The following is a 57,317-nucleotide window of genomic DNA, read 5'->3' on the forward strand; positions in this document are numbered from 1 at the left end:
TGTCAGCGCGCTGTCGATCGGCGCGGACGAGGAGAGCTGGAACAAGGAGTTTCAGACCGACATGATGGGGACGGTGCGCCTCGTCGAGGCGGCGATGCCGTTTCTGGAAAAGAGTGGCAAGGCGTCCATCGTGACCATCTCCAGCGTCTCCGGCCGCGAGATCGACTTCGCCGCCGGACCCTACGGCGTGTTCAAGGCCGCGATCATCCATTACACGCAAGGATTGGCCTTCCAGCTCGCGGGCAAGAATATCCGGGCCAATTCCGTGTCGCCGGGCAATACATATTTCGCCGGCGGCGTCTGGGACCAGATCGAGAAGGGCAATCCCGAACTCTTCGCCGCCTCGCTGGCGCTCAACCCGACGGGCCGCATGGCGACGCCGCAGGAAATCGCCAACGGCGCCGTGTTCCTCGCGAGTCCCGCGGCGAGCTTCATCACCGGCAGCAATCTCGTCATCGACGGAGCGTTGACCCGCGGTGTGCAGTTCTAGGGCGGACCCGCCTCGGGCCGTTTCACCGGCGCCCGGACGCTCAGGCGCCGGCGGCGGACCCCGCTGCCCGAGGCTCGCCCAGGTCGTAGAACAGGGCCGTCATCAGCTCCAGCGCGGAGCGGCAGGTGCCGAGCAGCACGTGCTCGTTCGGCGCATGCTGCGAGCAGCCGGGATAGGAATGCGGGATCCAGATCGTCGGCAGGCCGAGGATCTCGGAAAAGCTGTCGTTCGGCAGCGAGCCGGCGAGGTTCGGCTGCACCACCGGTGACTGCCCCGTGCTGCGCTCGATCGAGGCGCGCACGCGCTCGACCCAGGGATGGTCCGGATCGAGCCGCGTCGCCCGAAAGAACTCGCGGTCGGCGGGCGTCACCGTCACGTCGGCAAAACCGTTGGCATCGAGATGGCGGCGCAGCGCCGGCAGGATGTCCTCGGGATCGGTGCCGACGACGTAGCGCAGCTGGCAGTGCGCCGAAGCATGGCCGGAAATGGCGTTGACCGGCGCCTCCGGCACGCCGCTCTTCATCGCGAGAACGGCGAAGGAATTCCAGCCGAAGACACGCTCCGCCGGCGTCAGCCCTTCCTCGCCCCACTCCGCGTCGATCGGGGGATCGCGGGTGCCGAGCGGGCAGGCGGCGATGGCTTGCCGGATCTTCGGCGTCAGGCTGGTGGGCCGCCATTCCGGGATCAGGATCTGGCCGCGCGCATCGACGATGGTGGCGAGGGCATGGGCGAGGCGCGTCGCCGGATCGATCAACAGGCCGCCCCAGTTGCCGGAGTGATGCGCGCCCTCCCGGCAGACAACGGCGAGGTCGAAATTGACGCCGCCGCGGCTGCCCATGAACATCGTCGGGCGGTCGGCCTGGATGCGCGGGCCGTCGGAGGCGATGAGGACGTCGGCGGCCAGCCGCGCCTTCTCGGCCTCGAAGAAGGCGGCGAGACCGGCCGAGCCGGTCTCCTCCGACATCTCGATGACGACTTTCAAGTTGAAGCCGAGGCACCCTCGCTCGGCGAGGACGGCGCGCAGGGCGGCGAGGTTGATGAGGTGCTGGCCCTTGTTGTCGGCGGTGCCGCGGCCGTAGGCGCGATCGCCCTCCACCACGAGCTGGAAGGGATGCAGGCCGGCGCGCCACTCGGTGGTCTGCGCCCGGATCACGTCGCCATGGCCGTAGGTGAGGACGGTCTCGAAGGCCGGGTCCTCGATCCGCTCCCCGACGAGGAAAGGGCCGCCGCGCGGATCGCTGTTCGGGAAAATCTCCGTCGTGCAGCCGAGGGAGCGCAGCCAGGGCTCCATCTCCTCGACGAGATAGCGCAGGAGCTCGGACTTGCGGCTGGGATCCTGGCTCTCGGTCTCGTGCGCGACGAGCTGCGCCAGCTCTGCGAGATAGCCGCCATCGTCGAAATAGGCGCGGATGCGCGACAGGGCACCGTCTGGCGTGGGCGTCATGCGGGTCTCACATTTCTGGGGCAACAAGCAGCGGGCAATGAACGCCGAGCGTGCGGCGTTCTCTCCGGAAGGGGCGAGCGCCGCACGGCCGGGGCTAGAGGGTCTGCGGCCGCGGCTGGATCGGCGCCTTCACGTCGGCCGGGATCGGCGAGGCGTAGGGCTTCTTCGCCAGACGCGCCTGATGGTCGGCCTTGGCGCGCGCCAGCAGCGCCGGATCGTTCAGGAGGTCGACGGCGGTGCCGGCCATCGCCTTGGCGGCGTAGACGAGGCCCTTCTTGGCCGCCGGCGCCTTGCCCTGCGCGGTGATCTGCCAGGAATGGCCCGGCGAGCCGATGGCGTGGGTGGCGACGCGCGCCTGCACCGTCGGCACCGCCCAGGACACGTCGCCGACATCCGTCGAGCCGATCATCGCCTCGCCGACCGAATCCATCGGCACGATGAAGTCGCAGAGCGGCGTGTCCGGCCGCTCGTCGACGCCGCAGCGCAGATAGTCGCTGGCGATGTCCTCCTCGCTCAACGTCGCCTGGATCTTCGCGGCATAGGCGCGGTCCTCGGCGTCGAAGGGGACGGGGCCGAGGCGTTCGAGATTGGCGTGCATCGTCTCCTCCATCGGCGTGTTGGCGAGAAGGTTGGAGACGGCGCTGAGGATCTTGAACTCCATCTCGGTGCCGGTCATTAGCGCCGCGCCGCGGGCGACGTCGATCACCCGCTCGTTCAGCTGCTTCATGCCGTGGAGATCGCGCGAGCGCACGGCATAGCGCACCTTCGCGTGGGCCTGGACGACGTTGGGCGCGATGCCGCCGCCGTCGATCATCGCGTAATGGATGCGCGAATCCGCCGGAACGTGCTCGCGCAGATAGTTGACGCCGACATTCATCAACTCGACCGCATCGAGCGCCGAGCGGCCGAGATGGGGCGCTGCCGCGGCATGCGAAGCGCGGCCCTTGAAGGTGAAGTCGATGCGGGTGTTGGCGAGCGACAGGGCGTCGTCGACACGCGTCAACGAGGCCGGGTGCCAGGTGATCGCCGCGTCGACGTCGTCGAACAAGCCGTCGCGCACCATGAAGGCCTTGGCCGCGCCGCCCTCTTCTGCCGGGCAGCCATAGTAGCGCACGGTGCCCGGGAGATTGTTCTCGGCGAGATAGTTCTTGAAGGCCGTGGCGGCCAGAAGTGCGGCGGAGCCCAGCATGTTGTGGCCGCAGCCATGGCCGTGGCCATTGCCGTCCAGCGGCTTCGGCTCGGCGATGCCGGCCTCCTGGCTGAGGCCGGGCAGGGCGTCGTACTCGCCGAGGAAGGCGATCACCGGTCCGCCGGATCCGGCCTCGCCGATCACCGCGGTCGGAATGCCGGCCGGGCCCTCGGTGACCCTGTAACCCTCGTCGCGCAGCATTTTGGTGTGCTCGGCGCTGGAACGGTATTCGGTGTAGGCGATCTCCGGCATGCCCCAGATGCGATCGCTCAGCGCCTCGTAGTCGGCGCGCCGGGCGTCGACGAGGTTCCAGATGCTCTCGGCGTTGGAATTGGCCATGGGTCTTCCTCTTGTCTGCTGCTTGTGTGTCCCGGTGCGCAGGGGCATCGGGCAATGGTGGCCGGTCAGCTCACATCGTTGAGGTGACAGGCCGAAACGCGGCCCGGCGCGATCGCCTTCAGCGCCGGACGTTCCACCCGGCAGCGCTCGAAGGCGTGCGGGCAGCGCGGGTGGAAATGGCAACCGGGCGGCGGGTCGATCGGCGAGGGGATTTCGCCCTTGATCGCCGAATAGGTCTTCTTGGTGGTGGCGAAGGTCGGGATCTCGGCGAGCAGCGCCTGGGTGTAGGGATGGTTCGGCGTGGCGAAGATCTCTTCGCTCGGGCCCTGCTCGACCATGCGCCCGAGATACATGATCGCGATACGGTCGGAGATGTGCTCGACGACGCCGAGATCGTGGCTGATGAACAGATAAGTCAGATCCAGTTCCTCGCGCAGGTCCATGAAAAGGTTGAGGATCTGCGCCTGGATCGAGACGTCGAGGGCTGCGACGGATTCGTCGCAGACGATGAAGTCGGGCTGCACAGCGAGCGCCCGGGCGATGCCGATGCGGGCCCGCTGGCCGCCGGAGAATTGGTGCGGATAGCGCTTGCGCATCGCGGGATCGAGGCCGACGCGCTGCAGCGCCGCCTCGACATAGGAGTCGATCTCGCCACGACCGGCGAGGCCATGCACGCGCGGCGCCTCGCCGACGATCTGGTCGACCCGCAGACGCGGATTGAGCGCCGACATCGGATCCTGGAAGACCATCTGCACCTTCAGCGCGGCTTCGCGCGCCTCGGCGCCCTTCAGCGTCGAAACGTCCTTGCCGCGGAAGCGTATCTGCCCGGCGCTCGGCGCATCGAGCCCAGCGACCATGCGGCCGAGGGTCGACTTGCCGCAGCCGGACTCGCCGACGAGGCCCATGACCTCGCCCTTGCGGATCGACAGGTCGACGCCGTCGACGGCGTGCACCGTCACTTCGCGGACATTGGCGCCGAGGAGGCGCGCCGTCCGCTCGGCGAGGTCGAGCTGCTTGACGAAGCGCTTGGAGACGCCGGCGATGTCGATGACGGCGTCGTTCATGGCACCGTCTCCGTCACGATCGCATCTGTCCGGGACCGGGCCTTCTCGGCCAGGGCCGCGGACCGCGCGTCCGCCACGGGGTCGAGCGTCCAGGGATGAAAGCAGCGGACCTTGCGGTCGGGCAGCTTTTCGTCCAGCGCCGGCTCTTCGAGGCAGGCCTCGTCGGCGCGCGAGCAGCGCGGCCGGAAGGCGCAGCCCTGCGGCAGGTTGAGAAGCGAGGGTGTCATGCCGCTGATCTGCTGGAGGCGGGCGCCGCGCGTCTTGCCCTGCGGCACGGACTCGATCAGGCCCTTGGTATAGGGATGCAGCGGCCGCTCGATGACGCGGGCGGTCTCGCCCTCCTCGACGACACGGCCGGCATACATCACCGCCAGCCGGTCGGCGAGGCCGGAGACGATGGCGAGATCATGGGTGATCCAGATCATCGCCGTGCCGGTCTCGGCGCACAGCTTCTGCACCTCGGCAAGGATCTGCGCCTGGATGGTGACGTCGAGCGCCGTCGTCGGCTCGTCGGCGATGATGAGGTCGGGCTTATGCAACAGCGCGATGGCGATGGCGACGCGCTGGCGCATGCCGCCGGAGAACTGATGCGGATAGCTCTGCAGGCGCTCGTCGGGCGAGGCGATGCCGACCATGACCAGCGCCTCGCGGCAGCGCTTCAACGCCTCCGCGCGCGAAACCTTTTCGTGTGCCAGGACGGTCTCGACCATCTGCGTGTCGATGCGCAGCACCGGGTTCAGCGTCATCATCGGATCCTGGAAGATCATCGCGATGCGCTTGCCGCGCAGGTTGCGCATCATCGGCTCGCCGCCCTTCACCAGTTCGGCGCCGTCGAAGGTGATGGTGCCGCCGACGATGCGGCCGGGCGGATCGACGAGACCGAGCAGCGAGAAGCCGGTGACCGACTTGCCGGAGCCGGATTCGCCGACGAGGCCTAGGATCTGGCCGCGCTCCAGGCTGAAGCTGACGCCGTCGACGGCCTTGGCGACGCCGTCGCGGGTGAAGAAATGGGTCTGAAGACCCTCGACGCTGAGGAGCGCGGTCATTTCTGCAGCCTCGGATTGAAGACGTCGCGCAGGCGGTCGCCGACGAGGTTGATGGCGACGATGGTGACGACGAGGGCAATGCCGGGGAAGAGGCTGACCCAGTAGCGGCCGGAGAGGAGGAAATCGTAGCCGTTGGCGATGAGGAGGCCGAGCGAGGGCTCGGTGATCGGCACGCCGACGCCGAGGAAGGAGAGCGTCGCCTCCAGCGCGATCGCCTGGGCGATCTGCACGGTGGCGACCACGATCAGCGGCGGCAGGCAGTTCGGCAGGAGATGGTGAAACATGATGCGGCCGTGCGAGAGCGCCAGGCACCGGGCCGCGTCGATATAGTCCTTGCGGGCCTCGACCATGGCCGAGGAGCGCACGGTGCGGGCGTAATAGGCCCATTGCACGATAACGAGGGCGATGATCACCTTGTCGACCCCGCGGCCCCAGAGGGCGAGCAGGATGAGCGCGATCAGGATCGCCGGGAAGGACAGCTGCAGGTCGACGACGCGCATGATCAGCGCGTCGACCTTGCCGCCGAAATAGGCCGCCGTCATGCCGGCGGTGACGCCGATCGCGAGCGCGCAGGCGAGCGAGACGGTGGCCACGACGAGGCTGATGCGCAGGCCGTAGAGGATCGCCGACAGCATGTCGCGGCCCTGCTCGTCGGTGCCGAGATAGTAGGTCCCGCCGGTGGAAAAGCTCGCCGTTCCCGGCGGCTGGCCACCGTCCATGATGTCGAGCTGGGCGAGATCGTATGGGTTCTGCGGCGCGATCAGCGGGGCACAGAGGGCAAGCAGCACCATCACGAGGAAGAGCACGAGGCCGAAGACGGCGAGCTTGTCCTCGAAGAAGGCGCGGGCGATGCGCTTCAGCGGGCTGTCGACCGCCAGCGGCTTGCCGGCCGCAACCGGCGCGAGGCCGGAGACGAAAGCGTCGTCGCTCATGATTTCACCTGCGACAGACGGATGCGGGGATCGAGGGCGGAGTAGAGGAGGTCGACGACGAGGTTGATCGTGACGATGATCACCACGGTCAGCATGAGGTAGGCGACGATGACTGGCCGATCGAGGAGGTTGATCGAGTCGATCAGGAGCTTGCCCATGCCTGGCCAGGCGAAGACGGTTTCGGTGACGATGGCGAAGGCGATCATCGAGCCAAGTTCGAGGCCGAGGATCGTCACCACCGGGATCATGATGTTCTTCAGGATGTGGACGAGGACGATGCGGCGGGAGGAGAGACCCTTGGCGCGGGCGAACTTGATGTATTCCTGCAAGGCGACCTCGCGGGTGTTCGCCCGCGTCAGCCGGATCACCAGCGACATCTTGAACAGAGCGAGGTTCAGCGCCGGCAGGATCATGTGCTGCAACCCGTCCCAGGTGAGGAAGCTGACGCGCATGCCGAGGAGTTCCACCGTCTCGCCGCGTCCGCCGGCGGGCAGCCAGCCGAGCAGCACGGCGAAGACGAGGATCAGCAGCATGCCCTGCCAGAAGTTCGGTAGGGAGAAGCCGAGGATCGAGCCGGCCATGACCGAGCGGCCGCCGATGCTGTCGGGCTTCAGCCCGGCATAGACGCCGAGCGGCACGCCGACGAGGACGGAGAGGAGCAGTGCCGTCACCGCCAGCTCCATCGTCGCCGGCAGGCGTTGCAGGATGATGTCGAGCGCGGGCCGGCCGTAGACGAAGGAGGTGCCGAGATCGCCCTGGAAGAGATTGCCGACGAAGAGCGCGAACTGCTCCCAGAGCGGCCGGTCGAGGCCGAGCCGCGCCGTGGTCGCCGCGATCTCGAACTGGTTGGCTTCCGGACTGATCAGGATGTCGACGGGATTGCCGATGGCGAAGACGCCGACGAAGACCATGATGGCCATCGCCGCGAGGGCAACGAGGCTCTGGCCGAGGCGTCGCAGGAGATAGACGATCATCATCGCCTCCGAGAGGGAAGGGCCGGCCGACCCGCCATCGTGGCGCAGGCGGGCGGCGATCGGCAGCCGGCCGGAAATGGCGGGCACCGTAGTCTTGCCGGGCGGACGCCGCCGGCCTGTCGCCGGCGGGGTCCCACTTCAGGTGTCTCGATCACCTCTCGGCTCCGGCGCGATGGCCGGGCCGAGCGGTGCCGGGGCGTGCTACTTCGCGGCGTGGACGTCCGAGGCGATGGTGTACTGGTCGACGCGCGGCTCGTAGGTGAGCCCCTTCTTCACGGCCCAGACCGTCTGCTCGTAATGCAGCGGGATGATGCCGTAGTCGTCGAGAACCAGTTGCTCGGCCTGCTTCAGGAGGTCCTCGCGCTTGGCGTCGTCGATGGTGGACATCGCTTCCTTCAAGAGCTTGTCCATCTCGGGATTGGAATAGCGTCCCGCGTTGGTCGGGCCGGTGCCCGCCGCCTTGTCATAGGTGGCGACCAGCGACTTCAGCGGCGAGGACATCTCGCCCGAGGAGGCGCTCCAGCCGGCGAGATACATCGGGAAGTCGAGCTTGTTGCGGCGGGAGAAGAACTGGCTCGCCGTCTGCGCGTCGACATTGGTCTTGATCCCGATGCGCGCCAGCATCTGCGCCACGGCCTGGGCGACCTGGGCGTCGTTGATGTAGCGATCGTTCGGCGTGCCGAGCGTGATCTCGAACCCATCGGGATAGCCGGCCTCGGTCAGAAGCGCCTTGGCCTTTTCGGCGTCGTACTGGTCGACGGCGCGGCCATTGGTGCCGAACATCGGCGGCGGCAGAAGTTCGCCGGCGGCTTGGGCATAGCCGCCCATGATGCGCTCGACGATGGCCTCGCGGTTGACGGCGAGCGAGATCGCCTGGCGCACCTTCTTGTCGAGCAGCGGGTTCTTGCCGTCGGTGCCGTTGATGTTTGGGGCCTCGCCGTCCTGATCCATGGCGAGATAGATGATGCGGTTGGAGAGCGCGTCGACGACGCTGTAGCCGCCGTCCTCGATGCGCTTCAGGTCCTGGATCGGCGGCGACTCGATCATGTCGACGTCGCCCGACAGGAGGGCGGCGACACGCGGGCCGTCGCTGGTGATCGGCCGGAGCGTCACCTTGTCCCAGTCGGGCTGCTCGCCCCAGTAGCCCTCGTTGCGGGTCAGGATCATCTGGCTGCCGCGCACGAAGCTTTCCAGCTTGTAGGGGCCGGTTCCGACCGTCACCTCGGGGGAGTTGAAGGCGGCGGACTGCGGCACGGTGCCCATGCCCTCGCACTGGCCGCCCGGCTTGTAGGTTACGCTCGCTTCGGCGCCGGCGGCATCGGCCGAGAGGATCGGCAGGTTGGCGACGTCGGTCGGCAGCAGCGGGTTGGGGCCGACGGTCTTGATCAGCACGGCCTTGTCGCCGTCCGCCGTCACGTCGGCGATGGCGCCGGTGTAGATGGTGAAGGAGGAGGGCGAGTTCTCGACCAGCGGCACGCGGCAATAGGTGTAGATCACGTCGCGCGCCGAGAAGGTGCTGCCGTTCTGGAACTTGACGCCCTCGCGCAGGGTGAAGCGCCAAGTCGTGTCGTCGACCGCCTCCCACGCCGTCGCCAGGGCCGGAGTGACCTTCTGCTGCGGATCCTGGTCGGTCAGTCCCTCGAAGATGTTGAGGAGGACCTGGGTGTTTGTGGAGAGCTGATGGAACTGCGGGTCCATCGAGGTCGCCTCGGACTTCAGGCCGACCGACAGGTCCGCCGCCTGGGCGGCTCCCGACAAAGCTGTGCCGGCGACGAGGCAGGCGAGGAAGGCACGTGATGTCATGTTGGTCTCCATCGACGATACGCGGATTGCGACGCCGACCGGCGCCTGACTGCCGAACGGATCCGGCTGTTGGCAGGGAGGCTATTATGCTGTAATTGAATTTGAAAGCGAAAAGTATATACATTAACCGCATAGATATGCCTGAAAAACAATCAGCCTCCCAGACTGATCCACGCCGCACCGGGTTCACGCTTCGTGAGCTCGAGGTGCTGCGCGCGCTGGTGGAGACGGGCAAGACGACGGTCGCGGCGCAGCGGCTCGGCCTGTCGCAATCGGCCGTGAGCCGCGCTCTGGCCGAGCTGGAGGCGGCGCTCGGACGGCAGCTTTTCGATCGTGTCGGTGGCCGGCTGGTGCCCAATTCGGACGCATTGGCCGTCAACGACGAGCTCGGGCCGATCTTTGCGGCGCTTGCCCGCATCGTCGACCGCTCGACCGCAGGCAGCGGCTCGCACACCGGCGCGCTGCGCATCGCCGCGCCGCCGACGATCGCCCATCGCTTCCTGCCGCCGATCGTCGCGCGCTTCACCAAGGCCAATCCGCAGCTGGAAATCGTGTTCGAGGTTCTGTCGAGCGACGTGCTCGTCACCAACATCGCCGAGGACCGCCACGACATCGGCCTGACCGACACCGCCGTCACGCACGACAGCGTCCGCAGCGATCTTCTGGTCGCGACCGAGGCGATCTGCGCGCTGCCGAGCCGCCATCCCCTGGCCGAGCGCGAAGTCATCCGGCCGCAGGATCTGGAGGGCCAGCCCTTCGTCGCCCTGACGCGGCGCCACTCCGGGCGGACGCAGATCGACCGCTTCTTCGATAGGGTCGGCGTCCGCCGGCATCTCGTGATCGAGACGGCGACGGCCGTCTCTGCCGCCGAATTCGTGCGCGAGGGCCTCGGCGTCGCGCTGCTCAATCCGTTCCCGATCGTGCACCAGCTGGGCAGCGGCATCGTCGTCCGCCCCTTCGAGCCGGGTATTCCCCACCGCACCTGCTTCCTTTCGCCGGCCAGTCGCCCCCTGTCGCTGGCCGCGGCGGACTTCATGGCCATGGTGCGCAAGAGCCTCACCTGACCGCCTTCCATGCCCCGCCTTCTCCCGAACGGCGGGCCGTCCCGGAGTTTTCCGATGCATCCCCAGTCGACCCCCGACATCCTGAAGCGCCTCGTCGGCTTCGATACCACCAGCCGCGGCTCCAACCTCGCCCTCATCGCCTACGTCGAGGCCTATCTCGGCGAGCTCGGCGTCGCCAGCGAGCGCGTCTATGACGCCACCGGCGAGAAGGCCAATCTCTGGGCGACGATCGGGCCCGCGGACGTCCCGGGCATCGTCCTCTCCGGCCACACGGACGTCGTGCCGGTCGACGGCCAGGACTGGGCGAGCGATCCGTTCGACCTGACCGAGCGGGACGGGCGCCTCTATGGCCGCGGCGCCTGCGACATGAAGGGGTTTCTCGCCTGCGCCCTCGCCGCCGTGCCGTCGATGCTGGCGGCCGACCTGAAGCAGCCGATCCACTTGGCCCTGTCCTATGACGAAGAGGTCGGCTGCGTCGGCGTCATCGGCCTGCTGGAAGCGCTGAAAGGGCGGCCGGTGACGCCGCGCTACTGCGTCGTCGGCGAGCCGACGTCGATGGAAGTGGTCGTCGCCCACAAGGCCAAGCGCTCGGTGCGCGTCACGGTCACCGGCCGGGCCTGCCACTCCTCGCTGGCGCCGCAGGGGGTCAATGCCGTGGAATACGCGGCTCTGTTGATCGCCCGGCTGCGGACGATCGGCACCCGCCTGGGCGAGCAGGGCCGACAGGACGCCGCCTATGACATCCCTTTCAGTACGGCCCATACCGGCTGGATGAAAGGTGGCACGGCGTTGAACATCGTGCCGGACGCCTGCCAGTTCGAGTTCGAGTTCCGCGTCATGCCCGGTGAGGATCCCGATGCGCTCGTCGCCGAGATCGCGGCCTATGCGCGCGACGTGCTCGAGCCGGAGATGCGGGCGATCGCGCCGGAAGCCGGGATCGCGCTCGACGTCTTCGCCGCCGTGCCGGGGATTGAGACGGCGCCCGAGAGCGAACTCGTCAAGCTGGCCCAGCGCTTCGCCGGCAGCAACGGCTTCGCCAAGGTCGCCTACGGCACGGAGGCGGGCCGGTTCAAGGAGATCCTCGGCATCGAGACCGTGATCTGCGGCCCCGGCCGCATCTCCGAGGCGCACCGTCCCGACGAGTATGTGGAATTGGCCCAGCTGCAGCGCTGCGACGCCTTCATCGCCGATCTGATCGGCTGGGCGGCGCAGCCCAAGCTGAGCGCCGACACCGAGCGGGCGCGCCTTTTTGCGTGAGCCGCCGCCCGGACCGGCGGCCAGGGCGCTGGGATCCCGGAGCCGGCCTTCGGCGGGATCTGCGACAGGGGACGCGCTGGAACCCACGGGCGCCTCCGCGTTCAACCGCACTCCGCGCTGTTCGCGCGGTCCGCACCAAGCCTTCGGGCGTGGTGTGGCGTTTTGAGCGCCGGTGCCGTCGCCGCCTTTCTCTTGGTCGCCGGCCTTTCTGCCTATGTCCAGACGCTGACCGGTTTCGCCTTCGGCCTCCTCGTCATGGGCGCCGTCGGGCTGACGGGGATCCTGCCGCTGCCCGAGGCCGCGGTCGTCGTCTCCGTGCTGACGCTGGTCAATGCCGGGCAGATGGTGGCCAAGGGCTGGTCCGACATCCGGCGCCGCGAGCTCCTGGTGATCATCGCGGCGAGCCTGCCGATGACGATCGTCGGCTACGCGGTGCTGGCGCATCTGGCCGCGGGCGGGATCGATGGGCTGCGCATCCTACTGGGCGTCGTGATCCTCGTCTCCGCTTTGCAGCTGCTGAAGCCGCCGGCAAAGGACAAGCGGCCCTCCGGCGTGCCGGCGACGCTGTTCTTCGGGGCGCTGTCGGGGCTGATGGGCGGCCTGTTTTCGACCAGCGGTCCGCCGCTGGTCTACCATCTCTACCGCCAGCCCCTGCCGATGGCGGCGATCCGCGAGACGCTGGTCGCGGTCTTCGCCCTCAACGCGCTCCTGCGCCTCGGCATGGTCGCGGCGGCGGGAGACTTCCCCGCCGTGGCCTACTGGCCGGCCTTGCTGGCCATCCCGGCCGTCATTTGCGGCACGACGCTGGCTCGCCGGCTGCCGCCGCCGCTGTCGCCCACCGCCATACGCCTTGCGGTCTTCGTTCTGCTCTGCCTGTCCGGCCTGTCGCTGGCGCTCCCGTCCCTGGGCAAGCTCTTGGCCTGAAACACCCCGCCAGCAGGAGCGCCATCAGCCGGCCGCGACGGCCGGGCGATGGCGAAACGCCTCGGGCATCAGGTCGAGGAGGTGCTTCGTATAGGCATCCTGCGGCCGCTCGAAGAGATCCTCCGTCGCCGCGATCTCGAGGATCTTCCCGCCGCGCATCACCGCCACCCGGTCGCACATCTGCCGGATCACCGGCAGGTCGTGGCTGATGAACAGCATGGTGAGGCCGAGTTCGTCCTGCAGGTCCTTCAAGAGGTTCAGCACCTGCGCCTGGATCGACACGTCGAGCGCCGAGGTCGGCTCGTCGCAGACGAGGAAGCGCGGCCGCGTCGCCAGCGCCCGGGCGATCGAGATGCGCTGGCGCTGGCCGCCTGAAAACTCATGCGGATATTTTTGCGCCGCCCTGGCGCCGAGGCCGACATGGTCGAGAAGGTCGGCGACGATGGCGCGGACTTCGGCCTCCGACCCGGCGAGTTTGTGGAAGCGGATCGGCTCGGCGATGATGTCGCGCACCTTCATCCGCGGGTTCACCGAGGAAAAGGGATCCTGAAAAATCATCTGCATCTGGCGCCGGTAGCGGTTCAGCTCGGCGCGTTTGCGGATCGCCGTCAGCTCGGCGCCGACGAAGTGGATCTCGCCGCCGGTCGGCCGGTAGATGCCGGTGATCAGCCGAGCGATCGTCGACTTGCCCGATCCCGACTCGCCGACGAGGCCAAAGGTCTCGCCGCGCCGGATGGCGAAGGACACGCCGTCGACGGCCTTCACCTCGCTCCTGCCACCCCCGAAAAGGCCGCCGGTGCGAAACACCATGGACAGGTCGCGGACGTCGAGGAGCGGGCCGTCGAAGTCGGCATAGTCGCGCTGGCCGCCGAGCCAGTGCGTCTTGAGGTCCAGGGTTTTGCGCGGTCCCGCGGCTTCGATGTGCTCGACGAGCGGAAAGCGATGCAGCTTCACGTCCGAGCGCGGCACCGCCGAGATCAGGCTGCGCGTATAGGGATGATCAGGGTTGTTCAGGATCTTGGCCGTCGGGCCGGTTTCGACCACCTCGCCGCGATACATCACCGCGACGCGGTCGGCGATCTCGGCGATCACCCCCATGTCGTGGGTGATGATCATCATGCCGACGCCGGTATCGCGGACGAGGGCGCGCAGGAGATCGAGGATCTGCGCCTGGATCGACACGTCGAGCGCCGTCGTCGGCTCGTCGGCGATGATCACGTCGGGTTCGGCGCAGAGGGCGAGGGCGATGACGACGCGCTGGCGCATGCCGCCGGAGAACTGGTGCGGGAAATGCTTGATGCGCGTCTCGGGATCGGGAATGCCGACGCGGCGGATCAGGTCGACAGCCCGCCGCATCGCTTCCGCCTCGCCGACGGGGAGGTGAGTGCGGATGGTGGTGACGAGCTGCTCGGCGACGCTGCGCAGCGGGTCGAGCGAGGTCATCGGGTCCTGGAAGATCATCGCGATCTTGGCGCCGCGCAGGCGCCGCATCGGCTCGTCGTCGAGATCGTCGATGCGCTGGCCTTCCAGCGTCACCGTGCCGCCGGCAATGCGGCCCGGCCGCTCCAAGAGGCCCATCGCGGCATTGCCGATGGTCGACTTGCCGGCGCCGGATTCGCCAACGACGCCGAGGATTTCGCCGGCCCTCAGCTGCAGGGTGATGCTCTTGGCCGCGACCACGGTGCCGCGGCGCGAGGGGAACTCGACGCGCAGGCCGTCGATGTCGAGGAGCACGGTGGCGGGTTCTGTCATCACGGGCCTCAGCGCATTTTCGGATTGAGCGCGTCGCGCAGCCAATCGCCGAGGAGGTTGATCGCCAGGACCAGGAGGACGAGGGCGATGCCCGGGAAAATGGTGATCCACCATTCGCCGGAGAACAGGAAATCGTTGCCGATGCGGATCAGCGTGCCGAGCGAGGGCGAGGTCGCGGGCACACCGACGCCGAGGAAGGAGAGCGTCGCCTCGGTGATGATGGCGAGCGCCAGCTGGATGGTGGCGATGACCAGCACCGGGCCGACGACATTAGGCAGGATGTGGCGGAACAGGATGATCCAGCCGGGCAGGCCGATCACCTGGCCGGCCTGCACATATTCCTTCGTCCGCTCGATCATCACCGAGGAGCGCACGGTGCGGGCATATTGCACCCAGAAGGACAGGCCGATGGCGAAGACGAGGACGGTCACCGCGATCTCGTTGTGCAGGCCGCGCGGCAGGATGCCCCGCATCACGCCGTCGATCAGGAGCGCGATCAGGATGGCGGGGAAGGACAATTGCACGTCGGCGATGCGCATCAGGACGGTGTCGACCATGCCGCCGACATAGCCGGAGACGAGACCCAGGGCGATGCCGATCACCGCCGCGAACAGCACCGAGAGGAAGCCGACCGCCAGCGAGATCCGCGCGCCGTAGAGGATGGTCGAGAGGATGTCGCGGCCCTGGTCGTCGGTGCCGAGCAGGTAGGACGCCGACCCGCCCTCTTGCCAGGCCGGCGGCAGCAGCGAGTCGAACAGGTCGACCTGCGACAGGTCGAACGGATTGTGCGGCGCGACAAAGGGCGCCAGGACCGCCGCCAGCACGAAGACGAGGGTGAAGGCTGCCGACACCATGGCCAGCGGCGAATGAGTGAAGGAATGCCAGACGTCGCTGTCCGCCAGGCGCCCGCGCCAGCCGATGATCTCGGCATCCACGGCGCTCTCGATCTCGCTCATCGCTGCACCCTCAGCCGGGGATCGACGACGAAATAGAGGATGTCGACGATGAGATTGATGATCACGAAGATCAGCGCGATCAGGAGGAGGTAGGCGGCCATCACCGGGATATCGACCTCGGCGATCGCCTGGATGAACAGGAGGCCCATGCCCGGCCACTGGAAGACGCTCTCGGTGATGATGGCGAAGGCGATGATCGAGCCGATCTGCAGGCCGATGATGGTCATCACAGGCACCAGCGTGTTCTTCAGGCCGATCGAGAAGTTGATTGTGCCGGGCTTCAGCCCGCGCGCCTTGGCGAATTTCACGAAGTCGGCGCGCAGGACTTCCAGCATCTCGGCGCGTACGAGGCGCACGATCAGGGTCATCTGAAAGATCGCCAGCGTGATCGCCGGCATGATCAGGGCTTCCAGGCCGCTGCGGGTGAGGAATCCGGTCGACCACCAGCCGAGATCGACGACCTCGCCGCGGCCGAAGGTCGGCAGCCAGCGCAGCGTCACGCCGAAGAAGAGGATAAGCAGGATGCCGATCAGGAAGGTCGGCAGCGAGATGCCGATCAGCGACAGCGTCATGAAGGCGCGGGAGAGAAAGCCGCGGCGATTGAGGGCGGTGTAGACGCCCATCGGGATGCCGATCGCCAGCGCCATCACCGCCGATACCAGGGACAGCTCGAAGGTGGCGGGAAAGCGCTCGGCGATGAGGTCGCTAACCGGCTGGCGCAGGCGGTAGGACTGGCCGAAATCGCCCTGCACCGCCTGGCCGACGAAGCGCGCGAACTGCACGACGATCGCGTCGTCGAGGCCGAGGTCCTGGCGCAACTGCAGGCGCTGTTCGGTCGTCGTGTCCTGGCCGACCATGTTGTTGACGGGATCACCGACGAAGCGGAAGAGCGCGAAGGCGATCAGCGCGACGATGAGCATGACGCCGATCGCCTGCGCCAGCCGCTTCAGGATGAAGAACAGCATGGGCATCCCGTCATGGGGGTTGCGGGGACCGGCGGCGAACCGGCCGGTCGCCTCGGACATGCGCCCGGCGAAAGGAGGCGCCGGGCGCTGCGTCTCATTTCGCCGTGCCGACCACGACATCGCGAAGATCGATCACGTCGTCGGCCCGCTGCACGACGGTCACACCGTCCCGCACGCCCCAGGAGAGCGGCTGCTGATGGATCGGCAGGTAGCCGACATCGTCCTTCAGCATCTTCATCGCCTCGTCGATCATCGCCTGACGCTTCTCGGCATCGGTCTCCGACACGATCTTGTCGGTCAGCGCGTCGATCGCCGGATTGGAATAGCGGCCGTAGTTGAACTGGCCGCTGTTCTTCTCCGCGTCGAAGACCGAGACGAGGTTGAACAGCGCGTTGTGCGCGTCCATCGTCGAGGGCGTCCAGCCGAGCAGGTAGAACGAGGTGTCGTTGCCGCTCTGCGGCGAGACCTTGGCGAAGTATTTCGACTTCGGCTGGGCATTGAGGTTGACCTTGATACCGACGCGCGCGAGCAGGCCGACGACGCCCTGGCAGATCTGCTCGTCGTTGACATAGCGGTTGTTCGGGCAGTCCATGCCGAGCTCGAATCCCTCGGGATAGCCGGCCTCGGCGAGCAGCTTCTTCGACATTTCCGGATCGTATTCGTAGGGCTTGTTCAGCTCGGCGTCGAAACCGTTGATTTGCGGTCCGATCAGGAGCCCGGTTGGTGTCGCGGCGCCGCGCATGACCTTGTCGTTGATCAGGTCGAGGTTGATCGCGTGCGCCATCGCCGCGCGGACCTTCTGGTCCTTCAGCGGGTTCTTGCCCTTGACGTTGGAGTAGAGCAGCTCGTCGCGGTACTGGTCCATGCCGAGGAAGATCGTGCGGGCCTCCGGCCCGGTCAGCGGGCTGACGCCCTCGGCTTCCTCGAGGCGGTTCCAGTCCTGCACCGGCACCGGCCAGGCCATGTCGAGCTCGCCGGAGATGAGGGCGGCGACGCGGGTCGAATCCTGGCTGATCGGCGTGAAGACGACGTCGGTGACGTTGGAGGCGATCTGGCCCCAATAACCGTCGAAGCGCTTCATTGTCGACTTCACGTCGGCCTGCCGCTCGACAAGCTGGAAGGGGCCGGTGCCGTTGGCGTTCTGGGCGGCATAGGTCGAGGTGGAATCGGCCGCCTTCGGGCTCGTCGCCTCGGTCGTCTTGTTCTCCTCGGACCACTCCTTGTCCATGATGTAGAGATAGACGAGCTCGCGCGGCAGGATCGGGTTGGGCGTCGGCGTGACGATGTCGATCGTGTAGGGGTCGAGCACCTTGATCTCGGCGATCTTGGCGCCGTAGCCCTTCATGTCCGAACCGGGCGTCAGCGTGCGCTTCCAGGAGAACACCACGTCCTCGGCATCGAAGTCGTTGCCGTTGTGGAATTTCACGTCCTTGCGCAGGTTGACCCGCCAGGTCGTCGGATCGGTATTTTCCCAGGACGTGGCGAGGCCCGGCTCGATCTTCAGGTCCTTGTCATAGTGCGTCAGGCCCTCGTAGACATTGCCGAGATAGCCGAGCGTGAAGGTCTCGTTCAGCCCGTGCGGGTCGAGCGACTGCACGTCGCCCTGGAAGGCGAAGCGAAACGTTTCCGCCAGGGCCGGCGATGTCATCAGGGCGACCGTGGCGGCGCCGGCGAGCAAAAGACGTGTCATCTTCGAGGTCCTCATTTCCTGGAGTTCAGCCTCGGAGAGGCATCGCGGTTTCGACGAGTCTCGCCCAGTACGAGCAGCCAAAGGGCGTCAAGGCATCGTTGAAGTCGTATTGCGGGTGATGCACGGGTGCGGTGTCGCCATTGCCGGCGAAGATGAAGGCGCCGGGGCGGGCATTCAGCATGAAGGCGAAATCCTCGCCGCCCATGACGGGGGGAGTGTCGAGGACGACGCGGCCCTTGCCGGCGATTTCCTCGGCGACCGAAGCCGCGAAGGCGGTGTTGGACGCGTGGTTGACGACGACCGGATAGTTGCGCTGGTAGTCGAGCACGGCCGTGGCGCCGAGCGCCCGCGCGGTGAGGTCGACGACTTCGGTGACCCGGCGCTCCATCAGGTCGCGGATCTCCTCCTTCAGCGTCCGCACCGTGCCGGTGAGCAGCGCCGTCTGGGGGATGACGTTGAAGGCGTCGCCGGCATGGATCTGCGTCACCGACAGAACCGCCGACTCGATCGGGTCGACATTGCGGGCGACCACCGTCTGCAGCATCACCGTGATCTGCGCAGCGACGAGCGTCGCGTCGATCGTGCGATGCGGACGGGCGGCATGGCCGCCATAGCCCTCGATCGCGATCGAGAACTCGTCGGCCGCCGCCATCATCGGGCCGGGCCGGATGGCGAAGGTGCCGAGCGCCATGCCCGGCTGGTTGTGCAGGCCGTAGACTTCCTGGATGCCGAAGCGGTCCATCATGCCGTCGTCGACCATCGCCTTGCCGCCGGCGCCGCCTTCCTCCGCCGGCTGGAAGATCAGCGCCACGGCGCCGTCGAAATTGCGGGTCTCGCAGAGGTATCTCGCGGCGCCGAGCAGCATGGCCGTGTGGCCGTCATGGCCGCAGGCATGCATCTTGCCGGCGATCGTCGAGGCATGGGCCAAGCCCGTCGTCTCCGTGATCGGCAGCGCGTCCATGTCGGCCCTCAAGCCGACGACGCGCCCGGACCCGGTGTCGCGGCCCTTGATGATGCCGACGACGCCGGTGCGGCCGACGCCGGTGACGATCTCGTCGACGCCGAATTCGCGCAGTTTGTCGGCGACGACGCCGGCGGTGCGGTGGACGTCGTACTGGGTTTCGGGATGGGCGTGGATGTCGCGGCGCCAGGCGGTGATGTCGTCGTGGAAGTCGGCGAAGCGGTTGACGATGGGCATGGCGCTAGTCCTTCAGGCTGCGAGTTCGGCGATCAGCCGGCGCTGGAACGCCTCGCCGGCGCGGACCTGCGAGAGCTCGATGTATTCGTCGGGCTTGTGACCCTGTTCCATGTCGCCGGGGCCGCAGACGACGGTCGACAGGCCCGCGGCCTGGAACTGCCCGGCCTCGGTGCCATAGGCGACGACGGCGTCATCGGGCTGCGGCAGGCCGGCGGACGACAGCCGGCGGGCCAGCTTCTCGGCTTCCCCGTCCGGCTCGCGCCGACAACCCGGCACGTCGCATTCGACCGAGATGTCGATGCCGGCGCCGGGATCGATCCGCCGCATCGCCTCGGTCAGCCATTCGGTATGGGCGGTGTATTCGGCGAGATAATCGGCCGCGCTCTCGCCCGGCAGGACGCGGATGTCGGAGACGAGGCGGGCGTGCCCGGCGGTGATGTTGAAGGCGGTGCCGCCCTCGATGATGCCGGAATGCAGCGTCGTGTAGGGGGGCGAAAACCGCATGTCCTGCAGGCCGCGCTCACGGTTGCGGCCCATCCGGTCGTCGAGCCAGACGGCAAGGCGGGCGGCGATGGCGACGGCCGAGACGCCCTGATCGACGACGCTCGAATGCACCGCCTTGCCGCGCACCCGCGTCGTCAGCTTGAGCACGCCCTTGTGGCCGGTGACGACGCCCATGCCCGTCGGTTCGCCGACGATCACCGCCGAGGGTGGCGCGACCGTCTCGAGCATCTGCGCGATCATGTCCGGCGCCCCGAGGCAGCCGATCTCCTCGTCGTAGGACAGAGCCAGATGGATCGGCCGCTTCAGCCCGGCCGCCAGCATCTCCGGCACCAGCGCCAGGCCGATGGCGACAAAACTCTTCATGTCCGTGGTGCCGCGCCCGTAGAGGCGGTCGCCGCGGCGGACCAGCGTGAAGGGATCGGACGTCCAGGCCTGGTCGGTGGCGGGAACGACATCGCTGTGGCCGGAAAGAACGACGCCGCCCGGCACGTTCGGGCCGATGGTGGCAAAGAGGCTCGACTTGCTCCCGCTGGCATCGGGCACCCGAACCGAGGCGATGCCGAGCTGGGCGAGGGTGGACTGGACGAAGTCGATCAGCGGAAGATTGCTGTCCTGCGATACGCTGGGAAAGCCGACCAGGCTCTCGATGAAGGCTTCTGAAACGCCGGCTTCCGTCAAACATTCACTCCCGTCGCGCCCTCGGACCGCTCTGGGTGAGCAGCCGGGCCAGGCGACCCGTCGAGGCAGTCGAACACCGTCCCCGGAGCATTGCAACCCTTACGATTGAGCTTGCCCACACTTTCGGCCGAAGACGGCATCGGCCTCGAGCCGTTCCCAATCAAAGACTTGAAGCCGAGACCGAAGCGATCGATGGCGGTCCTCGTTCCGGCATAGCGCTGCGAGTGCCGGTCATCGGGTGTTGCGAGCGCCGCGATGTTCCGCGGGTGAAGCGGTACCAAGGCACCCGGCGCGGCAGGGGACGGGAACGGCGTCATGCCCTTACGCCTCTTCCGCGGGCAGGCCGATCCGCGACAGCAGGCCGGCCATGAGGCGCGCCCGGTCGACCAGGCTGTCGACGAGGATGTATTCGCCGAGCGTGTGGTAGCCGTCGCCGCTGAGGCCGAGCCCGTCCAGCGTCGGCAGCCCCATCGCGCCGGTGAAATTGCCGTCTGACCCGCCGCCGGAACTGCCGTGGGTGATCGTCATCCCGAGTTCGGCGGCGACCTGCTCGGCCAGGGCGAAGAGCGCCATCGTGCCCTCCTGGGGTTCCCAGACAGGCCGGACGACGCCCAGGGTGACGGAAAAGCCGGTGCCGTCCTCCCGCGTTTCGGTCATCGCCAGCATGCGGGCCTTCCCCTTGTCGAGATCGTCTTGGCGCTTGGCCATCGACAGGGCCTCGGCGCGACAGGTGGTCGAGACGCAGTTCACCCACTGGCCGCCGTGGACGACGCCGACGCTGAAGGTGCAGTCGTCATCCGTCATGTCCTCGATGGCGAGAATCCGCCCGGCCATTTCGCGGATGGCCGAGCGGCCCTTCTTCAGGGAGGCCCCGGCATGGCTCGGGCGGCCCTGGGCGGTGAGATTGTAGCGGGCGATGGCGTAGCGCCCAGAGACGACGCCATTGCCGTTGATCGCCGGTTCGGGAACGAGGATCGCTCGGTGCCGGCGCGCCTCGGCCTCGATCAGCGGCCGGGTGCCGGGACTGCCGATCTCCTCGTCCGAGGTGAGGAGGACGCTGACGGGCAGGGGTGTTTCGATCCCCGCCGCGATGAGGGCGCGCACGGCCTGGAGTGCGGCGAAGGTGCCGCCCTTCATGTCGAGGATGCCCGGGCCATAGCAACGGTCGCCCTCGCGCCGGAAGGGCAGTTTATCGAGCGTGCCGATCGGATGAACCGTATCCAGATGCGCCATGATCAGAATGCCGGGCTCACCCTGCCGCGGGTGCGGAAAGGACGCTTTCACGCAGTCCCCGAGGCCGTCGGGGCCGGCAACGCGCTCGACGGTGGCACCCATCGCCACGAGGTCCTCGGCGGCGAGCGTCATCATCCGGTTCACGGCAGTGACGTCGAAGGTTGGGCTTTCGCATTCGATCCAGCGCTGCAGGCCGGCGAGCAGGCGGTCGGTGTCGAGGTCGAGATCCGTCAGGGCCATGGTCGTTCTCCTTGATGCGGGTCAGGCAGAAGCGAGGCGGCGCTCGACGATGCGGGCCAAAAGGCTCGCGCCGATCGGCAGGATGCCGTCGTCGAGGACGAAGCTCGGATTGTGCAAGGCGACGGTGCCGGCATGGCCGACCCAGCAATAGGCGCCGGGAACCGCCTGCAGCATGTCGGCGAAATCCTCGCTGCCCATCATCGGCTTGGGCGTGGTGAGGACGTTTTCGGCGCCGACGATCTCGGCGGCCGCCTCGGCCAGATAGGCCGTTTCGGCCGGGTGGTTCTCCAAGACGGAGAAGATGTCGCGGATGTCGACGGCGATCTCGACTTCGAAGGACTGGGCAAGGCCGGAGGCGATCCGGCGCATGCGGGCATGCACGAGAGCGCCGACCTCGGCATCGAAGAAGCGCACGGTGCCGGCGAGCACCGCCTCCTCGGGGATGACATTGTAGGCCGAGCCCGAATGGATCTGGGTGATCGACAGCACCGCCGACTGCATGGGATCGGTGTTGCGGCTGACGATGCTCTGCAGCGCTTGCGCCAGGGCGGTGGCGACGACGATCGGATCGGCCGCCTTGTGCGGCATGGCGCCGTGGCTGCCGCGGCCGGTGATCCTGATGTCGAAGAAGCTGGCGCCGGCCATCGCCTTGCCCGGGAAGATCGCGATCTGCCCCTCGTCGAGCTCGGGCGAATTGTGCAGGCCGTAGATCTCGTCGCAGGGAAAGCGCTGGAACAGGCCGTCGGAAAGCATGGCGCGGGCGCCGCCGAGCCCTTCCTCGGCCGGCTGGAAGACGAGGACGGCGGTGCCGGCAAAATCGCGGTTCGCGGCGAGGTAGCGGGCGGCACCCAGCAGCATGGTGGTGTGGCCGTCATGGCCGCAGGCATGCATGCGGCCGGGAATGGTCGAGCGGTAGGGAAGGTTGGACAGCTCGTCCATGGGCAGCGCGTCCATGTCGGCGCGCAGGCCGATGCGCCGCCCGCCCGGCCGGTTGCCGGCGACGATCCCGACGACCCCCGTCCCGCCGAGCCCGCGGTGCACCTCGACGCCCCATTCCTCCAGCTTAGCCGCGACGATCGCCGAGGTCCGCTTCTCCTCGAAGCCGATCTCGGGATGGGCGTGGAGGTCGCGGCGGATGGCGACGAGATCGCCGGTGAATTCCTGGATCTGCGGCAGCACGGTCATGGGTCGGGTCCTTGTGGTCTCAATGCGCGTGGAAAGGAACGGTCAGGGCGCGGACGGGCCGTTCGGCGACATCCGCAGGCCCGGACGCAGCCGGGTGAAGGGCAGGGAGGCCGGGTCGACGGGCATCGGCCCCGGCGCCGCACAAACCAGGATGGTCTCAGCGATCGGCTCGAAATCGGCGCGAAAGTGCACCGAGCTCTTGTTGACCAGGATCTTCTGCGCCTCGGGCTCGATGCCGACGAAGCGGTACATTTCCCGGTCCGCCATCTGCGCCTTGCGCGAGGCGACGACGATCCGGACGCCACCGATGCCGAGGCAGGCGGCCAGACCCAGCTGCATACGCGCGCCGCCGTAGAAGGGGCCGGAGGCGACGAGGTGACCGTCCGAAAGGGCTTCGACGGTGCACAGGATGTCGAAGGGCGCGTCGCCTTCCACGCCCGACTTGCCGCCGAGCGAAAACGCCAAGGTCGCGCCGACACCGGCTTCATGCGCCTTTGCCGCCGCCGCGGGGTCGACGATCACGCCGATGGCCGCCTCCGTGGCCCCGCAGGCGATGAGGGCGCGCAGCATGCCTGTCGTGTCGGAATCGCCGCCGGCCCCGGGATTGTCCTGGGTATCGGCGATGACCACCGGGCGCGTCGCCATGGCCGCGATGCGCATGGCCTCGCGCACGCCGTCCTCGGGCGAATAGACCGTGCCGTCGAAGGCGCTCTCCTGCGCCAGGACCGCCGCACAGAGGTTTTCGGCGGCGGCGTCGGCCGTCGCCTGGTCGGGCGCATAGGCGAAGACCGAAGGGCCGCAATCGGCAAAGTCGGCGGCGGGAAAGCCCATGGCGAGCGAGATCGAGCCGAGGCCCACGGCTTCGCGGTCCGCCAGCCCGCCATAGAGGCTCCGGTTCGGCTCCATGCTCGTCGCCTGCCAGGCGATCGGAATGAGGAAGGGAAGCTGGCGAAAGGCCTTGACGTCGCGCTGGCCACCGAGCCGGCGCGCCATTAGGGAGGCCGCCCGCCGTCCGGTCTCGGCCATGTCGACATGCGGATAGGTGCGGTAGGCGACCAGCATGTCGGCTGCCTCGACCATTTTCGCCGTCACATTGGCGTGCAGGTCGAGACTGGCGACGATCGGCAGGTCGGGGCCGACGAGGCGCCGCAACCGCGCGAGAAGCTCGCCCTCGCCGTCGTCGACATGCTCGGCGACCATCGCGCCGTGAAGGTCGAGATAGATCCCGTCGAGCTTTCCTGCTGCGGCGATCCCCGCGAGGATTCGCCCGGCGATCGTCTCGTAGGCCGCTTCGGTGACATGGGCCGAAGGGCTCGCCGCGCACCAGAGCGTCGGCACGAGCGCCCAGCCGGCTGCCTCTGCCGCGGTGACGAAGCCGCTGATGCCGATGTTGACGTTGCGCGTCGACGCGATGAGGTCCGGCCCCTCGACGAGCGCCGGCCAGCCGCCGCCCTCGACGAAGGCGTCGTAGCCGGCCTTGCTCGGGCCGAACGTGTTGGTCTCGTGCATGAAGCCGGCGACGGCGATGCGGAAGGAGGACATGCGATTCCTGTCAGGCAGCGGTGTGGGGAGAGATTTGGGCCAGCGTCGCGGCCAGTGACTGGAAGTTCGGAAAATCCCAGTCCTTGCCCGGCGCGGCGTCGAGAAGTTCGCGGGTGTAGTCCTGCTGCGGATGGCGCAGCACCTGCGCAGCCGGCCCGTATTCGACGACGCGCCCCTTCTGCATCACGGCGACATCGTCGCAGATCTGCGCGGCGACCCGGAGATCATGGGTGATGAAGAGGATGGCGACGCCGAGCCGCTTCTGGATGTCGCCGAGGAGATCCAGCACCTGCGCCTGCACCGAAACGTCGAGCGCCGATACCGCCTCGTCGGCGACGAGGATGTCGGGCTCCATCGCGAGCGCCCTTGCGATGGCGATGCGCTGGCGCTGCCCACCGGAGAACTGGTGCGGATGGCGGGTGACGGCGTCGGCGGGCAGGCCGACGAGTTCCAGTAATTCCCGCGCCTTCGCCTCGGCCGCGAGCTTTTTCACGCCGTAGTTGATCGGCCCCTCCGTGATGCTGTCGCCGACCGTCAGGCGCGGGTTCAGCGAGCGGTTGGGATCCTGGAAGATCATCTGGATGCGCTGGCGGAAGGGATGCAGCGCCGCGCGCGACAGGTTGGAAATGTCGTGGCCGTTGAGGCGGATGCCGCCGGCCGTCGGCTCGATCAGCCGCATCACGCAGCGCGCCACTGTCGATTTGCCCGAGCCGCTCTCGCCGACGATGCCGAGCGTGCGGCCGCGCTTCAGGACGAGGCTGACCTTGTCTGCGGCGACCGTCTGGTGGCTGCGCCGCAGCAGCGACCGGCGGCCATAGGTCATGCCGAGCTCGATCGTCTCCAGCACCGTCTCCTGGCTCGTCTCGGCCCGGGCCGGACGGGGCAGCAGCGCCGGCACGGCCTTGAGGAGGTCGCGGGTATAATCCTTCGCCGGCGCCGTCAGGATCGTCCGCGTCGCGCCGGTTTCGACGATCTCGCCATGGTGCATGACGCAGACGCGGTCGGCGATGTCGGCGACGACGCCCATGTCATGGGTGATGAAGAGGACGGAGGTGCCGAGATCCTTCTGCAGGTCGCGGATGAGTTTCAGGATCTGCTTCTGGGTGGTGACGTCGAGCGCCGTGGTCGGCTCGTCGGCGATGAGGAGTTTCGGCCTCAGGATCAGCGCCATGGCAATCATGATGCGCTGGCGCTGGCCGCCCGAGAGCTGGTGCGGGTAGGAGGCGTGGATCCGGGGCACGTCGGGAAGATGGACCTGCTCCAGCATGTCGAGCACCTGCCGGCGCTGTTCGCGCGCCCCGAGGGACGAATGCGCCTGCAGCACCTCCTCGATCTGCCGCCCGACGGTGATGACCGGGTTGAGGGCCGTCATCGGTTCCTGGAAGACCATCGACATGCGCGTCGCGCGCAGCGCCTTCAGCCGGTTCGGCCTGACAGCGAGGACGTCCTCGCCCTCGAGCAGGATCCGCCCGCTGCGCGCCACCAGCGCCCCCTTCGGCAGGAGGCCCATGGTCGCCAGCGACGTCACCGACTTGCCCGATCCGCTCTCGCCGACGAGGCAGACGGTTTCGCCGGCACCGATCTCCAGCGAGATGCCCTTGAGGATCGGGATCGGGCGCGGGCCCCCGGTGGTGACGACGAGGTCCTCGATCGCGAGGATCGGGGCCAGCGGGTCGGTGGTGGCGGTCATCGGCCGGCTCCCCTCTGCTTGAGACGGGGATCGAGAAGGTCGCGCGCGGTGTCGCCGAGAAGGTTGATCGCCAGGATGCAGGCCGACAGGAACAGGCCGGGCCAGAAGATCAGCAGCGGCAACAGCTGGAAGTAGACGCGCCCCTCCGACATGATGTTGCCCCAGGAGGGCGTCTCGGTGCCGACGCCGGCGCCGAGGAAGGAGAGGATCGCTTCGGTCAGGATCGCCGAGGCGCAGACATAGGTCGCCTGGACGATCAGGGGCCCCAGCGTGTTCGGCATCAGGTGCCGCCACATGATCTTCGGCAGGCTGCTGCCGACGGCGATCGCCGCCTCGACATAGGGCTCCTCGCGCGCGCCGAGGACGACGGAGCGCACCAGCCGGACGACGCGCGGGATTTCCGGCAAGGTGATGGCGACGAGGACGGTCCAGAGGCTGGCGCCGGCGAGCGAGACGACGGCGATGGCGAGGAGGATGCTCGGGATCGCCATCAGCCCGTCCATGATGCGCATCAGCACGGCATCGAGCGGCCGGAAGAAGCCGGCGAGGAGCCCGAGCGGCAGGCCGACGGCGACGCTGATCGCGGCGGCGCCGATGCCGACGATGAGCGAGATGCGGGCGCCGTAAATGACGCGCGAGAACAGGTCGCGGCCATAGGCGTCGGTGCCCATCCAGTGCAGGTCGGACGCCGCCTTCAGCCGCTGCGCCGGGTTCATCTCGATCGGATCATAGGGGGCGAGCAGCGGCGCGAAGATCGCCATCGCCACGATCAGGAAGAGCACCACGGCGGCGACGGAGCCGGCAAAGCCGAGTCGCTCGAAGGGCAGGACGGGGAGGCGCCGGCGGCGCGCGGGCTCGGCGGAAGCGTCCACGGGAAAGGCCATCAATAACGGATCCTCGGGTCGAGAAAGGCGTAGGACAGGTCGATCAGGAGATTGATCGCCACGTAGATGCCGCTGGTGAAGAGGATGAGTCCCTGGATCACCGGATAGTCGCGGGCGAGGATCGCATCGACCGTCAGCCGGCCGAGGCCGGGGATGTTGAAGACGCTCTCGGTGACGACGACGCCCGAGATCATCAGGGCAAAGCCCGTGCCGATGACGGTGAGGATCGGCACAGCGGCGTTGCGCAACGCATGCCGGAAAAGCACCTTTCGCTCGTCCAGCCCCTTGGCGCGCGCGGTGCGGACATAGTCCTCGCCGAGGACGTCCAGCATGGCGGCACGGGTCATCCGCGCGATCAGCGCGATGTAGATCGAGGCGAGCGTCAGCGCCGGCAGGATGGCCCGCTGCAGGAACGGCCCGAACCCCTCGAAGACGCTGCGAAAGCCCTGCACGGGCAGCCATTTGAGGTCGAGGGCGAAGATCTGGATGAGGATGTAGCCGATCACGAAGATCGGGATGGAAAAGCCGACGACGCAGATCGTCATCACCAAATTGTCGATCCAGCTGCCGTGCTTCCAGGCGGCGAGGACGCCGAGCGGCACCGAGATCAGGATGGTCAGCGCCATGGTCAGGAGCGCCAGGCTGATGGTCGGCTCGAGCCGCTGGCCGATGAGCGTGGTCACCGGGGTCTTCGAGATCAGCGAGGTGCCGAAGTCGCCGGTGAGGAGCTGCGCGCTCCAGGTGACGAACTGGGTGGTGAGCGGCTGGTTGAGGCCCAGCGCCTCGCGGATGTCGTCGAGCTGCTGCGGCGTCGCCATGTCGCCCGCGATGATCGCGGCGGGATCGCCCGGCGTCAGGCGCAGGAGCAGGAAGACGAAGAGCGCGACGACGACCATGACCGGAATGGCGGCGAGGACGCGGCGGACGAAATAGGCGAGCATGCCGGGACCCCGAGGCCGGAGGAAGGGATGCGGCCGCCGGAAGCGGCCGCAGGCGATGCCGGCGGCGGATCGGGAGGACCCGACCCGCCGCAAGGCATCAGGACTTCTTCTCGACGCTCCAGAAGACCGGGACCGGTCCCTTCAGCACGCCGGAGAGCTCGTTGCGCCAGGCGGAGGGGCTGAGATACTGGCCGAGCGGAATGTAATTCACCACCTCGTAGGCATGCGCCTGCAGCCGCGCAGCGATTTCCTTGCGCTGCTCGTCGGTCTCGGCCTTGACGAATTCCTTGCGCATCGCCTCCAGTTCCGGATCGTCGGGCCAGCCGAACCAGGCCTTTTCCTTGCCGAGGCCGTTCAGCATCGGGCTGACAATCGGGTTCCAGATCTCCGGGATCACCCAGTTGGTGAAGAACATGTTCCAGCCGCCCTCGGCCGGCGATGCCTGACTCGCTCGGCGGGTGACCAGGGTCTGCCAGTCCATCGGCTGCAGGTCGACGGTGAAGCCGGCCTGCCGCAGCAGTTGCGCGGCCACCACCGGCTGCGGGCTGACGGAGGACACGTCGGTCGGCTGCATCAGCACGATCGGCGTGCCGTCGTAGCCGGCTTCCTCCAGGAGCTTCTTGGCGCCCTCGGGATCCGATCCCGCGACGATGGAGGCGGCTCCGGCATCGGTTTCGAGCGGCGAGCCGCAGCCATACATCGAGCCGCAGACGGAGTAGTATTCCGGATTGCCGACGAGGGCGCCGAGCACGTCGGTCTGATTCATCGCCAGATGCGCGGCGCGCCGGATCTTGACGTTGTCGAAGGGAGGATAGAGCCAGTTCAGCCGGCCCATGGTCTGGTAGCCGAGCGGGTTGAGGACGTCGACGGTGATCTCCTCATTGACCGACAGCAGCGGCAACAGGTCGATCGGCGGCTGCTCGATGAAGTCGATCTCGCCCGAATTCAGTGCGTTGATCGCCGTCTGCGCGTCCGGCATGGCGATCCAGGTGACGCGGTCGACCTTCACCGACTTGCCGCCGGAGGTCCAGCTCGCCGGCTCGTCGCGCGGCTTGTAGTCGGTGAACTTGTCGTAGACGACCTTGACGCCCGGCTGGTACTCGCCCGCGACGAACCGGAAGGGGCCAGAGCCGATCTGCTCGGCGATGGCTTCGGTGGAGGGCGTCTTGGCGATGCGCTCGGGCATCATGAAGGCCGGCACCGCGGACGGCTTGGCGATCAGCTCGATGACGTAGGAGAAGGGCTCCGACAGCGTCAGCACGATGGTCTTGGCGTCGGTCGCCTCGATGCTCTTGGTGTACTGCATCAGCATCTGGCCGCCGCCGTCGCGCTCGGCCCAGCGCTTCAGCGAGGCGACGCAGTCGGCCGCCGTGACGTCGCCGCCGTCATGCCATTTCAGCCCGTCGCGCAGGGTGAAGGTGTAGGCCATCTTGTCGTCGGAGACCGCCCAGGAGGCCATCTGTGGCTGCGGCGCCTTGTTCTCGTCGACGCTGAGCAGCGTATCGAAGATCATGTAGCCGTGATTTCGGGTGATGTGCGCCGTGGTAATGATCGGGTCGAGAACGCGCAGGCCCGAATGCATCACCGCCCGGATTTCGCTGGCCCCGGCAGGGGCGGCGCCAATGCCGGCGAGGGCGATCGTCGAGGCAAGGAGGGCGGCGCGCCATCGCGTGCCGGTCGTCGTCGCGGTCGGAAAGGGCTTCATCGGCGGTTTTCCTTCATCGGTGGGGGAGAGGGAGCGGGCGACACGACGATGCGGCGACGCCTTACTCCGGGGGCGGCGCAGGTTCGGCGACGGCGTCTGCCCAGGGGGACATGATTTCGCTGGCGCCGAAATTCTCGCCGGCCTGGCGCATGACGCCGACGGGGCAGGCGAAGGAATGGGGATAGACGGTCCGGGGCGCGGTCACGACGCGGTGTCGGTCGGACAAAGCAAGGATCACCTCGGCCGGCAGCGCCGCATCGGCGATGACGGTCGCTCCGCCGCTGACGTCGATCCGCGGCTGATGGAAGGCCGCCTCGAGGCTCATGGCATTGTCGACGAGGAAGGACGAAAGCTGGGCGATCGCCGGCATGATTTTTCGCCCGCCCGAGGCGCCGATGGCAAAGCGCGCTGTTCCGGTCTCGCCGATCACCGGGCAGACGTTCATCAGGCAGCGCTTTCCCGGCGCCAGGGAATTGGCATGGCCGGGCTCGGGATCGAACCACATGATGCCGTTGTTGAGGAGGAGCCCCGTCCCCGGCGAGACGACGCGGGCGCCGAAGACCGACAGCAGCGTCTGCGTCATCGCCACCATGTTGCCGGCGCGGTCTACGACGGAGAAGTGCGTGGTGCAGGCAGGGCTGTGCGGCGCCTCGTTGTCGCCGTCCACGGCCAGCCGCCGCGCATAGGCCGAAGCCAGCGCATCGGCCAGCGCCGCGTAGCTCGCGGGGCCGGGACCGTCCGCCGCCGGCGCGAGCGTTTGCGACAGCTGCGAAAACACGTCGGCGAAAGCCGGGCCGGCCGTCAGCGCCGGTGGCAGATAGAAGCCGCCGCCGCGGTAGGGCGTCCGCTCGATGGCGGTGAGGCTGGCGCGGTAGGCGCGCAGGTCCCCGAAGGACAGCGATCCGCCTTTGGCGGCGATGTCGGCCGCGAGCTGCCGCCCGACCTCGCCGTCGTAGAACTCGCGGAAACCCAGCTCGCCCAGGCGATCGAGCGTCGCGGCCATCGCGTCGTTGACGATCCGACGCTCGGCCAGCGGCGTGGTGCTGGCGAGCGGCGGCCACTGGCCGTCGTCGAGAAACAGCGCGGCGGCGTCGACGTCGCGGGAAAGCGCGCGGGTGGCGGAAGCCAGCATGAGCGCGGCGTACCAGTCGACCTCCAGACCCCGGCGGGCGAGAGCGGCGGCGGGCGCGAGAAGATCACGCCAGGGCATCGTGCCGAAGCGCGCATGTGCCTGGCCAATGCCGTCGACGACGCCAGGAACCGCCACCGCGCCGGCGCCCTCGACATTGCGGTCGCCGACCACCGCCTTCCAGGGAAAGAGATCCGAGGCCAGACCCTGGCCCGAAAGGGGATAGTCGGCCGGGTCGAGGGCGGCCGGGGACCGCATGCCATAGTCGATCGAATAGGCCCGCTGCTCGGCCTCGCGCCAGACGATCATCGTGCCGCCGCCCGCCGGTCCGCTCATCCACGGCTCGACGACGCCCAGCGCGAAGGAGGTGGCGACCGCCGCGTCGACCGCGTCGCCGCCGGCGGCCAGGACCTCGGCGCCAACCTCTGCCGCCAGCCCGCTCTGCGCGGCGACGATGCCGCCGGAAGAAGCGACGGCCGGCTTGCGGACGATCTGCGTCGGCGTCCGCACGTTCATGCGCCGTCCGCACCGCTGGCGCGCCGTTCCGCCGTGGCGGAAGCGTCGTGGGGTTCCCAAGTGCTGGATCTTCGCGATATCATAATGCAATATCCATAACCGTATTATGCTAAGGTTACGGTCGAGATCGCAGAATAGTCAACCAGCTATCCTGCCCAAATAATGTGCGCTGCAACATGAGGACTGCCTCTTGGATTTACCGAACCCGCGCCAGGACACTCTCTTCGTCGCCTCGCTGGAGAAGGGAATGCGGGTCCTCGAGGCCTTCGGCGAGTCCCGCCCGGAAATGAGTCTCCAGCAGCTGGCGGCGGCTGCCGGGCTCGACAAAAGCGCCACGCAGCGCTTCGCCAACACGCTGCATCGCCTCGGCTATCTCGCCAAGGATCCGGTGACGCGGCGCTACCGGCCGGCGATCAAGTGCCTCGAACTGGCCAATGCCTATCTCTGGTCGGAGGAACTGCTGCGGGTGGCGATGCCGAAGCTGATCGACCTGCGCCAGGCCATCGGCGAGACGGTCAATCTCGCCATCCTGGACGGGGACAGCATCGTCTACGCCGTCCGCCTGCCGAACGCGCGCACGAGCTTTACCGCCTCGATCATCGGCCGACGGATTCCGGCCCTCAACACGTCGAGCGGCCGGGCCATGCTGTCGCTTTCGGAGCCGTCGGAGCGCCGGCGCTGCGTGGAGGAATGGCCGATGCGGCGCTATACCGCCCACACGCTGATGGACCGCGGCGCGATCCTTGCCCTCGTCGACGAAGCCGCCACGAAGGGCTATTCGATCGGCTTCGACGAGATCATGATCAACGAGATCGGCCTTTCCGCCGCAATCCGCGGCAGCGGTCGCACACGGGCGGCGATCCAATGCTCGCTCTCGGCCACGCACTGGGACACGGCCCGGATCGAACGCCTGATCATCCCGCCGCTGATCGACACGATCAACTCGTTCTAGGGCGCCGGACGCGCCGCCGCGCGAAGTTCAGACCGATCGCACTCCGTCGCATGCCGGCGGACGACCCTGTGGATTCCGGTGGCGCCATCAACCAGTGCGTGTTAGTTTCGCTCTGGGATTGCATAGTCTGTGATGTTGCGGGTTCGGGCCGTGCCTGGCGCACCGCCGGCGCCGACGGGCGGGCGACGTTGAACCACCCCGCGGTGGGGTGGGGACGCCCCGGCGAGGGAGCGTGCGGGCGATCCCGCGCCGTCCGCGATGTCCGAGACGAATGGGGGAGCCCATGGTTGTCGAGCAGACCAAGGCTGTGGCGCAGACGAAGTCCGCGGAGCAGACCGGGCTCGCCGTCGCGCAGCCCCTTGTCGGCGTGGTGCATCTCAGGCCGTTGCCCGGCGCGCCGCGCTTCGACGGCGATACCGGCCGTCTCGTCGCGCAGGCCGTGTCCGACGCCGAGGCCCTGGCGGAGGGCGGCGTCGACGCCGTCATGATCGAGAATTTCGGCGACACCCCGTTCTTTTCCACCGTCGTGCCGCGCGAGACGATCGCGTGGATGACCCGGGTCGGGATGGAGATCCGCGCCCGGATCGCGCTGCCGCTCGGGGTCTGCGTCCTGCGCAATGACGGGCGGGCTGCTTTGGCCATCGCGCACGCCATCGGGGCGAGCTTCATCCGCGTCTGCATCCTCGGCTCGCCGCGCGTCACCGATCAGGGGCTGATCGAGGGCGATGCCTGCAATCTCCTGCGCGACCGCGCCCGGCTCGGCGCCGAGGTCAGGATCTGGGCCGATGTCAACATCAAGGATTCCTATGCCCTGGCCCCCTCCTATTCGTTGGATCGCGATGCGGCGGACCTCGTCGCGCGCTCGCATGCCGACGCGCTGATCGTCACCGGCGCCGCGACGGGGCTTTCGATTCAGGACAGCCATCTCACCCTCCTGCACGGCAAGGTCGGGGTGCCGGTCCTCGTCGGCAGCGGCGTGACCGAGCGGTCGGTCGGCGGCCTCGTCGGCCAGTGCGACGGCTTCATCGTCGGCACCGCGCTGAAGGACGGATCCGAGCCGGACGCCCGCATCAGCGCCGAAAAGACCCGCGCTTTGCGCAACGCGCGCGACGCCGTACTGGCCTGAGGCGGTTGCCCCGCGAGGCCGCCGGCGCCGGAGCGGCCCGCCGACTGTCGTCAGATCCAGGATGCGCCATCCCGGCCGAAGCCCGCCGGTCCGTCCAGGACGACGTCGTCGCCCGTCGGGCAACCCCCGATCAGCCCCGCTCCCGCTGCGCCAAAGCGAGGGCAGCGCCGATGTCGATCAGGCCCCAGCCCGTGGCGATGTTCGGATAGGGCGGGCCGGAGCGCCCCCCTTGCGCCGAGATCCCGACGTCGATCCGCCGCGCCGTCTTCGCCAGGATCGCCTTCACATCGGCGCTGCCGAGATCCGGCCGCACCTGTAGCAGGAGGGCGGTTGTAGCCGAGGTCTGGGCCGAGGCCGAGGAGGTGCCGCTGATCACCGCCCAACCATCATTCGGCAGGCCTCCATCGCCTTGCGGATAGGCGTGCTCGGCGAAATAACGGTCGATCGTCGAGCCGGGCGCAGTCGGCAGAGTGATGTAGACGCCGTTTGGCGCGGGGCCGACGAGGCCGCAAATGTCCGGAACGGCCCGATCGGCGAAGAGGGCGCTGACATAGCCGCTGGCATAGTCCGAAGCCTGGTACAGCCCATTGGCGTCGACATAGGCGCCGCCCGCCGCCAGCCCCGCGGGGACCTGCGGCGGGAAGATGATTTTCTGGTTGCCCGCCGCAAAGACCGCGACGATCCCGTCCTCGACGGCGGACGTGATCGCGGCATAGACGGCCTTGTCATAGGGCGTCATGTCCGGCCCGGTGACGAGGTGGCCCCAGGCGTTCTGGATGATCTGCGGCCGCGGGGTCATGGCCACTGCAGCCTTGAAGGCGGCGAGCGAGAGATCGTCGGTGGTCTTGATCACGCGGAGCCTCGCGGCAGGCGCGATCGAGAGGATCGAGCCTGCGACCATCGTGCCGTGACCCAGCGTGTCGATGTCGGGGCCGTGAATGCCCGGTCCCAGCATGAGCTCGATCTGCGCCTGGCGCTCCGTGAAGAAGGGATGGCTGACGTCGCAGCCTGAATCGACCACGGCGATGGTGATGCCGTCGCCATCATGGCCGGAGAGCGACGCCACGGTGCCGTTCAGGGCGGTGAGGATGTCGACCGGTGCGCGCAGGCAGAAGAACGGCGTCGGCGGGGGAAGGGGCGTTGCACCGTGCAGCGCGGTGCGCGGCACCGGGGCGAGGCCGGCAAGGACGCTCGAACCCTCGGGCACGACGAGGTCTCGTGCGCTCTGCCCGCGACCGAGGCCGGCTTGCCGCGACCAGCCCGGCGGCGCCTGCACGGTGAGCGAGAAGGGATTTGCCGCCAGGACGGTCAGGCCCATCGCGGCGACCTCCTCGTGGAGTTGCCGCGTCAGAGCCTCCGGCGCGCGGAAGGGTTCCAGCCCGGCACGCGGGTCGGCATCCCCGTCGAAGAGGCTGCTCCCGTCCGCCCGGCGATGCGTCGCCTCGAAGACGACGGCCTTGTCCGGCTGTTCGGCCGAAGGTGCCGTGGCAGGTTGCTGGCGCTCCATCGCGCTTCTCCCTTCCTTCGCCGGCGGTGGCATGGGAATTGTCCCAGCGCCTCGGCTCCCTCCTGCGGGCGGCGCACGGAGGCGCTCACGCCTCGCTGAGCGTGTGGACGTCGACCGTCGCCGGCCGGTTGGCGACGCGGGTGAACCAGTAGCGCCGGACGATGCCGCGACCGATCAGGCCATCAAGCCAGGCGGTCGCGCGGCCGGGGTCCTGCGTCACCGAAAAGCAGACCGGCCCCATGCTGCTCATGCCGATGGCGTCGATGCCGTTGTCGCGGGCATGGGCGACGACGTGCTGGAGCCTGTCGTTCTGCAGCTCGATCTGCCGCCGTTTGAAATGGCTCTCGAAGGTGATCGCGTTCAGCGCGTTGCAGAAGGCGCCGTAGTCCTGTTCGGCGACGGCGGGCGCCAGGCGCATCAGCACCATGTGGGCGGTGCGGTGCGACTCCTCGGCCGGGATCGGCAGCGTGTCGCGAAAGAAGTCGAGTTCGGCCTGGCCGTGGATGTGCTCGCCGTCCGGCAGGATCATCAGGAGCGGCCAGTCCGGGAAGGGTTTGGCGATCAGGATCGGCGGACGACGACCGGGACCGGCATAGCGGCTGGGCAGGAGATAAGCGTTCGGCGCCTGCGCAAAGCCGGGCGGCGTGGCGTGGCCGCCGTCGACCAGGAAGCCCCCGGTGTCGATGAGATTGACGGTGCCCCCCGAGGTCCCGGCGCGGCCGGCGACTTCGGCGAGACGGTCGGTCGGCGTCGCCATGCCGTGGACCGCCGCATAGGCCTTGCCGACGGAGAGAAGCGTGTTGGTCTTGGAGCCGAAGCCGGAATGGGTCGGAATCGGCCTCTCCACCCGCACGCGCACCGCGCCGCCGCCCAGCGCCGCTCTCAGCTTCATCAGATAGGCGAGGATGATATCGCGATACTCGCCGAGCCCCGGGCCGTCCTCGACGGCCATCTCGGCGGAAGGCTCCACCCGGCAGACGAAGCAGGGATTCTCGACGACCATCGAGGCCATGCCGTTCTTGCGGCCGCTGCCGCCGGTGAGATCGATCAGTGTGAAGCTGAGGCGGCAGGGCGACGAGACGGTGGCGACAGGCTGGGGCATCCCTAAGCTTCCCTCGGCTGGCGGCGTCGCCGCTAGATCTTGATGACGATCGGCTCCTTCAGGCCCTCAGGCGGCAGGAAATCGAATTTGAGTTCCAGTTCGCCGGCGTCCATCGCCGCTGCCAGGACGGTGCCCTCGACCGCGCGCAGCTGGGCGGTGAGCCGTTTCACCAGTTCCTCGACCCGCGGCCGAAAACAGTGCGGCGCGTAGCGGAGCTCCAGGGCGATCCGGAGGAGGGGCGTCTCGCCCGCCGGCTCGTCGTAGCGAACGGCCATGGTCGGCAGCGAGCCGATGCTGCGGTCGAGCGCGCAGCGCACATTGGAGAACCAGTCGTAGAGGCGGATATCGGGGATCGGCGAGAGGATCTCGTTCAGCACCGCCGAGAACACCAAGTACTCCCGCCTTCCCCCGCGCTCCCTGGCGATCACGTTCCTCTGCTTGCCGAGAAAGCGGAAGGTGAGATGCGGCGTGTCGTCCCGCCGCGTGCGCCAGACAAGGTCGCCGGTGTCGTAGCGGATGAGCGGATGCATCTGCACCCAGGGCGCCATACCGGTTAGGCACAGCCGGCCGGGCCCTTCCTCCACCGACCGACCATGGTCGTTGACCACTTCGCCAAAGATTTGCGCATCCAGCACGAACTCGTCGGACAGGCCGAGGCGGGACGCGCCGCCGATCAGCTCGGTGAGGGTGAAGCGGTCATTGATGAGCGTGCCCCAGGACTCCGCCAGGAAGTCCAGCCAGTGCCGGGCGACGAAATTGCCGGTGATGTTGACCGCCTGCAGCTGGAAGCTGCGGGGGTCGATGCCCTGTTCCAGGAGGTAGCTGGTGAAGAAGAGGATGTGGTGCTCGAGGCCGGCGAGGATCTTGATCCGCGAGGCGTGTCCGGGAATGCGGTAGGTGCGCTGGAGCACCCGCACCGCGTCGCGGATCAGCGTGTCGTCGGTGACGCCGCCGTGAAATCCCTTGCCGAAGCCGGGGATCGGTACCGGCATGCCGTGGTTCACATTGGGAAAGGACAGCGACAGCGGCAGCGTGCCGATGCGCTGGCGCAGCGGCTGGAACAAAGCGGTGAAATAGGCGCCGATGAATGCCACCTCGGCATAGGACTTGTGGATCTCGATCGGCATGCCGGTGGTGCCGGAGCTGTGGCAGATCTGGCGCAGCTCCAGCCGGTCGGACACGATCTCCTCGGCATGGGCCACGGCGATCCGGCGATCGATCACCGGCAGGCCGGACAGATCGATCGGCGTTCCCGGTTCCGGCAGGGCCAAGGACTGGTAGATGTCGCGATCGCGATAGAAGGCGCAGTTCTCGCGGGCCTGCCGGAGCGTGTACTGCATCAGCCAGGCCTGGACGACATGGGTGGCCGCGGCCTTGAGCGGATGCGATCCGCTCAGCCGCTCGACCAGGCCGGCCAGCCCCGCGGCCGTCGGCGCTTCCACCGCCTCGAGCCTCTCGGCGAGCTCCGCGGCGAATTCCGGTTCCGCGGCGGGGCGACGGAGGGATAGGGACGCCAAGGGCAGCTCCTCGATTCCTCGAAGGTGAAACGATGATTCCGACGGGAAAGCAACGGGTTGTGCTGGTCTCTTGACTGAAATGAGAAGGGCGCAAAGGCCAGGACCGTCGGCGCGGCGACTGCCGAAGCTAAACCAGGCGGACAGCATAGGCGGACAGCATCTGCCGACCCGTTCATGCGCCCAGGGCCGGCGAGGGAGCGCGGTCCGAGGGCATACCCAAGGCCGCTCCCTCGGGGACTCCCCCGGCGGGACCCCCACAGCAGGGGCTCACTCAGGTCGATGCGGCCACCGCGGCCCGGGCTATGCCCGTGGCAATGAATCGCCCGCTCACGCGCGCGACGCCGTCATGGTGACGCCGGCGTCTGAGCCGCTTCGGGCCTTGGTTCAGGCCTTGGCCGACGCTGCTTCCGCGACGTTTTCCGCGGCGCTTTCGGCCGCGCTCTCGGCGGCATTCTCCGCCGCGGCTTCCGATGCGGCCTCGGCGCCGAGCTCGGCAACGGCCTCGGCGGAGACCTCGCTCGCCGCTTCGCTGGCCGCCTCGAGCGAGGATTCCGCCGACGTTTCCGCGGCGATCTCGGAGGTCAGGCTGGCGGCGATCTTCATCGCCTCGCCTTCCTCGACGCTGTTCTTCGTCAGAGTGTCAGATACCCATCGAACCAGGTCTTCCAAGGCAACCTCCTCATGGATCGCGAAAGGATGAAATGAGGGTAGCAAACCCTGTAAAAAAATCAACTGGAGATAGTGATTGGATAGAGAAAAAACCTTAGCGTGCATGCTAGGCTTTCAGCGCGGGCGCCGCTCTCGAAACCGGGAGCGAGCGGCTAGGGCGATCCCCGGCACGGATCGTCCTTCGCCCGCCCATGCCAGGATGCAGAGGGCGCAACGCAGACGTGCCGGTCGCTTCAACGCCCAAAATTTCAGTGCTCTCCTACCCGGTCGATCGGAGGACGACGATGTTGCAGCATGTGCGAAGCGAGGGTCTCGGCGTGTCCACGCAGTTTGCGTTGCCGATGCTGGTGGCCCGCGACGAAGGGCTCTACGCGGACGAGGGGCTCGACGTGACCTTTCATGAAAACAGGCAGACGCAGGCTTTGCCCGACACGGTCACGGATCCCGGGCAGGTCAACGCCATCCGGACGCATGTGCCGTTCGAGGAGGGCGATGTGAACATCTACCGCGCCTGCGAATGGGGGCAGATCCGACGCGCCCATGACAGCCGGCGGGGCGGCAAGATCATCGGCAAGCGTTCGTGCATCGCCGTGATGGCGCTGGTCTCGGCGCCGGGCTCGAAATACACCCACCCGCAGACGTTGCGCGACGCGCCGATCTCGGTCAGCTTTCACAACGGCAACCACTACGCGACCCTGCAGATGCTGACCGGCTTCATCGAGCGCTCGGAGATCAACGTCGTCGGGCAGCACCACAAGACGGGCCTCGAGGCCGTGCGCAGCGGCCAGGTGGCGGCGATCGCGCTGACCGAGCCCTGGCTGACCGTGGCCGAGAAACAGGGTTTCCAGAAGATCATCGAGACCCATTATGCCGGCTCGGAGATCGCCGGTCCCGAGGTCGATGCCGAGACCTATGCGGCCCTCCGCCGGGCCGAGATCCGGGCCATCCGGATGATCAACGCGGACAAGAAGCGCTATCTCCACTACCTCATCGACTCGCTGCCGGAAGGGGTGCGCGAGACGATCACGCCCGACGACTTCCACCTGCCGCGTCTTCGCTTCGTCGAACCGGAGCCCTACAGCCGCGAGGAGTTCGAGCGCACCTATGCCTGGATGCGCAGTTGGGATCTGATCGCCGGCGACATCGACTATGCCAGCATCGTCGACAACCGCCTTCGCGAGGACAGCACGGCGGCCTGACCGGAAGCGGGGTCGGGGCACGCTGTGCCCCGACCCTCGCAATCTCAGATCGGTTCGCACCGATCCAGGAGGTGGCGCCATTTGTCGTGGCTTCCCCCGTGCCGGGTCGCCAGCCTCGGTACGCCGTCGATGCCGACGACGACTTCCGCCGCCGGCGGGATGTTGAGGAACTCCATGTGCTGCGTGGCGCAATAGGCGCCGACGTCGAGGATCAGGAGATGGTCGCCCGGGCCGACGCGCTCCGGCACGGCGTATTCGCCGGGAAGGACGTAGTCGTGGCGGAGAATGCCGCGCCCGCGGACGAGCGCCGACACGGTCTCTCCGGTCAGCGGGCGCATCGTTGCATCCAGGGACAGCACGTTGTGGTTGCGCTCCTTGTATTGCGCCGAGGGCATCAGCACCCGGCTGACCATTGGTCAGGACGCGGTTGGCGCCGGGGTGCCGGATGAGCTGGCGCTGCACCGACAGGAGCAGCACGCCGACGTCGCCGAGGAGGTCGCGGGCCGGCTCGAACCAGAAGGAGACGTCGGCCGGGATCTCGAAGCGATCGGCCAGTTCCCGCAATTTCCGGAAATAGTAGTCCCATCGAAAATGCTTGGCGTCGGTCGACAGCGTCTCGTAGGCGAAGCTGAACCCGCCGGCGAAGTTGATGGCCTTCGCGTGCGGGAAATAGGTCTTGAAGATCATGAACACCTGCTCGACGATGCTGAGCATGGTGTGCACCGAATTGCCGCTGCCGCAGTAGAGCTCGAAGCAGTTCAGCTCGCGTTCGTGCGCCTTCAGCAGTCCCGAGAAATCGTGGAGCTCGTTGTATTTCAGGCCCGGCTTGCCCGAACTCAGGCTGTCGAAGCGGACGTTGATCGGTGCATTCGGTGCCGCGGCGATGAGGTGCGCCACCTCGTCCATGCTCGACAGGAAGAGCGGCTCCCCGGTCCCGGCCCAGAACTCGATCTCGCCGTCGCTGATATGGCCGGTCGAGACGATGAACTTGTCGAAGCCGTGGCGCCGCAGCAGCTCGTATTCGCTGGGCAGCTGGATCAGGACGCCGACGTCCAGATCCTTGAAGGCGCTGACCACGTGCGGATTGGAATTGGGAAAGAACGGGACGTAGAATTCGACCCGGTCGAGCAGCCCGGCCGCACGGGCCGCTTCCTGCATGCGCTCGACATTCTCGACGAGCCGGGTCTCGCTGTAGACGAAGGCTGGCGTCCCCACTTTGTCGGCAACGGCACGCAGCGTCTCGTCACTGATCCAGGTCGTCGGTGTCAACCGGGTGAACTCGGTGGATATGGCGGAGGCATCGTTCATGAGAATCTCCCATTTAAATCCGTGCGTTGCAAATGTCGGCCCGGTTGCGGCCCGGCCGGCTGCCCCTTCCTGACGACCGCCGCGACGGTCGCCGAAATCGCTCCCTGCCGCCCAGCCTGAGACGCAGGCTGGGCAGGAACGGCGTGGTCTGCGGCCGCCTCGTCGCGCCGCCGGGGCCAGCCGCGATGGCCGGCGATCTCATGGGTGGCGCGCCCTGAGCCGCGGTGCCGTGTCGGTCGCCTCGGCCAAAGCGGCGGCCGCCTGCCGCGCGGCGAGGCCGAGCGGCCGCGCCTGCCAGATGGGCTCGCCGGTCCAGCGTTCGCAGAGCGCGCGGTACATCTCGGCGGCGGCATCGAGCAGACGCGGAGGCAGGGGCTGCGGGACCGGCCAGTGCGCGCGCGCGACGCCGCTCGCCGCCAGCCGCTGGATCTCGGCCTCGAGGCCGAAGCGGTGATAGTAGTCGCGCAGCACCTGCTTGGAGACGTCGAAGCCTTCGTGCTCGAAGCGGTTCTCGTCCGGCGTGCCGGCGACATCGACGAGGAGGAGCTCGCCGTCCTCGTCGACACCGAACTCCAGCTTGCCGTCTTCGAGGATCAGGCCGCACGCCTCGGCATGGTCGCAGAGCACCGAATTGATCTCGAGCGTCATCGCCTTGAGCCGTTCGAAGAGCGTCGGCGACAGACAGGAGAGGGCGCGCGCTTCCGCACCTGTGACGAAGCGGTCGATGTTTTCCAGCTTGGTGGTGAACTCGATGATCGGGCGGGAGAGGGCCGTGCCCGGCGGCGGCAGGCGGTCGAGGCCGATCTCCTGCGCGGTCAGCCGGCCGGCCGCCACGCGCCGGTAGACCGAGGCGCCCGGACCCAGCCGGTTGCGGTAGATCACCTGGAGCGGCACGAGACGGGCTGTATCGCCCATAGACAGCTCGCCCCTGGCCGGGTCGAGGACGTTGAGCAGCCGGATCCTCAGCGACGTCGGCGACACTTTGCCGATCAGGTGGGTCCGGATCCCGGCGCGCTCGATGATCTCGAGGCTCGCATGACCCATGCGCGCGATCACCTCTCCCTTGTCCGGGATCCGGTCGGGCATCTTGCTGAAATGGAAGACCGAATAGTCGTCGGTGAAGTCGAAGATCCCGATGCCGGCCCGGGCCGGCGCAGGCGCCACCAGAAGACGGAGCGATTTCGTCGACCACCGCTTCATGGCACCCCCCGCGCCCCCTTGCCGGTTCCGCCTTGCCCGCGGCGAGCGGCTCGCGCCATCGCGCCGGCGCCGGGGCGGTGCGGGCGACGCCGATCGTGGCGACGGGCGCGGGGCGGAGGATCGGATGGGGACGCGGCGTGTCTCAATGCGGATCATCACGAGCGAGGGCCGAAAGGTGCCTGGGTCCGCGTCGGACAAACGATCCCGCGTCCCGGGGTTGAGCTGACGTCCAGATTGTGTTTATCGTTCTATAACACCTATAGCGTGTATATCTACCTGGTTGGTCGAAAACTGCAAGACCGTTGTGGGCCCTGATCCGCAGTCCCGGTCGCGGAGGTCGGCGAAGGCAGGTTTTCGCAAGGCGGGCCGCCGACCGCCGGGACGCTTGGTTCCAGGGGGTGGTCGGGGCCTTGCTGGCCGGAGGAGGATGATCCGTGCCCGAATTTCGCGTCGGACGGCAGGACGAGTTCGCAGACGGGGACAAGCGGCTGATGATCGTCGGCGGCGTCGAGGTCGGACTTTTCCGGCTGGACGGCGACATCTTCTGCTGGCGCAACATCTGCCCGCATCAGGGCGGCCCGGTCTGCCAGGGCCAGGTTTTTCGGCGCGTGCTCGACGTCATCGACGAGAGCGGTCAGCAGCGCGGGCGCACCTATCACGACAGCGACAAGAACATCGTCTGCCCCTGGCACGGCGCCGAATTCGATATCCGCACCGGCCGCCATGCCGGGACCGGCAGGCTGCGCCTTCGCGCGGTCGCCACCGAGATCAGGGACGGCGAGGTGTATCTCCATGTCGACAGCGACCAATAATCCCTATGCCGAGATCGACGACCTTGCCGAGCGGCTGCTGGCGATCGCCACCGAAGCGCTGGGCCATGGGGAAAGCGACCTGGTCTCCGACCGGGCGGTCCGCCGGCTGATGACCGCCGCGGTCAAGCTGTACGCCGGCAAGGCATTGCTCGAGGATCGGCGCTTCCGCGCCCTCGAGGGCCGCTACGACGAGGTGGTGACGCCGACTGAGGCCCTCATTGCCACCACCGAGATCCTGCGCGCGCTGCGGCTGGGGCCGGTGGAGTTCGGGCTCTGGTCGCACCGGCGGCCGGAGGAGGATCACCTTAGGGAAACGGTGGACGAGGAAGTGTGACCTGGACACGCCCGTCACGCCGCGCGACAAATCGATCGACGACATCGATAGCCACACCGACACCCGAGCCTATCTCCGTAAGTCGCGCGAGCACGCGCGCCGGCACGGCTATGACCGCTGGACGCTGGTCGACGTCGACGCCCATCACGTCGAGTCGATCTCGTGGAAGGAGATCGTCCGCTACATCGAGGACCCCGTCCTGCGGGACCAGGCCGAAGCCTATCACGCCCAGCGCGTCGGCTCGCCGCCCTACGGGCTCGTCGGCGATTTCGGCCTGAGATACCAGGACTGCGGCGGCCGCATCCCGCACCAGTCCGACCAGCGCGAAGCGATCGAGCCGGGAACGCACCGCGACTTGGTGCTCACGCGGCGCGCGATGGAAGGCCTGGCCGCCGCCTACATGGTCGTCTTCCCGACCTCCATGCTGTTTCTCGGCATGCACCCGCAGCCGCAGATGGAGGTGGCGCTGGGACGGGCCTACAATCGCTGGGTCGCCGAAACACTTCTCTCCCGCGACAACGGCATCATCGCGCTCGCCTTCGTCCCGTTCAACACGCCGGAGGCGGCGGTGCGCGTCGTCGAGGAGAATGCCGGCAACGACCGCGTCGTCGGCTTCATGGTCACCTCGACCCGCTACCGGCCGGTGCACGACAACGTCTATGCCAGGCTCTACCGGGCGATCGAGGAATCCCGCAAGCCGATCGCCTTCCATGCCGGCTACCACTGGCAGGACCCCTCGCTCGCCACCATTCCGACCTTCCTCGGCATGCACGCGCTAGGCTTCGTCTGGTGCAACATGGTGCACATGACGAACTGGATCCTGCAGGGCATTCCCGAGCGCTTTCCCAAGCTGAACTCGCTATGGGTTGAAAGCGGGCTCGCCTGGATCCCCTTCCTCATGCAGCGGCTCGACGACCAGTTCCTGATGCGCCAGTCCGAGGCGCCGTCGCTGAAGATGCTGCCCTCGGAATATATGGCGCGGCACTGCTGGTACTCCTCGCAGCCGATGGAACGCAGCCATCCCAAGGCGCTGGCGCTGACCTTCGAGATGATCCGGGCCGAGACCCAACTCCTGTGGTCATCGGACTGGCCGCACTACGATTTTGACACGCCGGCGGTGATCTACGACCTGCCGTTCCTCGGCGAGGCGGCCAAACGCAACATCCTCGGGCGCAATGCCCAGCGCCTGTTCAACCTGCCGGATCGGCTGCCGCCCGGCTAAGCCGGCGAGACGATGGCCGCCTTGGCCGCCAAGTGGTAGCGCCGGACCTTGTCGAGATCCTTGGCATGGCCGCCCTCGACGTCGGTCTTGGTCTTGGAATCGACCCCGGCCGGACGAACCGTGGCGATGGCTTCCGCGACATTGTCGGGCCCGAGGCCGCCGGCGAGGAGCACCGGGCAGGAGACCGCCTCGACGATCCGCCGGCTGATCGCCCAATCATGCGTGACGCCCAGCGCCCCGAACTTCTTGTCGCCCGGTCGGACACTGTCGAGCATCAGGAAATCGACGAAGCGGTCATGGTCGCGGGCGATGGCGACGCTCTCCTCGCCGACCACGGGAATGCTGCGCATGACCAAGATGTTGGGGAACCGCTGCTTGATCAAGGCGACATGCCCCACCATCAACCGATCGACGTCGGCGCCGAGATGCACGATGGGTGGCGCGAGAGCGGCGATCCAGGCGCAGATCCGATACATATGGGAATCGAGGAAGAGCGCGGAGAATTTGGAGGGTGCCGTCACCGCCGCCATCACGACCCGGGCCTCGGCCACCGTCAACTCGCGCGGGCGGCTGCCGTCGCCGACCTTGGCGCCGACATGGTCGATGCCGATCCGGGACACGGCGGAAGCGGTCTCTGCGTCGATCACCTCGTAGATCTGCGTCAGCATCGCGTTTAATCCTCGCTTGGCTTCCTCGGTTTCAGTCCGCTCTGCCCGCCACCCGCCGCAGGAGTGCGGTGTCGGCCTCGATCAGACGCTCCAGAGCGCGATGCGCCAGGCGTCGGCGGAGCGCGGCACCGATCCGGCCTTTCCCAAGGGCCGCGATGATCGGCGCGTAGTCCTCGGGATCGGTGGCGACAACGACGCGGCCCGCGTTCTTGATCGCGGCGCGGATCATTGCGGGGCCGCCGATGTCCATGTCGGCGAGAGCGGTTCCCGCCGCGGGGGCGATGCTGGCGATGAGAAAGTCGATCGGGGAATAGCCATGCCCGGCCAGTTCCCGGTCGTCCCCCTCGCGCGCCAGAAGGCCCGCGAAGACGGCTGGATGCAGGGCCTTGACCCGGCCGTCCAGCATCGCCGGATGGCCCGTCAGGGTCGCGATCTCGTGTGCCTCGATGGCGTGGGCGCGCAGATGGTCCGCGGTGCCGCCGGTGGCGTAGAGCGCCACGCCGCGATCGCGCAGTGCACGGCCATTTGCGCCAGGCCGCTTTTGTCGGCCACGGAGAGAATGGCACGGCCAGGCGAACTCGGCATTTTTCGTTTCCCCTTGAACGTCGCGCCTGGCCTGCCTTTTTCTTTGGGTTGCGTGTATTAAAAGATACACGTCAATGTAGCATAGTCATCCGTCTTCGCCAGTCCGTCTCATGACAGGGGACGCGGCGCCGGGAATGCGGCCGTCGCCACCGTGTCGGCGCAGTCGTTTGCCGGCGTCACGCCCCGTGCCTAGGATGGGCGCCGAAACCTTTCTCGATCGGAGACCAAAGGTGCGCATCATGTGCCTCAACGGCTGGGGCGGGACTCTCTACGTAGAGATCGCGGCCTATCTCCGAGAGGCCGTGCCCGATGTTCTCTGCCTGCAGGAAGTCGTCCACTCGCCCGCGACGGACAAGGACTGGCTGACCTATCGCGACGGCGCGCATGTCCTGCCGCAGCGCGCCAACTTCTTCCGCGATGTCGCCGCGGCGCTGCCGGACCATGTCGCCACCTTCTGCCCGGCGGCTCAGGGCGTGCTCTGGGACGGGGAGACGGCGATCCGCTCGCGCTGGGGCCTTGCCACCTTCGTCCGCGAGGACTTTCCGGTGATCGCCCAGGCGCAGGCCTTCGTCCACAAGGCCTATTCGCCGGACGGCTATGGCGAGCATCCGCGCTCGCGCAGCGCGCACGCCGTCCGGCTCTACGACCACGACCGCGGCTGGCCGGTGACGATCGCCCACATGCACGGGCTGCGCGACCTCGCCGGCAAGAGGGACACGCCGGAGCGCCTCGTCCAGGCCGCGCGCTTTGCCGATCTGGTCGGGTCAGTCGCCGAAGAGGGCGACCGTCTCGTCGTCTGCGGCGATTTCAACGTCGAACCGGACAGCCAGACTTTTGCCGCGCTCGCCCGTTTCGGACTGACCGAGCTCGTCACTGCACGCGGCTTTGCCGGGACGCGCTCCTCCCACTACCGCAAGCCGGGAAAGTTTGCGGACTACATGCTCGTCAATGAGGCCGTCAGGGTTCTCGGCTTCGATGTCGTCGAGGCGCCGGAAGTCTCCGACCACCGCCCGCTGCTTCTGGAAATCTGATCGCTGGGCCCGACGGCGCGTCGGCGACGCTGTCGCGCTCCTCGGGCGAGGGACGGGAGAGCCCCTTCAGTCCCGGTTGTCCGCCGCGGGGCGGGCGACGGTCCGGGTTTCCGCGACCACGACGCGGATGCCGTTCGCGCGCAGGCGGTCGAGATGGATCTTCGGCGTGCCGTCATCGACGATGACGATGTCGAAGCGGTTCAGCGAGACGAAGCCATGCAGCGCCCGCCGCTCGAACTTGGTGTGGTCGGCGAGGAGAATCCGCAGCGAGGCGGCGGCGAACATCGCCTTCTTTACCTCGACCATGTCGGCCGACTGGTGGAAGATCATGTCGTCGGTGATGGCAGCGGTGGACATGATCAGCGTGTCGGCGCGAAGCCGGGCGATCTCGCTGGTCGTGGTGTGGCCGAGAAACGCGTTACACCAGTTGTGGTACTGCCCGCCGAGACCCAGCAGCGTCAGATCGCGGACATCCTTCAGGACGTTCATCAGGGTCAGCGAATTGGTGATCGCCGTGAGCGGCAGTTTCGCCGGCAGCAGGGGCGCCATCTGCAGGACGGTCGTCGAATCGTCGAGAAAGATCGACTGGCCCGGCTCTACGAAGGCGAGGGCGGCAAGGGCGAGTGCCTGCTTTTCGGCGGACTGGCGGTTGGCCCGGTAGAGGTCGCTGGATTCGATCAGGCTGGTCGGCGCCGCCTGGGCGATGCCGCGGGTCTTGCGCAGAATGCCGCGGCTGGCCAGCTCGTCGAGATCGCGATGCGCCGTCATCAGGCTGATCTGGAAGCGCTCGGCCAGATCCTCGATGCGGACCGCGCCCTCGGCCATCACCGTCTCGGTGATCGACTGGCGGCGCAGGAACTGGCGGGCCTGGCGGGAGTCCTGGGGAAGCGGGTCGCGGGCGGCCGAATCCGGCGGGGCGAGGGCGGCTTCGAGGTGCTGAGGACGGGGTATTTCGGTCATGCCGCTTCAGCCTCGTGACGATCGCCGGGGACGGTTCGACGGCAGGCGTGGGGCGCCCTTGCCGCTGCGAGGCGCCCGTCTCGGCAAGCCGGCCCGGCGACTGTGACAGGTCGGCCCGCGGATCGGAAGACGGGCTTCCGACGACCGGAAAAGAGCCTGCGCAAGGGAGGACCGCAGCGGGGCGGCGATGCCGGAAGGCCGCCCCGCTTTGGTCGGCGATCACTCCGAGAGGGTGAAGGGCGCCGTGTACTTGTCGACATTGTCCTTGGTGATCAGCAGGCAGTCGAACAGCTGCTTTTCCGTGTCGACGCCGGTGGCGCCGGTCTTGATGAAGGCGTCGGCCTGCTGGACGGCCTTGGCCGAGAAGATCGCGACCGGCTGCAGCACCGAATACTGCAGTTCGCCCGCCTTGATGGCGGCGACCGCGTCGGGCGAGCCGTCGAAGCCGCCGACCTTGATGCCTTCGAGCTTGCCGGCCTCCTTCAGCGCCGCGATCGCGCCCAGCGCCATCTCGTCATTGCCGCTGATCACGCCGATGATGTCGGGATTGGCCTGCAGCATGCTCTGCATCTTGTCGTGGCCCTGGGTGCGGTCCCAGTTGGCGACCTGAGAGGCGGCCTTTTCGAGATCCGGATACTGGCTGAGGACGGTCTCGTAGCCATTGGAACGGGTCGCGGCATTGTTGTCGGAGGGGGCGCCGAGCAGTTCGACGTATTTGCCGGTCTCACCGACGGCCTCCACCCATTGCTGCGCACCGAGCGCGGCGCCCTGGGCATTGTTGGAAACGAGCTGCGCCTTGGCCAGGCCCTCCTGGTTGATCTCGGCATTGACGAGGAAGACGGGAATATCGGCGGCGATCGCCTTCTTCACCGCACCGATCGAGCCGCTGGCATTGGCCGGGTCGAGGATGATGGCGACGGACTTGTTGGTGATCGCCGTGTCGATCAGGTTGCTCTCGCTGTTGGTGTCGCCCTTGTGGGCGGCGACGTTGGCGGTATAGCCGAGCTTCTTGGCCTCGGCCGCGGCGACATTGCCCTCGGTCAGCCAATAGGGGTTCGACGGATCGTTGACGATGATGGTGATCAGCCCTTCGGCGGACGCCGAGGTGACGGCGCCGGCAGCGAAGGGCGCGACGAGCGTCGCCGCCGCCAGCATCAGCATTCTGGTCTTCTTCAGCATGTGCGTTCTCCCAGTTGGTCTCGTTGGCAGTGGGTCGCTTGGCCGCCGGTCGCCCGGCGGTCTTCCCGTCGCAGGTTAGGCCGGCTGGGCCTTCGTCGCCTGCTTGGTGGAAGCGGAAGGGCCGTCGGTCGGCGCGGGGGCCGGAGCGCGGCGGCTGTACTGGATGGCGTTCAGCATGACGGCGAGGATGATGACCGCGCCGGTGAACACCGTCTGCCAGTAAGAGGAGATGCCGATGATCACGAGACCGTCGGAGAGGAAGCCGATGACGAAGGCGCCGAGCAGCGTGCCCTGGATGGTGCCGCGCCCGCCGGTGAGGGCCGCGCCGCCGATGACCACCGCGGCGATCGCCGTCAGTTCGTATGTGGTGCCCGCGGTCGGGCCGGCCGAAGTCAGCTGCGAGGAGAGGATGAGGCCCGCCACCGCCGCGCAGACGCCCGACAGCATGTAGACGCAGACCTGCACGGTCTTGACGGGAACGCCGGAGAGTTCGGCGGCGCGGGCATTGCCGCCCGAGGCGTAGAGCCAGCGGCCGAAGGCGGTGCGGGTGAGGACCAAGCTGCCGAGGACGGCGATGACGACCAGCACGAGGACGCCGACGGGAATGCCAAACAGGCGGTTGAAGCCGAGCCAGTCGAAGCCGGTATTGCCGAGCTCCGGCCTGCCGCCGAGATTGTTGTAGGTCAGGCCATTGGTCATCAGGAGCGCGATGCCACGCGCGACATAGAGGACGCCGAGCGTCGCCACGAAAGCCGGCACCTTGAAGAAGGCGATGAGCACGCCGTTGAGAAGGCCGACGAGGGCGCCGAGCGCGCAGGTCAGGACGACCACCACCCAGACCGGCGGAAACAGCACGACGCCCGCCATGTCGATGGTCACGCCCTGCATCAGCGCGCCGGCGACGACGCCCGAGAGCCCCAGCGTCGAGCCCACCGACAGATCGATGCCGCCGCTGAGGATGACGAGCAGCATGCCGATCGCCAGGATCCCGAAGATCGCGACATGCGAGGCCATGATCAGGAAGTTGGCGAGCGACAGGTAATAGGGCGAGAGGATCGAGAACACGACGATGATGGCGATGAGCGCGAAGAAGGCGCGCCCTTCGAGCAGCAGCTTGCCGATGCTGAAGGGCTGGCTGCCGCGGTTGGCGGCCGGTCGTTTGCCGCTCTTTGTCGTGTCGGTCATGGTCAGCACTCCGCTGTTCTCAGAGATCACGCGATCACGGCTTCGCCGGAGGCGGCCATGATCTCTTCCTTGGTGACACCCGGCCCGAATTCGGCCGAGATCCGGCCGCGGCGCATGACCAGGATGCGGTGGGCGATGCTGAGGCATTCGGCGACCTCCGAGGTCGAGAACACCACCGCCAGCCCCTCGGCCGCCCGCTCCGCCAGCAGGCGGAAGACCTCGCCCTTGGCGCCGATGTCGATGCCGCGGCTCGGCTCGTCGAGAAGGATCACCTCGGGATCGGTCGTCAGCATCTTGCCGATGACGACCTTCTGCTGATTGCCGCCGGAAAGGGAGCCGATCGGGGCATTGCCGCCGTCGGTCTTGATGTGCACCCGGTCGATGCTGTCCTCGACCAGCGCCTGTTCGCGCGACGCCGACAGGACGAGGCCGCGGGCGAAGCTGCCGATGCTGGCGAGCGACAGGTTGCGGCCGACGGTCATGGTCTGCACCAGCCCGTCGCGCTGGCGATCCTCCGGGACGAGGACCAGGCCCCGGCCGATCCGCTCGGCAATGCTGAGCCTGGAGATTTCCTCTCCCCTGAACACGATCCGGCCCCCGGACTGCGTCACGCGACCGGCGACGCACTCCATCATCTCGGTGCGCCCGGCGCCCATCAGCCCGTAGATGCAGACGATCTCGCCGGCGCGCACGTCCAGCGACAGATGGTCGACCACCGAAAACCCGGCGGTATCGGCGACGCTGAGATCGTCGATCGACAGGGCGACCGGGCCGAAAGCATGGCCGGTCGGGGGCGAGCCGAGATCGAAATTGTCGCCGACCATGTTGCGCACGATCCATTCCAGATCGATGTCGCGGGCCTCGGCATTGGCCGTCATCGTGCCGTCGCGCAGCACCACGGCATGGTCGGTGATCTGCAGCGCCTCTTCCAGGTGATGCGAGATGTAGACGATGGAGACGCCGCGGGCGGTGAGGTCGCGGATCACCTTGAACAGCACCTCGACCTCGGTCGCGCTGAGCGCCGAGGTCGGCTCGTCCATGATCAGGATGCGCGAATTGACCGAGAGCGCCCGGGCGATCTCGACGATCTGCTGCTGGCCGAGACGCAGGTCCTCGACCAGGGTCAGCGGGTCGATGTCTTCCTCAAGGTCGGCCATCAGCGCCTCGGCCTGGCGGGCCTCCTCGGCGAAGTCGACGCCCGTGGCGGTGCGCAGCTCGCGCCCCATGAAGATGTTGTCGCGCACGTTCATGTTGGGCGCGAGGCTGAGTTCCTGGTGGATGATCGAAATGCCGCGGTCGCGCGCGTCGGCGGACGAAGCGAAGCTCACGGGGGCGCCGTCGAGGATGATCTGCCCGGAGGTCGGCTTGACCACGCCCGACAGCACTTTCATCAGCGTCGATTTTCCCGCGCCGTTTTCGCCGAAGAGCGTCGTCACCTTGCCGCGGTGGATGTCGAAGTTCACACCCTTCAGCGCATGGATGCTGCCGTAGGATTTCGCGATGTTGCGCGCCGAGAGGACGGCATCGCCGGCGGGCTCCGTCCGGGACGCGCTCATGGGACTTCCAGTCTGACGGGCGTGACCAGCCAGCTGTTCGGATTGACGAGCTTGAAGACGCCGACGACCGACAGGGTCTTGCCGGTCAGGTCGGTGGTGTCGATGGGCTGCAGGACCTGCTTCTTCACCTCCTCGTTGAGAGCCGAGCCGGCATCCTGGTATTCGATCTGGTTGGTGAACTGGCCGAAGGAGATCGTGCCGGTGGCGTCGCGGATGTCGGTCCCGTTGACCGCGGGCCCCGTCTGCACGCGGATGCGCAGCTTTTCGGGCATGCCCTCGACATCGACGTCGTAGATGCCCGATTTCGCCGCGCCGGCGACGCCGCTGAACTTCACCGACATCACCGCGCCCGCACCGGCCGCCACGCCATACTGCGCCTCGGCGGCCTTGCGATCGGCGACGATGGCGTCGGCGAGGATCTTGGCGTCGACGGCCCGGGCTTCGACGGCTGCCTGGATGGTCGGAAAGGTTTCAGCGCCGTAGGTCTCGGGTGAAAAAACGCCCGCCTGCACGTCGTCGCTGGAGCCGACCGTGACGATCCGGGTGTCCAGCGCCATGGCGACGACGAGCGCCAGAACCGCGACCCCGATGAAGACCGTCCGCCGGCGGGGAGAGGCGCGCCTTGGAGCCGCCGTGTCCACCTCTGTGCTCATGCGAAAATCCCGGGATCGAGGTTTGTCGGTATCGCGCCCTCGCTGGCGGCCGGGCAAGGCTCGCATCGACGGGCATGCCGCGCAGACCGGCCGGATTCGCCCGGCGCCGGTGCGATCGCAACGATCCGGAGCGCCGTCTCTAGACGACGAGCCGGGCGGGAGCCCGGAGCGATGGCGGATAAGCGCATGTCTTCCTCCCGGCTTTCGGCGAGCCCTTTTCCCGGGCTTTCTGTGTTATGACTGTGTTATTATCTGTCCATTCAATGTGAGTTGCCGGCCCCGTTGTCAATCCGTTTTCGAGGTGTGCACTGCGAAAACGTCGCGGCGTCGCACTGCGACAAAGCCCTCGTCCTGATCCGCTTTCATTGTTTGCGACTTCTTATGTCCCGGGTTTAAATTGCTGAATACATTAAATCTTCCACCAGTTTTCTCATAGGGAATGACGCCTGTCCGACACGGGCGATGGCGCCGCAATCCTCGCCGGCAGCGCGTTCCGGATCGAACCCATCCCGGGATATCGTTGACCTGCCGGATCGTGAAATGTAAGAAACATCATTCTTTGAAAAATTCTACGATGCCGAGCGGTGGCAGGGAGAGACGGGTGCGGACTGCCTCGCAGCAAGACCTGGACGACAGCCTCGCGATCCGTGCCGCCTGGCTCCACTACGGCGCCGGAATGACGCAGGCCAAGATCGCCACGATCCTGGGCGTGACCGGCGTGAAGGCGCATCGGCTGATCGCGCGGGCGAACCGCAGCGGCGCGGTGAAGGTGACCATCGAGGGTGACATCGCCGAATGCGTGATGCTCGCCAGCCGTCTCAGCGAGCGTTTCGGACTGGAGACATGCGAGGTCGCGCCGGACCTCTACGAATCCGGCCTGCCGCTGCGCGCTCTCGGCATCGCCGGGGCCCAGTTCATCCAGGCGCAGATCGAGCGCCTGCAGGGCGGCGTCATCGGCATCGGGCATGGGCGGACGCTGGCGGCGGCGATCACCGCGCTGCCGCGCCGGGAGGCCGGCGACGTTCGCTTCGTCTCCCTGCTCGGCGGCGTCACGCGCAACTATGCGGCCAATCCGCATGACGTCGTGCACCGCTTGGCGGAGAAGACTGGCGTGACGGCCTATGTGATGCCGGTGCCGTTCTTCGCCAACTCGGCCGGGGACCGCGAGGTGCTGCTGGCACAACGCGGCGTCAGCACCGTCTTCGAGCTCGGCGCGCGGTCGGACCTGATGATCGTCGGCGTCGGCACCGGCGGCCCCGAAGCGCAGCTGGTTGCCTCGCAGATGGTCGATGCGGGGGAAATGCGCGAAGTGTCGGAACTCGGCGGTATCGGGGAGCTTCTCGGCCATTTCTTCGATTCCGAGGGCCGGCCGGTGATCACGCCGCTGGCCGCACGCACGGTGTCGCCGAGCCTCGACGCCCTCACGGGGCGAAAAGTGGTGGCGATCGCCGGTGGTCACGAGAAGATCGCCGCCATTCGCGCCGTCTTGATGAGCCGATGCCTCGACGGGCTGATCACCGACGAGCGGACGGCGCGGGCGCTGGCGCATGACGATCCGGCCTGAGACCCGGAAAACCGGCGCAGGACAGGGAGGATAAGGGTTCGATGTGTGTCAGTCAGTTCCACCGGCGCCCGCGGGCGCTCGTCGAGGCCGTTGGGGAGGCCCGGGCCGTCGGGCCACTCCATGTCTGAGGCCGGTCAGGATATTCTCATCGGCATCGACGCGGGAACCTCGGTGATCAAGGCGGTGGCCTTCGATCTGGCGGGCCGCCAACTCGCCGTCGCCGCGCTGCCGAACCGCTATGCCTCGGGGGCCGACGGCGCGGTGACGCAGGAACTCGCGCGGACCTGGCAGGACTGCGCTCGGACCCTGCGCGATCTCGCCGGCAAGGTCGAGCATCTCGCCCGGCGCACGGCGGCTGTCGCCGTGACCGGACAGGGCGACGGCACCTGGCTGGTCGGCCGGGACGATGCACCGGTCGGCGACGCCTGGCTCTGGCTCGACGCGCGCGCGTCGTCGACGGTGCGCCATCTCAGGGCGGGGCCGGGGGAGCGGACGCGTTTCGAGCGGACGGGAACCGGGCTAAACCCATGCCAGCAGGGTCCGCAGCTGGCGACCATGGCCGCGATTGCGCCCGAACTGCTCAGCCACGCCGAAACCGCTCTCCACTGCAAGGACTGGCTCTATCTCAACCTCACCGGCGTGCGCGCCACCGATCCGTCGGAGGCGAGTTTCAGTTTCGGCGACTTTCGCACCCGGCGCTATGACGACGCGGTGCTGGAGTCGCTCGGCCTGACGAAGCAGCGCCATCTGCTGCCGCCGATTGTCGACGGTACCGAGGTCACGCACGGGCTCACCGCCGAGGCTGCGGCCGCCACCGGGCTCCTCGCGGGAACGCCGGTCTGCCTCGGCTTCGTCGACATGGTGATGACGGCGCTGGGGGCGGGCGTCCATACCGGCGATCCCGCGGCGGCCTGCTCGATTGTCGGATCGACCGGCGTCCACATGCGCGCGGTGGAAGCCGGCGGCGTGCACCTCAACGACGAGGGCACGGGCTATGTCATCCTCTTGCCGGTGCCCGGCATGGTGACGCAGGTCCAGACGAACATGGCCGCGACGCTGAACATCGACTGGGCGCTGCGCCTCGCCGGCGACCTGATGGCCGAGGTCGGAGGAGCCCCGAGCCATGCCGAGCTCGTCGGGCGCATCGAGGGCTGGATGGCGGCGAGCCGGCCGGGTTCGCTCCTTTACCACCCCTATATTTCCGAGGCCGGCGAGCGCGGGCCCTTCGTCGACGGCAACGCCCGGGCCGGCTTCATCGGTCTCAACAGCGGCCATCGCTTCCCCGATCTCCTGCGCGCCGTGGTGGAGGGGCTCGGGATGGCGACGCGCGACTGCTACGCGGCAATGGGCGCGATGCCGGGCGAATTGCGTCTGAGCGGCGGCGCGGCGCGCTCGCCGGCCCTGCGCGGGGTGCTCTCCGCTGCCGTCGGCGCGCCGACCCGCCTCTGCGCGCGCGAGGAGGCGGGAGCCGCGGGCGCGGCGATGATGGCGGCCGTGTCGATCGGCGCCTATGCCGATATGAACGCCTGCATCGCCGCGTGGGTGACGCCGCTGCTGGGACCCGCCGAGGCGCCGGACCAAAACCTTGCCGATCTCTACGGCCGGACGTTCCCGGCCTATGTCGACGCCCGCCGGGCGCTGGTGCCGGTCTGGGACCGGATGGCGCATGAGCGGCAATCAAGACCATGACGCCGGTGACACCAGAGGGCTCCCGCCCGACGCTCCGCCGGCGCGAAGCGACCCATGAGGGAAATGAGATGAGCGACATCCAGCGCGTCGACCTGTTCGTCATCGGCGGCGGCATCAACGGGGCGGGCATTGCGCGCGACGCCGCAGGTCGGGGGCTCTCCGTCATCCTGTGCGAAAAGGACGATCTGGCGCAGGGCACCTCGTCGCGGTCGGGCAAGCTCGTGCATGGCGGACTGCGCTATCTCGAATACTACGAGTTCCGCCTGGTGCGCGAGGCGCTGATCGAGCGCGAGGTGCTGCTGAATTCGGCCTGCCACATCGTCTGGCCGATGCGCTTCGTCCTGCCGCACAGCCCGGACGACCGCCCGGCCTGGCTCGTGCGGCTCGGCCTGTTTCTCTACGACCACCTCGGCGGCCGCAAGAAACTGCCGGGCACCCGCACGCTGGACCTTGCCCGCGACCCGGAAGGCGCGCCGATCCTGGACAGCTACAGCCGCGGCTTCGAATATTCCGACTGCTGGGTCGACGATGCCCGCCTCGTCGTCCTCAATGCGGTCGGCGCGGCCGAGAAGGGCGCCGAGATCCTGACCCGGACCGCCTGCACCAGCGCGCGCCGCGAGGACGGGCACTGGCGGATCGAGATGCGTGACCAGGCGACCGGCTCTACCCGCACGGTCGAGGCGCGCGCGCTCGTCAATGCCGGCGGCCCCTGGGTCAACGACATCGTCGGCCGGGTCGCCGGCAGCAATAGCCGCCGCAATGTCCGCCTGGTGAAGGGCAGCCACATCATCGTGCCGAAATTCTGGGAGGGCCAGCATGCCTATCTCGTCCAGAACCACGACAAGCGGGTGATCTTCATCAATCCCTATGAGGGCGACAAGGCGCTGATCGGCACCACCGACATTCCCTATGAGGGACCGCCGGAGGAGGTGAGGGCGGAGGCGTTCGAGATCGACTATCTGCTGGCGGCCGTAAACCGCTACTTCAAGGAGAAGCTGAGGCCGGACGACGTGATCGAGAGCTTTTCGGGCGTCAGGCCGCTCTTCGACGACGGCCAGGGCAATCCCTCGGCCGTGACGCGCGACTACACCTTCGATCTCGACGAGACCGCAGGCGTGCCGCTCCTCAACGTCTTCGGCGGCAAGATCACCACCTTTCGAAAACTGTCGGAACACGCGATTGAAAAGATCGCAAAGTTCTTTCCCGAGATGGGCGGCAACTGGACGCGGGAGTCGGTCCTCCCCGGCGGCGAGATTGACGGCGCGGACTTCGTCGGCTTCGCCGAAAGCCTGCGCACCTCCTATCCCTGGATGCCGCGGTCGCTGGTCTATCACTATGGCCGGCTCTACGGCGCGCGCACGGAAAAGCTCGTCGCCGGCGCGACGTCGCTGGATGGTCTCGGGCGGCATTTCGGCGCCGGTTTCTACGAGGCCGAGGCGCGCTATCTCGTGGACAAGGAATGGGCGATGACGCCCGACGACATCCTGAAGCGCCGCACCAAGCACGGCCTGCATCTCAGCGCGGACGAGCAGGCCGGCTTTGCCGACTGGTTCGACGGCGAGCGCGCCCGCGCCGCCTGACCCATCCGCCCTTGATCCGGCCGTCCCGCTTTCGCCTCAGCTAACCCATGGAGCAGACATGCCTCTGACCCTGTCGTTGAACACCAATCCGCTCGTCAACCGCTTCGCCGATCCGGACGATCTGATCGAGACCGTGGCACGCGATATCCAGATCCGCGACCTGCAGCTGACGCACGAGTTCATCAACCCATCCTGGCCGGCGGCGGTGACGCGGCGGCTGACCCGGCAGATGAACGCCGCGCTCGCGCGAACCGGCGTGCGGGTGACCTCGGGCATGACCGGGCCCTACGGGCGGCTCAATCATTTCGGGCATCCCGACGCGGACGTCCGGCGCTACTATGTCGACTGGTTCAAGACTTTTGCCGACATCACCGCCGATCTTGGC

The 57,317-nt window shown here is 67.7% G+C and carries 50 protein-coding genes (2 of these 50 only partly in view); 16 read left to right on the plus strand and 34 right to left on the minus strand.

The window, feature by feature from the left end; genetic code table 11:
* Positions 1-490, plus strand: partial view of an SDR family NAD(P)-dependent oxidoreductase gene (locus tag IEX88_RS13900; protein WP_188851627.1) — the 3' portion only. Its footprint begins 272 nt before the window's first position; 490 of the gene's 762 nt are visible here — the last part of the coding sequence; its start codon lies off the left edge, out of view; the stop codon is at positions 488-490.
* 40 nt (positions 491-530) lie between these two features.
* Here IEX88_RS13900 and IEX88_RS13905 read toward each other — a convergent pair whose 3' ends face one another.
* The 7 genes from IEX88_RS13905 to IEX88_RS13935 all read right to left on the minus strand — a co-directional run bounded on the left by IEX88_RS13905 (position 531) and on the right by IEX88_RS13935 (position 9,281).
* Positions 531-1,934: a M20 family metallopeptidase gene (locus IEX88_RS13905; RefSeq protein ID WP_188851629.1), complete on the minus strand. Its 1,404-nt coding sequence runs from the start codon at positions 1,932-1,934 to the stop codon at positions 531-533.
* Positions 1,935-2,028: 94 nt separating this feature from the next.
* Positions 2,029-3,462: a M20 family metallopeptidase gene (locus tag IEX88_RS13910; protein ID WP_188851631.1), complete on the minus strand. Its 1,434-nt coding sequence runs from the start codon at positions 3,460-3,462 to the stop codon at positions 2,029-2,031.
* Between the two features lie 65 nt (positions 3,463-3,527).
* On the minus strand, positions 3,528-4,526 hold the full coding sequence (locus IEX88_RS13915; protein WP_188851633.1) for an ABC transporter ATP-binding protein: 999 nt from the start codon (positions 4,524-4,526) through the stop codon (positions 3,528-3,530).
* Complete coding sequence (locus IEX88_RS13920) at positions 4,523-5,572, minus strand: ABC transporter ATP-binding protein (RefSeq protein WP_188851635.1); 1,050 nt, start codon at positions 5,570-5,572, stop codon at positions 4,523-4,525. Before IEX88_RS13920 ends, IEX88_RS13915 begins: the two co-directional genes overlap by 4 nt.
* On the minus strand, positions 5,569-6,504 hold the full coding sequence (locus IEX88_RS13925) for an ABC transporter permease (RefSeq protein WP_188851637.1): 936 nt from the start codon (positions 6,502-6,504) through the stop codon (positions 5,569-5,571). The genes IEX88_RS13920 and IEX88_RS13925 overlap by 4 nt, the downstream gene beginning before the upstream one ends.
* Positions 6,501-7,478 carry an ABC transporter permease gene (locus tag IEX88_RS13930; protein ID WP_188851891.1) on the minus strand — a complete coding sequence of 326 codons (978 nt, stop codon included), beginning with the start codon at positions 7,476-7,478 and terminating at the stop codon, positions 6,501-6,503. Before IEX88_RS13930 ends, IEX88_RS13925 begins: the two co-directional genes overlap by 4 nt.
* Positions 7,479-7,679: 201 nt before the next feature.
* Positions 7,680-9,281 (minus strand): ABC transporter substrate-binding protein, encoded by a 1,602-nt coding sequence (locus IEX88_RS13935; RefSeq protein WP_188851639.1) that lies wholly within the window; start codon positions 9,279-9,281, stop codon positions 7,680-7,682.
* A 137-nt stretch (positions 9,282-9,418) separates the two neighbouring features.
* On the opposite strand from IEX88_RS13935, the gene IEX88_RS13940 reads away from it, so the two are divergent.
* The 3 genes from IEX88_RS13940 (at position 9,419) to IEX88_RS13950 (ending at position 12,526) form a co-directional block, all read left to right on the plus strand.
* Complete coding sequence (locus tag IEX88_RS13940) at positions 9,419-10,345, plus strand: LysR substrate-binding domain-containing protein (protein ID WP_274604609.1); 927 nt, start codon at positions 9,419-9,421, stop codon at positions 10,343-10,345.
* Between the two features lie 54 nt (positions 10,346-10,399).
* On the plus strand, positions 10,400-11,602 hold the full coding sequence (gene argE, locus IEX88_RS13945) for an acetylornithine deacetylase (protein WP_188851643.1): 1,203 nt from the start codon (positions 10,400-10,402) through the stop codon (positions 11,600-11,602).
* 162 nt (positions 11,603-11,764) lie between these two features.
* Positions 11,765-12,526 carry a sulfite exporter TauE/SafE family protein gene (locus tag IEX88_RS13950; protein ID WP_188851646.1) on the plus strand — a complete coding sequence of 254 codons (762 nt, stop codon included), beginning with the start codon at positions 11,765-11,767 and terminating at the stop codon, positions 12,524-12,526.
* Positions 12,527-12,550: 24 nt separating this feature from the next.
* Here IEX88_RS13950 and IEX88_RS13955 read toward each other — a convergent pair whose 3' ends face one another.
* The 14 genes from IEX88_RS13955 to IEX88_RS14020 all read right to left on the minus strand — a co-directional run bounded on the left by IEX88_RS13955 (position 12,551) and on the right by IEX88_RS14020 (position 31,334).
* Positions 12,551-14,278 (minus strand): ABC transporter ATP-binding protein, encoded by a 1,728-nt coding sequence (locus tag IEX88_RS13955; RefSeq protein WP_188851648.1) that lies wholly within the window; start codon positions 14,276-14,278, stop codon positions 12,551-12,553.
* Between the two features lie 8 nt (positions 14,279-14,286).
* Complete coding sequence (locus IEX88_RS13960; RefSeq protein ID WP_188851650.1) at positions 14,287-15,234, minus strand: ABC transporter permease; 948 nt, start codon at positions 15,232-15,234, stop codon at positions 14,287-14,289.
* Positions 15,231-16,199, minus strand: coding sequence for an ABC transporter permease (locus IEX88_RS13965; protein ID WP_188851653.1), 969 nt, complete (start codon positions 16,197-16,199; stop codon positions 15,231-15,233). Before IEX88_RS13965 ends, IEX88_RS13960 begins: the two co-directional genes overlap by 4 nt.
* A gap of 94 nt (positions 16,200-16,293) precedes the next feature.
* Positions 16,294-17,889: an ABC transporter substrate-binding protein gene (locus IEX88_RS13970; protein WP_210319279.1), complete on the minus strand. Its 1,596-nt coding sequence runs from the start codon at positions 17,887-17,889 to the stop codon at positions 16,294-16,296.
* Between the two features lie 25 nt (positions 17,890-17,914).
* Positions 17,915-19,087 carry a M20 aminoacylase family protein gene (locus IEX88_RS13975; RefSeq protein ID WP_188851657.1) on the minus strand — a complete coding sequence of 391 codons (1,173 nt, stop codon included), beginning with the start codon at positions 19,085-19,087 and terminating at the stop codon, positions 17,915-17,917.
* 12 nt (positions 19,088-19,099) lie between these two features.
* On the minus strand, positions 19,100-20,269 hold the full coding sequence (gene argE / locus IEX88_RS13980; RefSeq protein ID WP_188851659.1) for an acetylornithine deacetylase: 1,170 nt from the start codon (positions 20,267-20,269) through the stop codon (positions 19,100-19,102).
* Between the two features lie 321 nt (positions 20,270-20,590).
* Positions 20,591-21,742 (minus strand): M20/M25/M40 family metallo-hydrolase, encoded by a 1,152-nt coding sequence (locus IEX88_RS13985; protein ID WP_188851661.1) that lies wholly within the window; start codon positions 21,740-21,742, stop codon positions 20,591-20,593.
* A gap of 21 nt (positions 21,743-21,763) precedes the next feature.
* Positions 21,764-22,927, minus strand: coding sequence for a M20 aminoacylase family protein (locus IEX88_RS13990; protein ID WP_188851664.1), 1,164 nt, complete (start codon positions 22,925-22,927; stop codon positions 21,764-21,766).
* A gap of 42 nt (positions 22,928-22,969) precedes the next feature.
* A complete protein-coding gene (locus IEX88_RS13995) occupies positions 22,970-24,469 on the minus strand; it encodes a M81 family metallopeptidase (RefSeq protein WP_188851666.1) in 1,500 nt (499 codons plus the stop codon).
* A gap of 10 nt (positions 24,470-24,479) precedes the next feature.
* Positions 24,480-26,159: an ABC transporter ATP-binding protein gene (locus IEX88_RS14000; RefSeq protein ID WP_188851668.1), complete on the minus strand. Its 1,680-nt coding sequence runs from the start codon at positions 26,157-26,159 to the stop codon at positions 24,480-24,482.
* Entirely contained in the window at positions 26,156-27,043 is an 888-nt protein-coding gene (locus tag IEX88_RS14005; protein ID WP_188851671.1) for an ABC transporter permease, read from the minus strand. The genes IEX88_RS14000 and IEX88_RS14005 overlap by 4 nt, the downstream gene beginning before the upstream one ends.
* A complete protein-coding gene (locus tag IEX88_RS14010; protein ID WP_188851673.1) occupies positions 27,043-27,984 on the minus strand; it encodes an ABC transporter permease in 942 nt (313 codons plus the stop codon). Before IEX88_RS14010 ends, IEX88_RS14005 begins: the two co-directional genes overlap by 1 nt.
* Positions 27,985-28,081: 97 nt before the next feature.
* Complete coding sequence (locus IEX88_RS14015; RefSeq protein ID WP_188851675.1) at positions 28,082-29,689, minus strand: ABC transporter substrate-binding protein; 1,608 nt, start codon at positions 29,687-29,689, stop codon at positions 28,082-28,084.
* Between the two features lie 61 nt (positions 29,690-29,750).
* Positions 29,751-31,334 (minus strand): gamma-glutamyltransferase, encoded by a 1,584-nt coding sequence (locus tag IEX88_RS14020; protein WP_188851677.1) that lies wholly within the window; start codon positions 31,332-31,334, stop codon positions 29,751-29,753.
* 190 nt (positions 31,335-31,524) lie between these two features.
* On the opposite strand from IEX88_RS14020, the gene IEX88_RS14025 reads away from it, so the two are divergent.
* Together IEX88_RS14025 and IEX88_RS14030 are read left to right on the plus strand one after the other, a co-directional pair.
* Positions 31,525-32,286: an IclR family transcriptional regulator gene (locus IEX88_RS14025; RefSeq protein WP_244640175.1), complete on the plus strand. Its 762-nt coding sequence runs from the start codon at positions 31,525-31,527 to the stop codon at positions 32,284-32,286.
* Between the two features lie 283 nt (positions 32,287-32,569).
* Positions 32,570-33,412 (plus strand): BtpA/SgcQ family protein, encoded by an 843-nt coding sequence (locus tag IEX88_RS14030; protein WP_188851679.1) that lies wholly within the window; start codon positions 32,570-32,572, stop codon positions 33,410-33,412.
* Positions 33,413-33,542: 130 nt separating this feature from the next.
* Here IEX88_RS14030 and IEX88_RS14035 read toward each other — a convergent pair whose 3' ends face one another.
* The 4 genes from IEX88_RS14035 to IEX88_RS14050 form a co-directional block, all read right to left on the minus strand.
* Positions 33,543-34,919 (minus strand): S8 family serine peptidase, encoded by a 1,377-nt coding sequence (locus IEX88_RS14035; protein WP_188851681.1) that lies wholly within the window; start codon positions 34,917-34,919, stop codon positions 33,543-33,545.
* A gap of 85 nt (positions 34,920-35,004) precedes the next feature.
* On the minus strand, positions 35,005-36,021 hold the full coding sequence (locus tag IEX88_RS14040; protein WP_188851683.1) for a beta-ribofuranosylaminobenzene 5'-phosphate synthase family protein: 1,017 nt from the start codon (positions 36,019-36,021) through the stop codon (positions 35,005-35,007).
* A gap of 32 nt (positions 36,022-36,053) precedes the next feature.
* Positions 36,054-37,538 carry a phenylacetate--CoA ligase family protein gene (locus tag IEX88_RS14045; RefSeq protein ID WP_188851684.1) on the minus strand — a complete coding sequence of 495 codons (1,485 nt, stop codon included), beginning with the start codon at positions 37,536-37,538 and terminating at the stop codon, positions 36,054-36,056.
* 384 nt (positions 37,539-37,922) lie between these two features.
* Entirely contained in the window at positions 37,923-38,207 is a 285-nt protein-coding gene (locus tag IEX88_RS14050) for a hypothetical protein (protein ID WP_188851686.1), read from the minus strand.
* A 284-nt stretch (positions 38,208-38,491) separates the two neighbouring features.
* On the opposite strand from IEX88_RS14050, the gene IEX88_RS14055 reads away from it, so the two are divergent.
* On the plus strand, positions 38,492-39,406 hold the full coding sequence (locus IEX88_RS14055) for an ABC transporter substrate-binding protein (protein WP_188851688.1): 915 nt from the start codon (positions 38,492-38,494) through the stop codon (positions 39,404-39,406).
* A gap of 44 nt (positions 39,407-39,450) precedes the next feature.
* Here IEX88_RS14055 and IEX88_RS14060 read toward each other — a convergent pair whose 3' ends face one another.
* Positions 39,451-39,744 (minus strand): hypothetical protein, encoded by a 294-nt coding sequence (locus IEX88_RS14060; RefSeq protein ID WP_188851690.1) that lies wholly within the window; start codon positions 39,742-39,744, stop codon positions 39,451-39,453.
* Positions 39,745-39,766: 22 nt separating this feature from the next.
* On the opposite strand from IEX88_RS14060, the gene IEX88_RS14065 reads away from it, so the two are divergent.
* Positions 39,767-40,834: a hypothetical protein gene (locus IEX88_RS14065; RefSeq protein WP_188851692.1), complete on the plus strand. Its 1,068-nt coding sequence runs from the start codon at positions 39,767-39,769 to the stop codon at positions 40,832-40,834.
* 78 nt (positions 40,835-40,912) lie between these two features.
* On the opposite strand, the gene IEX88_RS14070 is transcribed toward IEX88_RS14065, so the two are convergent.
* A complete protein-coding gene (locus tag IEX88_RS14070; RefSeq protein WP_188851694.1) occupies positions 40,913-41,914 on the minus strand; it encodes a phosphoribosylaminoimidazolesuccinocarboxamide synthase in 1,002 nt (333 codons plus the stop codon).
* A 434-nt stretch (positions 41,915-42,348) separates the two neighbouring features.
* Here IEX88_RS14070 and IEX88_RS14075 point away from each other — a divergent pair, with 434 nt between their 5' ends.
* From IEX88_RS14075 to IEX88_RS14085, 3 genes are read left to right on the plus strand one after another with little or no spacing between them, the layout of a single operon-like run.
* Complete coding sequence (locus IEX88_RS14075; protein ID WP_188851696.1) at positions 42,349-42,726, plus strand: Rieske (2Fe-2S) protein; 378 nt, start codon at positions 42,349-42,351, stop codon at positions 42,724-42,726.
* Entirely contained in the window at positions 42,707-43,060 is a 354-nt protein-coding gene (locus tag IEX88_RS14080; RefSeq protein WP_188851698.1) for a hypothetical protein, read from the plus strand. The genes IEX88_RS14075 and IEX88_RS14080 overlap by 20 nt, the downstream gene beginning before the upstream one ends.
* Positions 42,945-44,282 carry an amidohydrolase family protein gene (locus tag IEX88_RS14085; RefSeq protein WP_244640176.1) on the plus strand — a complete coding sequence of 446 codons (1,338 nt, stop codon included), beginning with the start codon at positions 42,945-42,947 and terminating at the stop codon, positions 44,280-44,282. The genes IEX88_RS14080 and IEX88_RS14085 overlap by 116 nt, the downstream gene beginning before the upstream one ends.
* Here the strand turns inward: IEX88_RS14085 and IEX88_RS14090 are convergent.
* Positions 44,279-44,950, minus strand: coding sequence for a phosphoribosylanthranilate isomerase (locus IEX88_RS14090; protein WP_188851700.1), 672 nt, complete (start codon positions 44,948-44,950; stop codon positions 44,279-44,281). The two genes, IEX88_RS14085 and IEX88_RS14090, sit on opposite strands and share 4 nt — an antisense overlap.
* 31 nt (positions 44,951-44,981) lie before the next feature.
* Positions 44,982-45,605, minus strand: a complete 624-nt coding sequence (locus IEX88_RS14095; protein ID WP_274604610.1) for a hypothetical protein — start codon at positions 45,603-45,605, stop codon at positions 44,982-44,984.
* Between the two features lie 160 nt (positions 45,606-45,765).
* Here IEX88_RS14095 and IEX88_RS14100 point away from each other — a divergent pair, with 160 nt between their 5' ends.
* The gene (locus tag IEX88_RS14100) at positions 45,766-46,566 is read left to right on the plus strand and encodes an endonuclease/exonuclease/phosphatase family protein (RefSeq protein ID WP_188851704.1); all 801 of its coding nucleotides are present in this window, start codon (positions 45,766-45,768) and stop codon (positions 46,564-46,566) included.
* A gap of 66 nt (positions 46,567-46,632) precedes the next feature.
* On the opposite strand, the gene IEX88_RS14105 is transcribed toward IEX88_RS14100, so the two are convergent.
* The 5 genes from IEX88_RS14105 to IEX88_RS14125 all read right to left on the minus strand — a co-directional run bounded on the left by IEX88_RS14105 (position 46,633) and on the right by IEX88_RS14125 (position 52,099).
* Positions 46,633-47,526 carry a DeoR/GlpR family DNA-binding transcription regulator gene (locus IEX88_RS14105; RefSeq protein WP_188851706.1) on the minus strand — a complete coding sequence of 298 codons (894 nt, stop codon included), beginning with the start codon at positions 47,524-47,526 and terminating at the stop codon, positions 46,633-46,635.
* 219 nt (positions 47,527-47,745) lie between these two features.
* The gene (locus IEX88_RS14110) at positions 47,746-48,705 is read right to left on the minus strand and encodes a D-ribose ABC transporter substrate-binding protein (protein ID WP_188851708.1); all 960 of its coding nucleotides are present in this window, start codon (positions 48,703-48,705) and stop codon (positions 47,746-47,748) included.
* 75 nt (positions 48,706-48,780) lie between these two features.
* Entirely contained in the window at positions 48,781-49,890 is a 1,110-nt protein-coding gene (locus IEX88_RS14115) for an ABC transporter permease (RefSeq protein WP_188851710.1), read from the minus strand.
* Positions 49,891-49,916: 26 nt separating this feature from the next.
* Entirely contained in the window at positions 49,917-51,446 is a 1,530-nt protein-coding gene (locus IEX88_RS14120) for a sugar ABC transporter ATP-binding protein (protein WP_188851712.1), read from the minus strand.
* A complete protein-coding gene (locus IEX88_RS14125; protein ID WP_188851714.1) occupies positions 51,443-52,099 on the minus strand; it encodes a DUF2291 family protein in 657 nt (218 codons plus the stop codon). The genes IEX88_RS14120 and IEX88_RS14125 overlap by 4 nt, the downstream gene beginning before the upstream one ends.
* Before the next feature lie 574 nt (positions 52,100-52,673).
* On the opposite strand from IEX88_RS14125, the gene IEX88_RS14130 reads away from it, so the two are divergent.
* The 4 genes from IEX88_RS14130 to IEX88_RS14145 form a co-directional block, all read left to right on the plus strand.
* Entirely contained in the window at positions 52,674-53,663 is a 990-nt protein-coding gene (locus IEX88_RS14130; RefSeq protein ID WP_188851897.1) for a sugar-binding transcriptional regulator, read from the plus strand.
* Positions 53,664-53,783: 120 nt separating this feature from the next.
* Positions 53,784-55,352 carry an FGGY-family carbohydrate kinase gene (locus IEX88_RS14135; RefSeq protein ID WP_188851716.1) on the plus strand — a complete coding sequence of 523 codons (1,569 nt, stop codon included), beginning with the start codon at positions 53,784-53,786 and terminating at the stop codon, positions 55,350-55,352.
* A 68-nt stretch (positions 55,353-55,420) separates the two neighbouring features.
* A complete protein-coding gene (locus tag IEX88_RS14140; RefSeq protein WP_188851719.1) occupies positions 55,421-56,932 on the plus strand; it encodes a glycerol-3-phosphate dehydrogenase in 1,512 nt (503 codons plus the stop codon).
* A 58-nt stretch (positions 56,933-56,990) separates the two neighbouring features.
* On the plus strand, positions 56,991-57,317 hold the 5' end (the start) of the coding sequence (locus IEX88_RS14145) for a sugar phosphate isomerase/epimerase family protein (RefSeq protein ID WP_188851722.1). The gene runs 606 nt beyond the window's last position; the window shows 327 of its 933 coding nt (coding positions 1-327); the start codon lies at positions 56,991-56,993; its stop codon lies beyond the right edge, outside the window.

Source organism: Aureimonas glaciei, assembly GCF_014643375.1.
Classification (GTDB): Bacteria; Pseudomonadota; Alphaproteobacteria; order Rhizobiales; family Rhizobiaceae; genus Plantimonas; species Plantimonas glaciei.

Excerpts from the sequence above, each read along its gene's own strand:
- IEX88_RS13905 (WP_188851629.1), bottom strand. The coding sequence starts at position 1,934 with ATGACGCCCACGCCAGACGGTGCCCTGTCGCGCATCCGCGCCTATTTC.
- IEX88_RS13910 (WP_188851631.1), bottom strand. The coding sequence starts at position 3,462 with ATGGCCAATTCCAACGCCGAGAGCATCTGGAACCTCGTCGACGCCCGG.
- IEX88_RS13915 (WP_188851633.1), bottom strand. The coding sequence starts at position 4,526 with ATGAACGACGCCGTCATCGACATCGCCGGCGTCTCCAAGCGCTTCGTC.
- IEX88_RS13920 (WP_188851635.1), bottom strand. The coding sequence starts at position 5,572 with ATGACCGCGCTCCTCAGCGTCGAGGGTCTTCAGACCCATTTCTTCACC.
- IEX88_RS13925 (WP_188851637.1), bottom strand. The coding sequence starts at position 6,504 with ATGAGCGACGACGCTTTCGTCTCCGGCCTCGCGCCGGTTGCGGCCGGC.
- IEX88_RS13930 (WP_188851891.1), bottom strand. The coding sequence starts at position 7,478 with ATGATCGTCTATCTCCTGCGACGCCTCGGCCAGAGCCTCGTTGCCCTC.
- IEX88_RS13935 (WP_188851639.1), bottom strand. The coding sequence starts at position 9,281 with ATGACATCACGTGCCTTCCTCGCCTGCCTCGTCGCCGGCACAGCTTTG.
- IEX88_RS13940 (WP_274604609.1), top strand. The coding sequence starts at position 9,419 with ATGCCTGAAAAACAATCAGCCTCCCAGACTGATCCACGCCGCACCGGG.
- argE (WP_188851643.1), top strand. The coding sequence starts at position 10,400 with ATGCATCCCCAGTCGACCCCCGACATCCTGAAGCGCCTCGTCGGCTTC.
- IEX88_RS13955 (WP_188851648.1), bottom strand. The coding sequence starts at position 14,278 with ATGACAGAACCCGCCACCGTGCTCCTCGACATCGACGGCCTGCGCGTC.
- IEX88_RS13960 (WP_188851650.1), bottom strand. The coding sequence starts at position 15,234 with ATGAGCGAGATCGAGAGCGCCGTGGATGCCGAGATCATCGGCTGGCGC.
- IEX88_RS13965 (WP_188851653.1), bottom strand. The coding sequence starts at position 16,199 with ATGCTGTTCTTCATCCTGAAGCGGCTGGCGCAGGCGATCGGCGTCATG.
- IEX88_RS13970 (WP_210319279.1), bottom strand. The coding sequence starts at position 17,889 with ATGACACGTCTTTTGCTCGCCGGCGCCGCCACGGTCGCCCTGATGACA.
- IEX88_RS13975 (WP_188851657.1), bottom strand. The coding sequence starts at position 19,087 with ATGCCCATCGTCAACCGCTTCGCCGACTTCCACGACGACATCACCGCC.
- IEX88_RS13985 (WP_188851661.1), bottom strand. The coding sequence starts at position 21,742 with ATGGCCCTGACGGATCTCGACCTCGACACCGACCGCCTGCTCGCCGGC.
- IEX88_RS13990 (WP_188851664.1), bottom strand. The coding sequence starts at position 22,927 with ATGACCGTGCTGCCGCAGATCCAGGAATTCACCGGCGATCTCGTCGCC.
- IEX88_RS13995 (WP_188851666.1), bottom strand. The coding sequence starts at position 24,469 with ATGTCCTCCTTCCGCATCGCCGTCGCCGGCTTCATGCACGAGACCAAC.
- IEX88_RS14000 (WP_188851668.1), bottom strand. The coding sequence starts at position 26,159 with ATGACCGCCACCACCGACCCGCTGGCCCCGATCCTCGCGATCGAGGAC.
- IEX88_RS14005 (WP_188851671.1), bottom strand. The coding sequence starts at position 27,043 with ATGGCCTTTCCCGTGGACGCTTCCGCCGAGCCCGCGCGCCGCCGGCGC.
- IEX88_RS14010 (WP_188851673.1), bottom strand. The coding sequence starts at position 27,984 with ATGCTCGCCTATTTCGTCCGCCGCGTCCTCGCCGCCATTCCGGTCATG.
- IEX88_RS14015 (WP_188851675.1), bottom strand. The coding sequence starts at position 29,689 with ATGAAGCCCTTTCCGACCGCGACGACGACCGGCACGCGATGGCGCGCC.
- IEX88_RS14020 (WP_188851677.1), bottom strand. The coding sequence starts at position 31,334 with ATGAACGTGCGGACGCCGACGCAGATCGTCCGCAAGCCGGCCGTCGCT.
- IEX88_RS14030 (WP_188851679.1), top strand. The coding sequence starts at position 32,570 with ATGGTTGTCGAGCAGACCAAGGCTGTGGCGCAGACGAAGTCCGCGGAG.
- IEX88_RS14035 (WP_188851681.1), bottom strand. The coding sequence starts at position 34,919 with ATGGAGCGCCAGCAACCTGCCACGGCACCTTCGGCCGAACAGCCGGAC.
- IEX88_RS14040 (WP_188851683.1), bottom strand. The coding sequence starts at position 36,021 with ATGCCCCAGCCTGTCGCCACCGTCTCGTCGCCCTGCCGCCTCAGCTTC.
- IEX88_RS14055 (WP_188851688.1), top strand. The coding sequence starts at position 38,492 with ATGTTGCAGCATGTGCGAAGCGAGGGTCTCGGCGTGTCCACGCAGTTT.
- IEX88_RS14060 (WP_188851690.1), bottom strand. The coding sequence starts at position 39,744 with ATGCGCCCGCTGACCGGAGAGACCGTGTCGGCGCTCGTCCGCGGGCGC.
- IEX88_RS14070 (WP_188851694.1), bottom strand. The coding sequence starts at position 41,914 with ATGAAGCGGTGGTCGACGAAATCGCTCCGTCTTCTGGTGGCGCCTGCG.
- IEX88_RS14080 (WP_188851698.1), top strand. The coding sequence starts at position 42,707 with ATGTCGACAGCGACCAATAATCCCTATGCCGAGATCGACGACCTTGCC.
- IEX88_RS14090 (WP_188851700.1), bottom strand. The coding sequence starts at position 44,950 with ATGCTGACGCAGATCTACGAGGTGATCGACGCAGAGACCGCTTCCGCC.
- IEX88_RS14105 (WP_188851706.1), bottom strand. The coding sequence starts at position 47,526 with ATGACCGAAATACCCCGTCCTCAGCACCTCGAAGCCGCCCTCGCCCCG.
- IEX88_RS14110 (WP_188851708.1), bottom strand. The coding sequence starts at position 48,705 with ATGCTGAAGAAGACCAGAATGCTGATGCTGGCGGCGGCGACGCTCGTC.
- IEX88_RS14115 (WP_188851710.1), bottom strand. The coding sequence starts at position 49,890 with ATGACCGACACGACAAAGAGCGGCAAACGACCGGCCGCCAACCGCGGC.
- IEX88_RS14120 (WP_188851712.1), bottom strand. The coding sequence starts at position 51,446 with ATGAGCGCGTCCCGGACGGAGCCCGCCGGCGATGCCGTCCTCTCGGCG.
- IEX88_RS14125 (WP_188851714.1), bottom strand. The coding sequence starts at position 52,099 with ATGAGCACAGAGGTGGACACGGCGGCTCCAAGGCGCGCCTCTCCCCGC.
- IEX88_RS14130 (WP_188851897.1), top strand. The coding sequence starts at position 52,674 with ATGCCGAGCGGTGGCAGGGAGAGACGGGTGCGGACTGCCTCGCAGCAA.
- IEX88_RS14135 (WP_188851716.1), top strand. The coding sequence starts at position 53,784 with ATGTCTGAGGCCGGTCAGGATATTCTCATCGGCATCGACGCGGGAACC.
- IEX88_RS14140 (WP_188851719.1), top strand. The coding sequence starts at position 55,421 with ATGAGCGACATCCAGCGCGTCGACCTGTTCGTCATCGGCGGCGGCATC.